Raw genomic sequence first — 43,203 nt, 5'->3', positions numbered from 1 at the left:
TTAGGCGGCGCACGGAATATCGGCATGGCAGCAACGGAAACCCCTTACGCCATGCAATTGGATGCGGACAACAAGCTGTTACCCGCCGCGTGTGAACATCTTCTGCACGCCATGAAGGTAGAAAATGCAGCGTTTGCTTACCCAACAATTCAACAGTTTGGAACGCATATCCAGACTGATGTTCTGGGTGACCGTCCGTTTCAGCCCCTTGCCCTTATGCCCGGCAACTATATTGACGCCATGGCCATGGTTGCCAAATGGGCGTGGGCCGCAGCCGGTGGCTACTACGTGCAGCGAGACGCCATGGGTTGGGAAGATTTTGATCTGTGGTGCCATTTTGCGGAACGCGGCTTCACAGGCGTGCATGTACCGGAAATTCTAGCTGAATATCGTCGCCACGGGTCCTCCATGACCAATGGGGTCACAGAAACACCCAACCACAAACCGCGGGTGGTGACATTGCTGGAAGCACGTCACCCCTGGCTGCGCCTGACCACGCCGCATGCCGCCCCCAGAGACGATGCTCCCGCATAAAAACGTATTTACACGAACAGCAACGGAATAAACGGACAGAAAATTCGGACAGGTGAGAAAAAAAGAAAAGCCGCCCGATGCAGAACCATCGGGCACAAACACGCAGGACGTATGGAACCACACAGCCTGCCGCACCTCTATATCTGGCGCTTTAAACGTCCCTAAAACGCAAAAAAGGCCGCTTTCGCGACCTTGATGCTTACCGCCTAGATTTTTTGAAAATCTGGAGCGGGCGATGGGATTCGAACCCACGACCCCAACCTTGGCAAGGTTGTGCTCTACCCCTGAGCTACGCCCGCATCGGATGGCCACCTTCTACGAGGGAAAGAGAAAACGCGCAAGGGGGTATTTGATATTTTTTTATGCTTTTGTTTCAGCCCTCTCCTGCACCGTTGGGCCATCACCATTTGGAGGGAGAGCGCGCAGTGATATTGGCGTTGAAAGGCTTCTCTGCAATCATTGCGCCCGTTTCAGGATCAGGAGGGCAGTTCAGTGCCGGTTTCCCCATTTCACGCCCTGTATCATCACGGCTTTGCCCGTGTTTCCGCCTGCACTGTTCCTGTTTCTCTGGCAGATCCGGCCACTAACCTGCAACACACTCTGAACGCCGCACGGGCAGCCTCGGAGGACGGGTGTGCGGTATGCGTCTTTCCCGAACTTGGGCTGTCCGGATACGCCATTGATGATCTGCGCCAGCAGGAAGCTCTGCTCAACGCCGTAGAAGCCGCACTGACAGAGCTTGCCGCTGCCTCAGTTTCTCTCTTGCCCGTTCTGGTTGTAGGTGCTCCCCTTCGCCACAACAACACCCTGTATAATTGTGCCGTCATTCTGCATCGCGGCACCATTCTGGGGATCGTGCCCAAAAGCTTCCTGCCCAATTACCGCGAATTTTATGAGGCCCGGCATTTTACCCCGGGTGCAGGAGTCCGTGGGCAAAGCATCCTTCTTGATGGCAGGGTTGTGCCCTTCGGCGCGGATCTGCTGTTTGATGCCACAGATCTACCCGGGTTCTGTCTGGGAGTGGAAATTTGCGAGGATATGTGGGTCCCCGTCCCGCCCGGCACGTTGGCAGCGCTGGCGGGGGCTACGCTGCTCGCCAATCCCTCCGCCAGTGACATCACAGTCGGCAAGGCGGAGACACGCACACTTCTGTGCCAGTCCCAATCTGCGCGGTGCGTTACCGCCTATATTTACGCCGCCGCAGGCGCTGGCGAATCCACAACCGATGTGGCGTGGGATGGCCAGATTTCCATCTTTGAAAATGGTGTCCTGCTTGCCGAGAGCGAACGCTTTCCCTCCACGGCTCAGACAGTCACGGCAGATATTGATCTCATGCTGTTACGGCAGGAACGCCTGCGCATGGGCTCCTTTGCGGCCAACGCGCAGGCCATGACAGCCAACGCGCCAGACTGGCGGCGAATATCCTTCACTCTCGCCCCACCACAGGCAGATCTGGGACTACGCCGCCCGCTTGCACGTTTTCCGTTTGTGCCAAGTGATCCCGCGCGGTTGGCGCAGGACTGTTTTGAAGCCTTTACCATTCAGGTAACCGCCCTCAAGCAACGCCTGCGCGCCAGTGGCGCCAAAACCATGGTCATCGGCATTTCCGGGGGGCTGGATTCCACGCAGGCGCTGTTGGTGGCCGTGCGTGCCGCAGATGAACTCGGCTGGCCGCGTTCCGCTGTGCTGGGCTACACTATGCCCGGTTTTGGCACGACGGAAAAAACCCTCGCCAGTGCGCAGGCCCTTATGGCGGCTCTTGGCACAGGCAACGAGCTTCTGGATATCCGCCCCGCAGCCACCCTTATGCTCAAGGAGATCAAACATCCCTTTGCCCAAGGCGAGCCCGTGCATGACATCACTTTTGAGAACGTGCAGGCAGGACTGCGCACGGATTTCCTGTTCCGGCTGGCCAATATGCATAATGGACTGGTGATTGGCACCGGCGATCTCTCAGAACTTGCATTGGGCTGGTGCACCTATGGTGTAGGCGACCAGATGGCCCATTACAATGTGAATGCGGGCCTGCCAAAAACTCTTATCCAGCACATCATTCGCTGGGCCATCGCCTCGGGCCATTTCTCGGCCGAGGTCACGCCCCTGCTCTCCACCATTCTGGCCACGGAAATCTCCCCAGAACTGGTGCCCGCCGGCGCGGATGGAAGCATTCAGAGCACGGAAGACATTATTGGTCCCTACGCCCTGCATGATTTTACCCTGTTTTACGTGCTGCGCTACGGCTTCACTCCCTCCCGTATCGCCTACATGACGCAACAGGCATGGCAGGACGCCGATGCAGGCGCGTGGCCACCCGGCTTTCCGCAGGCCGAACGGAAGACGTATGATCTGCCCACCATCAAACACTGGCTGCGCGTTTTCCTACGGCGCTTTTTCGCCACCAGCCAGTTCAAGCGCTCCGCCATGCCCAACGGGCCGAAAATCATGGCTGGCGGCAGCCTTTCTCCCCGTGGAGACTGGCGCGCTCCGTCCGATGGCAATGCCACACTCTGGCTGACGGAACTGGAACAGAACGTTCCCTGAGAGGTTCTGCCCCACCGCATGCATGATGGTATCTGCCGCACTCTTCGGCTATAGACTCCGCATCATGAGCACACCGCGCCAAGCCACCCTTCATCGCGTTACCAGCGAGACAGATATTGCCGTCACTCTTGATCTGGATGGATCAGGACAGGCAGACATTGATACCGGCATCGGTTTTTTTGACCATATGCTGACAGCACTGGCCAAGCATGGCCTGCTGGATCTGACGGTAAAAGTGCGGGGAGACCTGCATATTGATGGTCATCACACCGTAGAAGACACCGGGATAGCACTGGGCCAGGCATTGCGGCAGGCGCTGGGCGACAAACGGGGTGTGCGCCGCTTTGGCCACGCGCTTGTGCCGCTGGATGAAGCGCTGTGTGAAGCTGTGGTTGACCTTTCCGGCCGTCCCTTTCTGGCATTTGACGCCACTTTTGACCGCGACCGCATTGGTGAACTGGATACCGAACTGGTGGAAGAATTTTTCCGCGCCTTTGCCATGTCCAGCATGATCACCCTGCATCTGACGGAAAAAGCAGGTAAAAATTGCCACCATATTGCAGAAGCCGCGTTCAAGGCTCTTGCCCGCGCCCTGCGCATGGCAGTTGAGATGGACCCTCGGGCGCAGGGGGCCATTCCCTCAACCAAGGGAGTGCTGTAAACAGGGCCGGGTCTGGCGCCACGCCGTGGCTGCCTGCTCAGCCTGTTTCAGAATGATCCAGCGGGCGCTGTCCCTCCGGGGTATGCCAGCCCGTTTTCCAAACAGGACCATAAGTGCGAGGTCCCATGACCCAGTCTCTCTCCATTGCCGTTATTGATTATGAAGGCGGCAATCTGGCTTCCGCAGCACGCGCAGCAGCACGCGCGGCCGAACTCTCTGGCATTGCGGCCACAGTCACCATTACCAATTCACCCTCCGCAGTGCTGGAGGCCGACCGTATCATCCTGCCCGGTCAGGGGGCCTTTGCGGATTGCGCGCAAGGGTTGGATACGCAGCCGGGCCTGAAGGATGCGCTGCTCACCGCCACACGCAACGGCACGCCTTTTCTAGGTATCTGCGTGGGCATGCAGCTTATGGCCGAGCGCGGGCTGGAACACGGCGTTACCCCCGGCTTTGGCTGGATAAAGGGAGACATTACGCCCATGGAGGCCCCCGGCCTGCGGCTGCCACAGATGGGCTGGAATGAACTCAACCTCACCCAGCCCCACCCCTTGACGGAAGGACTGGGCACCGCTCCGCACGGTTATTTTGTGCATTCCTATGCCTTGCAGGGGGCTGCACCGGAGACCTTGATCGCCACCACGGATTACGGAGGGGCCGTGCCTGCCTTTGTCTGCAACGGCAATGTGGCGGGCACGCAGTTCCATGTTGAAAAAAGCCAGACCGTCGGGCTGCGGATTCTGGCCAATTTTCTGGCTTGGCAGCCTGAAACACGCTGGGCGGTCTGATGTCTCGGAAAAAACCCGTTCAACGTATCCTTAAACTGGATGAAGATGATCTTCAGGCCCTGTGTGAAGCCGTAGATGCCGCCATTCTGGACGGTGGCGGTTTTGGCTGGATACAGCCGCAGGGGCGGCAGGTTCTGGCGCGCTATTTCAAAGGGCTGCTTCTGGTGCCCGAACGCATGCTGTTTGCCGTGCGGCTGGATGGCGTGATTGTCGGCTGTGCGCAACTGGTCCGCGCCGCCCGCAATAACGAGGCTCAGGCCATGTGCGTCACGCTGATGCACCTGTTTGTTGCGCCTTATGCCCGGAAACAGGGGCTAGGCACCCTCCTGTTGCAGGAGGTGGAAAACGCCGCCCGCAGCATGGGCTACCGTGTGCTGAACGTGGATGTGCCAGAAACGCAGACCGCCGCCATTGATCTGTTCCGTAAGGCGGGTTTTGAACAGTGGGGTACCCATCCACACTATGCCCGCATTGGCGATCAGACCGTATCAGGCCTGTTCTTTACCAAACTTCTTGATAACGCCCGTCCCGCAACAGCAGAAGCACCCCGCATGACCCAGGCAGACGTTGCTCCCGCCGAATACACATCCTCCTCTTCCCGCCCTTTGACGCTTTACCCCGCCATTGATCTGAAAGATGGCGCCTGCGTACGTCTGCGCCGGGGCGAGATGGAAGATGCCACCGTTTATTCAGATGATCCCGCGGCACAGGCTCGTGCCTGGTGTAATGCCGGGTTCAAATGGCTGCATGCCGTTGATCTGAACGGCGCTTTTGCAGGACAGTCCGCCAACGTGCCCGCCGTACGGGCCATTCTGGAAGCATCAACCGTCCCCATGCAGCTTGGCGGGGGACTGCGTGACATGAAGGCCATTGCCTCCTGGCTGGAAGCTGGCGTTACGCGCGTTATTCTTGGTTCGGTCGCTGTAAAAAATCCGGCGCTGGTGCGCGAAGCATGCCGCGCCTTTCCGGGCCGCATTGTGGCGGGCATTGATGCCCGTTCCGGCCACGTCGCCACGGAAGGCTGGGCAGAAGTTTCAGACATGCAGGCCACGGAACTGGCGCTGCGCATGCAGGAAGCAGGCGTTGCCGCCATTATTTTCACGGAGATCAGCCGGGACGGCATGCTGGAAGGTCTCGATCTGGAACAGACGGTTGCTCTGGCCAATACGGTCACCATTCCCGTTATCGCCAGCGGCGGTGTTGGCTCGATCGACCATCTGGCAGCCCTGCGCAAAGCGGCCGATCAGGCTCCCGGTATTGAGGGCGTGATTGTAGGCCGTGCTCTGTATGATGGCCGTGTTTCTCCCGCAGAAGCGCTCAAGGTTCTGGCCTGATGCTCAAACTGCGCGTTATTCCTTGCCTGGATGTCAAAAACGGACGCGTTGTCAAAGGCGTCAATTTTGTCTCCCTGCGCGATGCAGGGGACCCGGTTGAACAGGCCGCACTGTATGATGCCGCAGGCGCTGACGAACTGACTTTTCTGGACATTACCGCCAGCCACGAAAACCGTGACACGATTCTGGACGTGGTCAGCCGCACTGCAGAGCGGATTTTCCTGCCGTTGACGGTAGGTGGCGGTGTGCGCGCCACAGAAGACATGCGCCGCCTGCTTCTGGCTGGTGCAGACAAATGCGCCATGAACTCCGCCGCAGTGTCCCGCCCCGAACTGATCAATGAAGCCGCCCGCAAGTTTGGCAGCCAATGCGTCGTTGTGGCCATTGACGCCCGACAGTCCGCTCCTGGCAAATGGGAAGTTTATACTCATGGGGGCCGCACCTCCACCGGGCGTGACGCGATAGAGTGGTGCAAGGAAGTGGCTGAACGTGGGGCGGGAGAAATTCTGCTCACCTCCATGGACCGTGATGGCACACGCTCCGGGTTTGATCTTGACCTTCTGAAAGCCGCCACACAGGCGGTTCGCCTGCCAATTGTCGCTTCTGGCGGCGTTGGCGCGCTTGAACATTTTGTGGAAGGCGCTCAGGCTGGCGCCACGGGGCTTCTGGCTGCCAGCGTCTTCCATTTTGGCCAGTTTACGGTTTCCCAGGTTAAAACGGCGCTGGCTGAAGCCGGACTGCCGGTTCGTCCTTCTCCCTCCCCTTTTCAGGCAAACCTACGCGCATGATCAAGAAAGTCAGCACCAAACCCAGCGCCAAAACCGCTTCAAAGGCTACTGGCAAAGGCCAGTCCAAAAAGGCTGCTTCAGCAAAACAGGCGGAAACCAAAGCAGAGATCGTGCAGGATGATCTTCTGAACGAACCTGCTGACAAGACTGTTCTGGACCGACTGTATGATGTGGTTCTCAGCCGGAAAGACACAGATCCTTCCGTTAGCCACTCCGCACGTCTGCTCTCTCGTGGCACGTACAAGATTGCGCAGAAATTTGGTGAAGAGGCCGTTGAATGTCTGATTGAAGCCGTAGCAGGCCGCAAGGATCTTCTGGTTGGAGAAAGTGCTGATGTACTTTACCACCTTGTTGTTCTGTGGGTTGATGCAGGCGTTACCCCGGAGGAAGTCTGGGCTGAACTGCGCCGCCGTGAGGGTGTAAGCGGTATTGCTGAAAAAGCATCTCGTCCTAAAGAAACTTTTGCAAAAAAGGATAAGTGATGGCTGTTAACGGAACAGGTCCCTACAATCCGGACAATATTTTCGCAAAAATTCTGCGTGGTGATATTCCATGCAAGAAGGTTTTTGAAAACGACTGGGTGCTGGCGTTTCATGATATTGCACCCAAAGCACCCGTGCATGTCATCATCATTCCCAAAAAACCGTACGTCTCTTTTATTGATTTCAGCAAAAATGCCAGCGCTGATGAAATTGCCGCTGTCATGCAGTCCACAGGGCAGATTGCCGCTGACCTGAAACTGGAAGAAAGCGGATATCGTGTTATCACCAATGCAGGACAGAATGCAGGGCAGGAAGTACCGCACTTCCATCTGCATCTGCTTGGGGGCAAAACCCTTCCGCCTTTTCCTGTCTGATTAAAACCAAATATCCGTTTCCCAAGCCGGAGTTTCCGATCATGACCCCCATGGAAATGCTTCTCAGCCGAGCCTCCACAGACCATCTGGCGGAACCTGCGCCCTCAGCAGCACAGCTTTCTGACATTCTGGCGGCAGCCATGCGTGCGCCAGATCATGGTAAACTCCGGCCCTGGCGCTACGTTGTCATTGAAGGAGAGGCCAGACCGCTTATGGCGGAACGGATCATCGACAGCATGCAACGCATTGATGCTGATGTTCCTGACGCAAAAATTACCAAGCGTCGGCAGCGGTTTTCAACCATGCCCATGATCCTTGCCTTGGGCATGCATCTCCGGCCGGAACACAAAATCCCGTTATGGGAGCAGGAAATGGCAGTTGCTGCCGCTACCATGAACGTGTTGAACGCCCTACACGCTACCGGCTTTGGGGGTGTGTGGGTTTCCGGCGATGTGGTGGATGATCCGGTTCTTGCCGCTGAACTCGGTTTCCCTGCGCCACATAAACTGGCTGGTTTCCTTTTTATCGGCACACCTTCTGGCAAACCGATTTCTCCCCGCAGGCCAGACCCAGCGGATTTTACAGCCTACTGGACCGGCACCCCTGTTACTTTTGCGGCAGATAAGGACTGATCACCATGCAGACTGCAGAGCAGACTGATGTTGCCATTATTGGTGGAGGCCCTGTTGGGCTTGCCACGGCACTTTCTCTTGAAAGCGTTGGGCTTTCCGTCACTGTTCTGGAACGTGCACCAGCAACCGTGTGGGAAGAACCGTCCTTCGATGGTCGGGAAATTGCCCTTACACATCATTCTGTCCGCATTTTGCAGGAAAACGGAGCGTGGAATCATATTCCCCACTCCGCAATCTGCCCGCTTCGGGAAGCGCGTGTAGAAACAGGAAAGTTTCGCCATCCCCTTACGTTTGATACGCATGGCCGAGGGGTGGATGCTCTAGGGTGGCTGGTTTCAAACAATCACATCCGTCGCGCGCTGTACGCTGCTGCGGCTACCCGCCCCGGAATTACATTGCTTGATGGCGTTACGGTTGAAACCGTCCGGCAAAATCCCGCGCAGGCCGTGGTGCATCATTCAAAAGGGCAACTGCAGGCGCAACTGGTTGTAGGGGCTGATGGACGCTTCTCCCCAACTCGTCGGCGTGCCGGAATTGGCTCCATTATTCATGATTTCAAGCGCACCATGCTGGTGTGTCGCATGGCGCATGATTCTCCTCATCACAACATTGCCACGCAGTGGTTTGATGAAGGCCAGACCGTCGCCCTCCTGCCGGTCAATGGCATGGCATCCTCTCTGGTGCTCACCCTGCCACCAGATGATATTAAACGCCTTCTGGAAGCCCCACGTGATGCTTTCAATGCAGAAATCATGAAGCGCATTGGCAACCGTCTGGGCACAATGCGGCTTGTCAGCACCCGCCATGCCTATCCCCTGAAAGGAGTCTATGCGCATCGCTTCACAGCCCGCCGTCTCGCCCTTGTAGGAGATGCTGCTGTGGGAATGCACCCCATTACAGCCCACGGCTTCAATCTGGGTCTACGCGGACAGGAAATTCTCTCTCAGGAAGTCACTCGCAACGTCTCTACAAACGGGGATGCTGGTCTGGCACAGGGACTACGCCGTTTTGAACAGAAGCACCGTCTGCCAACCGCTCCGCTCTTTGCAGGTACCAACGGGATTGCGACACTTTACACGCATGATGGAGCCCCTTTCCGACATCTTCGGGAAACCGGGCTTCGGCTGGCAGATGCCTTCACACCCTTTAAAAATGCCGTCACCACTCTCCTGATGGATCGCCATACCACAGCCCCTTAACAGGGCTACAGGTTGCGGCGGTATTTTCGCTTGTAAAGCCTGACGGGAGCATTTTCTTCCACACTTACGGGCATTTTTTCTTCCCGTTCCAGCCATGCCCCTATAACCGCCAGAATATAGATTTGCTGATCAAAGGTTAACGGTAGCCCTTTGGTAAAATGATGCCATTTTTCAAGGCAAGACCGGCAACATGTTCCCGTAGCATGTTGAGCCACAAAGACTGGGTGCCCCTTCCACGGTGTTTGCCGACCGTCTTTTTCTGGTTCAGCAGGAGCAAGCCGTTTCGCAATAAAATCGGCTCCATGCTCCAGAACAGCCGTCAGCCCCTTTTTTTCCAAATATGCCCGATCAGATGTATTTAAATGAAACTGCTGCCGAAACGCAGAGCGCGCCAGTTTCTGCCATAGCGTAGGGTCAACCTCCGGTAGATCAAGCGCAAGAGGAAACAGATCCCCTTGAGACACAGACGTCATTTTTTCTGAAAACCCAGACAAAACAGATCATGCTTCTCTTAAAAAAGAATACTCAATTTTTAGTCTGAAAAAGGATAGGCATACAAGACCTCGACTCAAGAGGGATAGAAAACCGTTGTGTAAACCCCTGATGGTCGGATTTTAGACTTAGCCGACCATGAGTGATGGTTCTGTCCTTTGTTACCCTATCTATTTTTTGAGCAGAGTGAGGTTTTTGCCTCATCCAGAAATTCGTTCCCACTCCGTATTCCACAAATATATCAGGGCGATTCTTTCCGCCTGTACGGTCATACTCATAGCATGAGAACACATGTCCCCTCATAACTCAGGATGAGGAGGTGCGGCCCTCACTGGCGTAAACATATGCCCCACCGCGCTGCAGAGCGCGCTGATAGGCTGGACGGCCATGAATACAGCGCAGGAATGCTCTGACATGCGGCCGATTATCCGTTGCCCCCGCACGTGCCGCCGCCGCTTCAAGAGGGAAGCTCATCTGAATATCTGCTGCGGTAAAATCACTCCCTGCAAACCATTCGCTTTCCGACAGCCTACGTTCCCAATAATCCATATGCAGTTTGACCTGTGGATTTATGAACCCCGTCTGTGCTCCTTTTGAAATCAGGAAAGCAAAAGGACGAAAGGGCAAAGGAGCCTGTTTTGGCAGCATCCCGAATATCAGTTTGAGCAATAGCGGAGGCATGGCTGATCCTTCTGCATAATGCAGCCAGTATATGAAGCGAACATATTCGGGAGTGTCGCGCGCTGGGGCCAGTCGGCCATTGCCGTATTTATTGATAAGATATTCGATAATCGCCCCGCTTTCTGCGAGCGTCACGTTCCCGTCCGTGTCAGTTATCACTGGAGACTTGCCCAGTGGGTGAATGGCCTGCAGAGATTTTGGAGCCATCATGGTTTTAGGGTCACGCTTGTAAAACTGGATATCATAGGGAAGTTCCAGTTCTTCCAGCAGCCACAAAACCCGCTGTGAACGGGAATTATCCAGATGATGCACGGTAATCATAAGATGAGCTCCTTCCTCCAACAGGTATGAAGACCCCGCCCGACCTTACTTACCTGCCTTGGCAGACAGCCTATGCCGGAGACACTTTGGGCGGCGTTGATACCAGCTAAAGGACGTCACGCACTCTTTGGTTCCACATACCAAAACGGCACACCGGCCGACTACAGGCAGAACTCTCCCGTTATCCTGCGGGTATGATCTGCGTTTTCTGCCTGCTATCTTGGGTGAAAGCATAGAAAATTTAAGGTCTAAAAGCGCCAAGAGATCAATGAGCAGCTTTTGAATGTCCATCAACCAAAAACGAACCAGATGCTCATTAGCCTCCAGCCGATGCAGGTTCTGGCTGGTCTGTTTTTACGCTTTAGGGATGGTCTAAAATCTCTAGCGACCATGCCACCCGGACCACGCCAAAGGTAAATCATACCTGCGAAATTGCCGAGAAAAGCTATATCTACGCAAAATAAAGGATTGTGAGGAACGACTGGCCCCCAAGAGCCGGTATCGGTGTAGGTAGATAAGGGAAAAACCACCCTACGAACCTAAAAGCAGCGTTCAGATGACTCTGGAGGGCCATAAGGATGAATGACCCTAAAGTCTTTAAACCACCTGATTTTTTGAAAAAATTGGTGGGCGCACAAGGGCTCGAACCTTGGACCCGCTGATTAAGAGTCAGCTGCTCTACCAACTGAGCTATGCGCCCTTACAGTCTTGTGGACTGAAGTGAGGGCTTTGTATCACCCTCCCCTTCAAAGCACAAGTCTGAATTTCAAGATTTCAGACGAGAGAGAACGTCATCCAGTTGGTCCAGGCTGTTGTAATGAATTTCGAGAGAGCCACCTTTGCGGCCATCAAAATTCACCTTCACGCGCAAACCAAGACGCGTTGCAAGATCCCGTTCCAGCGCTGCAATCTCAGGATCACGTGCCTTTTTGGTCTGCTCTGGCTTCTGGGGTTTGGTCTTGTTTTCAATCGCCGCCTGCACCAAAGCTTCCGTCTGCCTGACAGAAAGACCTTTGGTCAGCACATCATGAGCAGCAGCAATGGGGTCTGGGTGCGCAAGCAGGGCTCTTGCATGTCCGGCGGATAATGCGCCGCTCCCTACCGCTTTCCGCACGGAATCAGGCAGACGTAAAAGGCGCAGGGTATTGGCAACATGCGGGCGGGATTTGCCAATGGCTTTGGCTAGTTCATCCTGCGTCAGGCTGTAATCTTCCATCAGCCTGCTGAACCCTTCAGCTTCTTCTATCGGGTTCAGATCCGCACGCTGGAGGTTTTCCACCAGGGCTGCCGCCATGGCGTCTACTTCATCCAGATCACGCACCAGAACCGGCACGGTATGACACTGCGCCAGTTGCGCCGCACGCCAGCGCCGCTCCCCGGCAATAATCTGATACTGGTCTTTTTTATCCGGGTCAGGCCGCACAAGAATGGGTTGCAGGATACCCCGCGCCCGAATGGAATCCGCCAGTTCCTGCAGTGCCGCAGGTTCCATGTCCTGCCGGGGCTGGAAAGGGCCAGGAACAAGAGCCTCAACAGGCAGCGTGCTTGCTGGCGCGACCGCCTGCTCCCCTTTACCTGATGAGGAAGAAGCCTTCTCTGCCGTTACGGGAGCCGTATCTCCCAGTAGCGCGGCAAGACCACGGCCCAGTTTGGGGCGGGCAGCAGGTTTACGAGCCATGCTTACGATGTTCTCCTCTTGATTTCCTCAGCCAGCGCTCGGTAGGACGCAGCACCACTGGCCTTGGGGTCATACACCATAACTGGCTGACCATGGCTCTGAGCCTCAGAAATACGGATATTGCGGGGTATCAGAGTTTCCAGAACATCATCACCAAAGAAACTGCGGGCATCTGCCGCAACCAGTTCTGAAAGATTGTTCCGCCGATCATACATGGTCAGCGCAATGCCCGTTATCTTCAGCCGCGGGTTCAGTTTCTTGCGAACACGCTCAATGGTCTTCACCAGATGGCCCAGCCCTTCAAGCGCAAAAAATTCGCACTGCAACGGCGCCAATACGCCATCCGCAGCAACCAGCGCATTCAGCGTAAGAAGGCTCAAACTGGGGGGGCAATCAATTATCACATAATCAACGGTTTTGGTCAGAGGAGCCAGAGCCGTGCGTAACCGATCTTCACGCCCCTCTTCATCAACCAGTTCTATTTCCGCCCCGACAAGCTCTGTGTTCGCCGCAATAACGGAAAGACCTTCAATCTCTGTGGGCTGGAGCAGTTCCTCGGCAGGTTTTTCCTGCATCAGCAAGGCATAAGCCCCACCCTGCCGCGCATCATACCCAACACCAAGCCCTGTTGAGGCGTTACCCTGAGGGTCCATATCCAGCAGAACTACGCGAGCACCATCTTCCGCCAGGGCTGAGGCAACATTAATGGCTGTAGTTGTTTTTCCTACGCCGCCCTTCTGGTTTGCTACCGCCAGAATGAAACATTTCTTTGCTTTTTTATCGGTCTTAGACACGTTCAAGATTGCTCACTTCAAGAATCACACCATCATGGCTTGTCACACTGGGGTGGATACACACATCCATGTGCCAGCTTCGTCTCGCCTCGGTCAACTCATCTTCGGCCTGCTGGCCTTTCAAAAACACAGCCTTTCCCCCTTTTGCCAGAAATGGGGCTGTCCACTCCAACAACCGGGGCAAGGCGGCTAGTGCACGGGCCGTTACAACGGGCGCCGGCTCAGGTTCAGCCTGTTCAATCCGTTGAGCCAGCACCTTTATGGGTGCTAACGTAACACGCGCAGCCTCACGCAGGAATGCCGCTTTCCGCTGATCTGATTCAATCAGGGTTCCGGGCACGTTAGCCGCAATAGCAGTAATCACACCCGGAAACCCACCGCCTGACCCCAGATCAATAAAGCTGGAAGCCCCTTGCACCAGTGGGGCAATTTGCAGGCTATCACGGACATGACGTTCCCATACAAACGCCATGTCCCGGCTGGAAACCAGATTGATGCGCGGGTTCCACTTTTCCAGCAGAGCCACAAAGGCATCCAGCCGCTCCTGCGTTTCACGTGAAACACTCATTCCTGGGACAACAAGGGTCATCAGGCCACCCTCTGCCGCACATGCGCAAGAATGGCCACCAGAGCAGAAGGCGTAATGCCTGGAATTCTCTGTGCTGCGCTAAAGTTTTCTGGTCGGGAGCGTTCCAGCCTTTCCTTCATTTCAGCACTTAATCCGCCAATTTCGCTGAAATTGATACTGGCGGGAAACCGGATTTCACTTTCCGCTTCCAGTTGCTTGATCTCCCGCTTCTGCCGCACAAGGTAGCCTTTATAGCGGGCTTCCGTTGTTACAAAATGGCGAGCTCTTTCAGAGGCAGAAAGATACCACGGAGCCAGCGTGGCAATAGCCTCCTCTGTTATGCCATACCCTAGAATTTCCAACAGTGTTCTGCGCCGACCATCAAGGGCCACTTTAACACCGGCCTGAACCAGCGCGTTAGGAGCCCAACTTTCCTGCTCCGCTTTTTCTGAAACCTGCTTTATTTCTTTGCAATCTTTTTCAAAAACAGATTTTCGTTCCGCGCCGACACAGCCCCAGTCAATACCGAGTTGGGTAAGGCGCATATCCGCATTATCCGCCCGCAAGGTAAGGCGATACTCCGCACGGGATGTAAACATGCGATACGGCTCACTAACTCCCTGTGTTGTCAGATCATCCACCATAACGCCAATATAGGCCTTGCCTCTATCCAGGCTGACAGCTTCTTGCCCTCCTGCCCGTCGCGCTGCATTAACGCCTGCCAGCAACCCCTGGGCGCCAGCTTCTTCATACCCTGTCGTCCCGTTGATCTGGCCTGCCAAAAAAAGATTAGGACACTTTTTGAGTTCCAGAGAGGACGTCAGTTCTCGTGGGTCAACATAATCATATTCAACCGCATAACCTGGCTGCGCGATAACAGCGCGCTCCAGCCCCGGAATGGAGTGAATCATCTCTTCCTGCACCTCTGCCGGAAGGCTGGTTGAAATGCCGTTAGGATAGATAAGATGCCCCCCTTCATGCTCAGGGAGTGCTTCTGGCTCGAGAAAAATCTGGTGGCTGGCTTTCTCTGCAAACCGCACCACCTTGTCTTCTATCGAGGGACAGTAACGCGGTCCACGGCCTGAAATAGCGCCTCCGTAAACAGCAGATAGATGAATATACTTCTTTATAATATCATGTGTTTTCTGGTTTGTTGCCGTTATGCCGCAAACCAGTTGTGGGTTGGTCATAGTCTGGGTCAAGCGGCTGAAGGGTTCAGGCTGTGCATCCCCTTTATCTTCCGCCAAAGAAGACCAATCAATACTCTCCTTCATAAGTCGTGCTGGGGTGCCTGTTTTCAAACGCCCCATGGTCAAACCCAGATTTCTCAAGCGTTTGGCCAATGCAACCGCGGGTTGTTCTCCCACACGCCCGGCTGGTTTTGATTTATGCCCAATGTGAATAATTCCATCCAGGAAAGTTCCTGTGGTCAAAACCACAGCACCTGCCCGATAGGTCGTCCCGTCCTCGCACACGACTCCCTGCACGCTGCCATCTTCCGAACAGAGAAGATCACCGGCAGCCCCCTCGGCACAGTCCAAAAGAGGCGTTTCAGCCAGCAGTTCCTGAACGGCCTGCCTGTAAAGCATCCGGTCAGCCTGCGCGCGCGGCCCCTGCACCGCTGGCCCTTTAGACCGATTAAGGAGTTTGAAGTGAATTCCAGCACGATCGGCAGCCCGGCCCATAATACCGTCCAGTGCGTCTATCTCACGCACCAGATGCCCTTTGCCAATCCCGCCGATAGCCGGATTGCAGGACATAGCCCCCACCGTATTTTTGTGATGCGTCAACAAGAGTGTTCGGGCACCGCAGCGCGCAGCGGCAGCAGCGGCTTCACACCCTGCATGCCCGCCTCCAACAACAATCACATCGTAAAAACGGTCCATTATTCCGCCGCCTTTTTCAAACCTATTTCCCAATACAGAACTGCCCGAACACAGCATCCAGCAGATCTTCCACGCCCACATGGCCTGTCAAACGGCCCAATGCCCGCATTGCCAGACGCAATTCCTCACCCCGCATTTCGGGCCATTCCTGTTCCAATGCCTGCTGCAGGCACGCACATGCTTCCTTTACACCCGCTTCATGCCGCGCGCGGGTCAATAACGGCGCGCCAGAAGCCGCTTGCGCCGTCAACGCTTCCACCTTCTGCTCCAGCACCGCGCGAAGCTCATTTAGCCCCTCACCCGTCTGCAAGCTGACAGGAAGTACAGGCACATCTAACACCTTCGCGGGCACAGGCCCAAGGTCTGTTTTGTTGCCTATCAGCAAAGCGCCAGGAAAGACGTTATCGGGCAACATATCACCCGCGAACATTTGCAGCACACAATCCGCCTGTTTCACGTGAAACAGTGCCCGTTTGACACCCTCGGCTTCAATAGCATCCTCAGTTTCCCGCATGCCTGCCGTATCAACAAACGTCACCCGAACCCCGGCCAGACTGCCATTAACTTCTATGGCATCTCGCGTGGTACCTGCCACAGGAGAAACGATGGCAGCGTCACGATCAGCAAGCCAGTTCAGCAGGCTCGATTTACCTGCATTAGGTGGCCCGGCAATGGCAAACACCACACCACGCCGAATTCGTTCCCCTCGCTTTCCATCCTGAATGTGCTGCTGCATGGCGGCAATAAGCGCATGAATTTCGTTCAGCAGGCCCTGTTCAACCTCTTCCGGTAGATCTTCATCCGGAAAATCAATCAGGGCTTCCTGATGGGCCAGAACGCGTTTAAGGCGCTCTGCCCACTCTCCATACAATCGGCTGAGAGCGCCATCAGATTGAGCCAGCGCCAACTTCCTTTGGCTTTCTGTCTCTGCATCCACAAGGTCAGCAACACCCTCTGCTTCCACCAGGTCCATACGGCCATTTGTGAAGGCTCTCCGGGTAAATTCACCCGGTTCCGCCGGGCGTGCACCACCGGCCACCAGCGCCTGCGCAACCGCTTTGATAACGGCCGGTCCAGCATGCAAATGCAGTTCAAAGCCGTCTTCACCGGTATAGCTGTTAGGACCGGGAAACCAGAGCACCAGCGCTTCGTCTAATAGATTATCCCGCAGGCTGGCATCATGCCATAGGCGCCGCAAAACGGCCTTACGCGACGGCGGCAGCGTGCCGCACAAGCGGCCTAGCAACCCCGCACTCTCTGGGCCACTTACACGCATAACCGCAATGGCTGCTCGCCCCAGACCAGTTGAGAGCGCAAAAATAGTCTCTTCATTCTGATAGCCCACGGCGGCCTGCTCCTTTTCTTGTTCCATACTTTCTGAAGCGTCTCTTTCCGGCTCATGATAGAAGGCAATGAGCCGACACCAAACAGAACGTCTCCTTTGTGCTCTAATGAAGAAAAAACGTGTATCTGTTTGTTGGTTGAGGCTTTCTAAAACAGTTTCCTGTTCCCGCGTAGCCCCAAATAGAAAACCACCCCTAAAACATGAGGCTCTCATATCCCAAAGAGAAGCCTCAAAACCCATGTCCTGCAAAGGACGCCCCAAAAACGGAAAAAAAATGGAGAAAACAGAAAAGCCCCTTTAGCAAATGCGCCCGATGCTCTCATATGAGAAAATCCTCCTATTCAGGAGCTTATTGGGTCATTCAAAGGGGTAGGTATCTAAGAAAATCTACCGGCATAAAGCCGCTTCAAGAGGATATGTACTTTTAAAGACCGCACCGTCATGTGTCTGTATAATGAGTTCATTCTGTTCTGAAGCCCTACCCTATGAAGGTTCCTTTTATGCCTCAGCTTTCTCTGCACTCTCCGCTTGGTCCGCTTACTCTTTCAGAAGAAGACGGAAAAATTATCTCCCTGGACTGGGGCTGGGGTCGGGACCAAACAGAAACGCCTTTACTATGTGAAGCGCGAGACTGGCTGGACAAATGGTTTGATGAACCCAAAACCATGGGAGCTTTCCCCTTCCCACTAGATCCTTTTGGTACCCCTTATCAAAAGAAAATATGGGCTGCCTTGTGCGCTATTCCCGTGGGTAAGGTCACTACTTATCAGGCTCTGGCTAAACAGGTGGGCGGTAGCCCGCGCTCCGTTGGTCAGGCTGTAGGGCGTAACCCTATTCCCATCCTGATCCCATGCCATCGTGTTGTCGCCCAACGGGGGCTGGGTGGTTATTCTGGAGATGGGGGACTGGATGACAAACGCTGGCTTCTAAACTTGGAAGAAGCCCTTTAACGCAGTCCCCAAACAAAAAAGGCCGGAGCGCCCGAAAACAGCGCTGCGGCCTTCTTTTACCGAAATACAAGCCTCAGTGCTGCACCTTAGGGTGATGTTATACGCGTAGTCGTATTGGATGCTGTATCTTTGTGAAAAACATCTGTTTTGACAACAAACGCATTATCACCCCGATCGAGATCGGGAATTTTATGGTCAGGGTCTAGCACGGCTGAACGGATTGCCTGCTTGCCGGGAATTTGCAGTGTAACATCGTTCGTCTGGTACCATGTTTCCGTTGGAATCAGCACTCGCGCTGAGCTTCCATCCATCCAGGTAACAGCAAGCACGACGGGCAGAGGTAGCCATCCCTTGTTTTTTACATGCACCAATGCCCCTTGAGAGGGGTTACCGTTCACATAAGACACCGACCGCAGTGCATAATCAGGCCCCCAGTTTTTAAAATACCATCCGCGCCAGAACCAGGAGAGGTCTTCTCCTCCTTCACTTTCCATCATCCGGAAAAAATCTGACGGTGTGGGATGTCTGAACGCCCAGAGAGCAATGTAACGCCTGAAAGCGCGGTCAAAACGCTGGGGCCCTAATATTTCTTCTCTCAACAATTGCAGTCCGTAAGCACCCTTAAAATATGTTACCGGATGCCTATATTTTTCTGGCACAAGGTCTGCCGCAGTCATCAGTGCCGGCGCACCTTCATCTTTCAGCACAGGGACGATATCGTCCGCCGGCTGGCCAGTCTGTGGGGCAAATTCCACATCATGTTTGGGGGCAAACTCCCCATGATTAAAATGTTCTGACGCATACATATCAATAAACGTGTTGAAGCCTTCATCCATAAAGGCGTGACGACGTTCATTGGAGCCCACAATCATGGGAAACCACCCATGCCCGAGTTCATGGGTGGTCACCCAGAACAGTTGTGCGCCTGCATCCTCTTTTCCATCAAAGACAATGCCGGGATATTCCATGGCCGCACCATGCCCACCCACATTCACAGCATTAGGCCATGGATAAGGGTACCACTTTCCTGAAAAATACTCGATCGCGTGTTTGACGTAGTCTGTGGACCGATCCCACTTCTTCTCTCCAGCGGCTTCTGCCGGATAGACGGACATTGCCAAACGTGGAAGCGGGCTCTTGGTATCAGCCCCTTCCAACGGTGGTAGATCCAGCTTTGCGGCATCCCATAAGAGGGCTGGAGAGGCCACAAACGCCACGTCCCGTGTGTTGCTCATGTGGAAGCGCCATGTTTGCGTCCCCTGCTGCACCTGCTCAACCAGTGCCTTCACATCCGCTTCCGTGCGGATCAACACACGTGTTTCACTTTTGGCGGCATCAGCCAGACGACTGCGTTCCTGTGCTGTCAGTACATCCTCCGGATTTGTCAACGCACCGCTGCCAACCACCAGAAACCCCTTGGGCACGGTAACACTGTAATCAATATCACCGTACTCCAGATAGAATTCCTGCCCCAGATAAGGGGCCGTATCCCAACCTCTGACATCATCATAAACAGCCATCCGGGGATAGAACTGGGCAATCTCGTAAACCTCCCCATCCCGGTCCTGACTGTACGCCGTACGGCCACCCCATTCAGCAGGGATAGGATAATGCCACGAAATTTTAAGAATGAGTTTCCCCCCATTTGCAGTGAGAACCCGTGCCAGAGGCACCTGCATACGGGTATCAGAGACAAGGGGTGAAACAGGAGTTTCCTGCCCATTATCCTGCACAACCACCGTATCAATCACCACCCCATCTGTATGCTGACGCAGCCACCGTGGCGTGGCAAAGGAGGCCCGTGCCCCCAGAGCATACAAATTCTGGTCAAGTTGCACCCACAGAGAGGACAACGCATCCGGACTGTTATTGGTATAGGTGAGTGTTTCACTGCCAGAGAGCACATGTGTGGCAGGATCAATCTGGACATGAATGTCGTAATCAGCGCGGTTTTTCCAGGATTGAGGTCCTGGCGCACCGCTGCTGGAATGATAGACGTTTACGGGCTGTGGGTAGGCCAAAGGCGCGAATATCTCACGGGCATCCGGTTCCGCTGCGTGAGCGGCCCAAATGGGAAGGGCGACAGCAAGAAGGCCGCTTGAAAGGCTGAGCCGCTGGTATCCAATACCGCCACAGGAGGCCAGATAATCCCGTAAAAACCTGAACACCGCCACACTTATCCCCTTTCTGAAAATCAGCTTTTTCTTATCAAGCCCTAACCCTAACCCAGTTTTTTTACAGCCCATAAATACAGAAAGGAGAAAAGGGCTGCCCCTTTCCTCCTTCCTTGCTGCTGTAATATCTTGAAACCAGAAACCTGATGAAGAAGTCAGCGTTTATCGCAGCTTTCCGTCAGGGAATTAAAGAAACGCCCAGCACTACAACGCACGACATCAGAAGGCTGAGAGACAGTCTGGGGCGCAGCACCGGAATAAACAGGCTGCTGATAGGATGAATACGCTGGATCTCCCACCGGCTGAGAAGACGCGCCTCCATAGTAATAGCTTTGAGGGGCGTAGATATTCTGGTTTTCGTATCCATCATAAGAAGACGCTACGGCACTTCCTACAGCCAAGCCAAGAACGGAACCGAAGACGAACGGAGCGCCCCAACCCCATCCCCAGCCGCCATAGGGGCCAGCTCCCCAGCCCCAACCTGGATATCCACCCCACCCCCAACTGTAATAGGGATATCCCCATCCGCCGTAACCCCAGCCAGGACCTCTGCCCCAACCGCCGCCCCAGCCACCGCGGCCACCACGCCAGCCCATACCACCCCGGTAGAATCCTCTTCCTCCGGGGCCTCCAAAACCCGGGCCTCCAGGCCTAAAGCCTCTCCCCCCAGGCCCGCCAAAGCCGGGACCACCGGGGCGAAAGCCGCCACCGCCAAACCCGCCGCCTCTAAAGCCACCGCCTGGCCCCATACCACCACCACGAAAGCCTCCCCCGCCGCCGCGGAATCCACCGCCGCCGGGGCCGCCACCATGAAAACCGCCGCCTCCCGGCCCACCACCCGGATGCGCCAGAGCCTGCGCCACAGGAGCCAGTCCGATTGCCAGAGAGAGGCAAACCGCCAAGCTATATTTGAATGATGCTTGTTTTTTCATGATCCTCCCCCCGCAGGGTCGATATCCAATTCCACCTGACGTCAGTTTGTCCAACCGAGCCAGTGGTTCCTTATAAAAAGATGGGGCTTTTGACACTGCGTTTCCATCCCCATCCAGTCTTACAGCATGGAATAATAACGCTATCCGCAGTAAACGTTCATCTTACCTACGGCTATACGGCAATCTGATGGCGTATAAAGATAAGAACATGAAAGAAACGGCCCAAAACATGAGGTTTAAGCCACAAAGACAGGGGGAAAACCGATACAGAACCAGCATGACAAAGCTACCTTCAGCCAGCCGCCAAACCCTTCACCAGACTGATCTGGTAGCGTTTTGAATGCTCTTTCAAATGACTGGAAGCCGATGGAAGCCAAAAGATTTTAGGGCTGAAAAAGCGGTCTTACCATCACGCTACAGTGTTCTGGGAGCACAAAGATCCTGCCTTTTAAACGCCGTTAAAACGTAAGAAGACAAAGGCGGCAAAGGCATTCGGGATTAAAAAGGACTATCAGTTCTCAATACCGCTGACACTCGAAACAGCCGCTGACAAAAAACCCACAGAACATCCAAATGCATTCTATGGACATGCAATATGTCGAAACTATTGCGGCCTATGCCCCTACAAATGACTGCACCGGCATTTATTATTTTTCAGGGAAAAAGTCTGGTCGGAGTGAGAGGATTCGAACCTCCGGCCCCTGCGTCCCGAACACAGTGCTCTACCAGGCTGAGCTACACTCCGATGACCTGCACGGGGCTATACCGCTCTCGTGCCACTTTAGCAAGAGCAGAAACGCAGGGAAACGCATTTCTGCTCCCTTTATCGCGTCTTACAGTTGCCCGGCGGGTACTTTCTGCTGTGCTGCTTGCGGCTGAGAAAAAGCCAGTGCGGTCTCAATATCCGGCACAGTCTGAATCATGGCACGGGAAACCGGCTCGGCAAATCCCTGCGCCACCGCAGCATCCAGCATGGCAATGACATGATCAGCCCAATGCGCCACATTCACCAGAATAATCGGCTTTGCATGCTGGCCAAGCTGCTTCCATGTCAGAATTTCCATCATCTCATCAAAGGTGCCAAATCCACCCGGCAGGATCCAGAAGGCATCCGCACGCGAGAACATGATCTGTTTGCGCGCATGCATGGAGTCCACCACAATCAGTTCTGCCACGCCCTCATGCATTTTTTCACGGGTTTCCAGAAAATCCGGAATAACACCTGTTACAGTGCCCCCGGCTGTCAGCGCTGCGTCTGCCACCACGCCCATCAGGCCATGTGCGCCACCGCCATATATCAGCCTGACGCCCTGCTCCGCCAACACCTGCCCGGCCTCCTGAGCTGCCTGCCGATAAAGCGGATTATTTCCAAACCGGGATCCACAAAACACGGCAACAGCACTCAGCATTACAGGCATCGGCTTTTTCTCCTCTTGCAAGATGATGCGTTACTGTCTCACGCCTGTTCAGGAAACGCCAGCCGTATGATGCTGCTGGCGGCCTTTCACCACCACACACAGCATCATTCCCAACAGGCAGCAAAGGGCAGTTATCTGAAACAGCACACCATACCCCCATAGCGGTATAATCAGCCCCAGAAGAGGGCCGGAAATGCCAATGGCAATATCCAGAAAAACAGAAAATGCACCAATGGCAGCCCCTCTGTTTTCAGGCCCGATCTGTTCGACCGCCCCAACTCCCAACGCAGGAAACAGAAGCGAGAACCCGGCCCCGGAAAGAGCCGCACCCACATTGGCCCAGAGGGGGGAATTGCCCCACGCCAGAACGGAAAGCCCCAGCGCCTCCACTAACAGAGAGACAAAAGCCACAGCCATGCCACCGCGCTTTGCAATCTGGGATGTAAAGACAAAACGGGTCAACACAAAAACTGAACCGAACAGAGAGAGGCCTATTGCCGCTCCGCTCCAGTTCTGATCTGCAAAATAAAGTGCCAGCAAGGCGGAGATCGCCCCAAAGCCGATTGACCCGGATGCAAGCGCCAGACCATAGGGCATCACACGCGAGAGAATATGGAAAAAGGAATGCGGCTTGGTTGCTGGCAAAGGTGTGACGGCAGGCTGACGATGCGCCAACGGTAAGCCTATCCCCATCAATGCTGCTGAAAGCAGCCCTACCCCGCAAAAACCTCCAAAAACGGATAAGGAAGGAGCATGATAAAGAAGGGTCGCAACCGGTGCTCCTAACGCAATGCCGCCATAGGAGCAGATGCCGTTCCAGGAAATGACCTGAGCTGTGCGCGCCACACCCACGCGCCGAATATTCCAGACAATGGCCGCTGTAGCCACCCAGCTTTCCGCAAACCCCAGAATGATACGGCCTACAATTACAAGAAGCAGAGCCAGGGCCGGAAGAGAGGTCAAAACCCCTGCTATAGCCAGCATCACCCCGGAGACTACGCCCGCCGCAAGCCCAACCTGCACCACTTTCTTGGGCCCAATGGTATCAATCCTGCGGCCAGCTCCTGCGCGTGTGGCAAACGTGGCCAGATACTGCACAGAAACAGCAAAACCCGCCATGGCAGAACTGAAACCCAGTTTCTCCCGCACAAACAACGGCACAACAGCCATTTGCAGGCCAATAACGGTGTAACAAAGCAGCGTAAAAAGCACGACCGCCAAAATAGTCATCAGGACGGAGGGCGAACGTACTGGCGTAACAGACATGATAAAACCCTTGAACAATCCGCTTTTGCTGTCTCTTCACACACTCCCCCGGCTTATGCCAGAACGCGGAGAAGTGCTTTTTGAGAAAGAATTCTGTTAAATATGATCTTCCCGATACCGGAAGATGGAACTACGCGTCATGACCACGTCATCCCCCGATGCAGGCGGATACCTCGTCCTCTCATCCCGCATTGCTTATGAAAACCCATGGACCCGCGTAAGGGAAGACATTATCCGCCGCCCCAATGGGAAAGACGGGCTATATGGCGTGGTTGAACGGGGTCAATTTGTTGTGATCCTGCCGTTGGGCCGCACAGACGATGGCAAACCAACAATTACGCTGGTTAACCAGTATCGTTACCCTATTGGCAAACGAATGTGGGAACTCCCCATGGGGATGTGGGAATCCCGCCCGGATGCCTCCCCCGCAGATGTTGCGGCAGGAGAACTACGGGAAGAAACTGGTCTGATTGCACGTACCATGCATCACGCCGGAGAAGTGTATCAGGGCGCAGGATATTCCACACAGAAAGGGCACGTCTATCTAGCCACGGATCTGACCCCCGGCCCAACAAACAGGGAGGATACGGAACAGGACATGACATGTCACACCCTTCTACTGGAAGAGGTTGAAGAAATGATCCGTAAAAACCAGATTACTTGCATGGTCAGCCTTGCCGCCTTCGGCATGCTTCGGGCTCAGAATCTTATTTGATCTTCAATTGATATAAGTGGTTTTTAAAAAACATCTTCCAGATCGGATAATGACCTGGAAGATACAAAATTTTTATTGAAAAGAATATTATAATAAAACAGGGTTTTAGAATGGCCTGACAATAACCATGATTACGATAATCATCATGAGCACTGTCGGTACTTCATTGGCAATGCGGTAATACCGTTCAGGATGCTGGTTCTGATCTTTTTCAAAATCCTTACGCCACCGCGCACAAAAACCGTGAAACGCAAACATTCCTAATAAAGCAGCCATTTTGCAATGCCACCAGCCCGCATGCCAATCGACAGCTCCGGGAGTCAGAACAAGAAGAACACCAAAAAACAGGCTTGAAATCATGGCAGGATTGATAATAGCCCGCAGAAGTCTACGTTCCATGATCTTGAACCGCGCACTTTCTTCCGATCCAATCTGCACCTGGCAATGATACACAAACAACCGAGGCAGATAGAACATCCCCGCCATCCACGCCATGACAGACATGACGTGAAACGCCAGAAACCAGCGTGTCCAGGGCAGGAAGGCTTCAATTGTCATGCCAGACGTCCCTGCGCCTTCAAGGCTTCTTTCAGAAGGGGTGCAAATTCACAAAGATGATGAATAACAAACAGATTTGGCCAGTCAGGCACCTCTTCACCTGCCTTGCGCAGTAGAACGCACATCATCCCGGCATCAATTGCCGCCCGTGCTCCTGTGTTACTGTCTTCCAGAACAACACAGTTTGCAGGAGCAACCTGTTCTTCCTTTGCCGCATGCAGGTAAACATCCGGCCGCGGTTTGGGTATTCCCATATCCCGTGCAGAATGAATGCGTCCTTCAAAATACGGCGTCAGATTGGTGGCAATGAACTTGGCATCCATTTCCTCAACAGAAGAATTGGAACCAACCCTGACAGGCAGACCAAGTTTTGTAACATCTTCAAGCATGGCATAGACACCGTCTATCGGCTCCACGCCCTGCTTCATGGCGGCGACAAAACGAGCCTGCGTTCTGGCAGCCCAATCCGCACCAAGAGATTTTCCGGTTTTCTGCTCAATAACATCCTGAATACTGGGCAGCGCCATGCCGGAAAACGTATCAACGGCCAGATCATCCGGCACGTCCATACCTGCTGCTCGCGCTTCCTGAGCACTGATACGGCAGCATGTTTCCTCACTGTCCACCAGAACCCCGTCACAATCGAAAATGACAAGTTTCAGGCTGCCATCAGCGGAAAGAGCAAGAGGAGAAGCCATCATGCTGTCTCCCTGACTGTTTTAACCAGATCAGCAACATGTTCCACAGGCGTTTGCGGCAACACGCCATGACCAAGGTTGAACACATGAGCCCGGCCTTTACCCGCATTTCTGACTGCCAGCGCTTCCCGTCGCATGGCCTCTCCACCTGCCAGAACGGCAATCGGGTCCAGATTGCCCTGAAGACCAATGGACTCCGGCACCTGCGCGCGCATCAGCGCCAGATCCGCACTGGTATCAAGTGCCACAACATCTACACTCGTTTCGCGTGCATATTCCGGCACCATCATGCCGCCCAGACGCGGGAAACCGATGATTTTCACAGAAGGATGTTTTGCTTTCACAGCCTGAACAATCTGCCGGGTAGGCGCAATAACGTGCTTACGGAATTCGGAGGGCGGAAGCAGACCAGCCCAGGAATCAAACAGCATGACGGCTTCTGCCCCAGCTTCAATCTGGGCACATAGGTAATCTGCCGTCGTTTCTGTCAGCAGAGCCATGATACGATCAAACAGCGCGGGTTCGGCAAACGCCATCTGCCGGGTAATGGCAAATTCACGCGAACCACCCCCTTCAACCATGTAACAGGCCACAGTAAAGGGAGCTCCAGTGAACCCCATCAGGGTTGTTGCTCCGCCCTTCGCCACACCAATATCGTCCGGGCCATCAAGAACTTTGCGCAGGCGGCTTAATGTTTCTAGAACAGGTGCGGTAATCTCCGCAATGCGGTTACGGTCCAGTCTGGCAAAATCCTGTTCGCTGCGGATAGCGCCCAGAACAGGGCCTTTTCCTTCAACAAACTCTAAAGACTGACCCAATGCCCAAGGCAGGATCAGAATATCGGAAAACAGGATGGCACCATCCATTCCAAAACGGCGGATGGGCTGCAATGTCAGTTCCGTGGCGATATCTGGCGTCATGCATCGCGTCAGAAAATCAGCCTGCGCACGCATGGCTCTGAATTCAGGAAGAAAGCGTCCTGCCTGTCTCATCATCCAAAGCGGTGGTGGCCACATGGCCTCACCATTCAGGGTTCTGAGAAGGCGCTTGGAGGGGGGGATTTCTGTCTTGCTGCTCATGCTCAGAAGTCCTGCACGTCTTTTTCCAGCCTGTCCACGCCCTCTTAACTATAAAAAAAGAAGATAGAATTGATTGTAGGGGTTAAGAGGTACTGTGGATGACGGGGTACCCACCATTCCAAAAATGTACCCCATCTTTCCCACAGTGTGTACAGATTGCAGAGTCTTGGAAAAACAGGGGTTTTTCGAGTTATCCAGAAAATACCCCAATGAGGCTGTGTACAACTCACCGGTTCATGACTCTTGCAGGTTGTGCACGGTACTCGGTACGGGCTTGTCATGATCGCCGTACAATCCACATGTACCCCGGTACTCAGGATAGTACTCACACCCCTATTTTTTGCTCAGTACCTGAAAGAGACTCGCTCACGTGACAGATTTAGTACTTAAGCCGACTCCATTACAGGACAAACGCCACGAACTAGTACTAGCCAGTATGTCTGCTATCAGACGAATAGTACTGGCCAATGCAGGATTGGCTTTTTCCATCAGACCCTCCTCTGTTGATGAAACGGAATTGAAGGAAGCAGGGCTGCGGGAGGGATGGCCTCCTGCAACAGTGGCCCTCCGTTTGGCGGAAGCAAAAGCTCTGGCGGTGGATATGCCAGATGCCTTTATCATCGGGGCAGATCAGATACTGTCTTGCCGGGGAGCTCTCTATGACAAACCAGAGGACAGACAGGTCGCCCAAGATCAGCTTCTGTCCCTGCGTGGGCAGACACATACGCTGCATACAGCAGTTGTGGTGTGCCGTAATGGCCGTGTGCTGTGGCAGCATGTGTCTGAACCGCACCTGACCATGCGGTTATTCTCTGATGCGTTTTTGCAAACCTATCTGGAAGAGGAAGGAGAGCGGTGTCTGGCCTCTGTCGGGGGGTATAGGGTTGAAGGACCTGGGTTGCATCTGTTTGAGAGAATAGAGGGAGATCACACTGCTATTCTGGGTCTGCCTCTTTTGCCGCTTCTGTGTGCGCTGCGTGAGATGGGTGTCATAATTTCCTGAAAAAAGGGGCTTGCCACCCAGAAAAACGCCTTGTATTAGGCATGCACACACATACCACCCCCAAATGGTATGCTTGGAACAGTGTGGGGCCATAGCTCAGTTGGGAGAGCGCTTGAATGGCATTCAAGAGGTCGTCGGTTCGATCCCGATTGGCTCCACCAGTTCTCTCCCTCCCAATAAATTTTTTGTTGACTGTGATCTTAGGCAAAATTGTTTTGCTTGTTGGCCACAAAAATATGTGCGTCTGATGAATGAAGCTGCTCTTCTGCCGCCTGAGATGATCTTGCGCTGTTTTTGAAGCATCGCCTCAGACTTAGAACGCCTCTGTCCGTTAAAAATGTCTTCATAAAAGAAGCAAACGAGGCCTCCGGTCGTTCTTTAGAGAGGAACCGCACAGAAGTCTTGGCGGGCAGCGTATCTCTTCAGTCTAGGGGTGTTCAGCGGAAGGAGAGTGGTGTGTGCTAAGGGAACTGCTTTTTGCTGTTCTGGTCTGCGCCTCTCTTTGTTCTGATCTGGCTGGACAAAACAGGACGGAGAGACAAAAGAACAATTTCTTCCTTTTTTCGGGTCTGATTTCATACATGACACGCTTCTCTCCCCCAAAAACGTTGCCTAGCGGTAGTTTTACCCCTTGGCTGATCGTGTTGTTGGGGTTGGTAACGGCCATTGGTCCGCTTGCAACAGATATGTATCTTCCGGCTTTTCCGGAAGTGGAGCGTGATCTGGGCGGTGGTCCGGGGTCCGCACAGTTTACACTGGGCGCGTGGTTCTTCGGGCTGGCGATAGGCCAGTTCTCCCAAGGGCCTCTTTCTGATCGCTTTGGCAGGCGCGCACCGCTGGTGATTGGTCTGGCAATTTTTGCCGTGGCGTCTGCGGGTTGCGCCATGGTGCAGAATTATCACCTCTTCTGTCTTTGTCGCTTTCTTGGGGCCGTGGGCGGTTCAGCCAGTGCTGTGATTCCCCGTGCCATTGTGCGGGATGTGGCAACAGGCAAAAAGGGCGCCCGCATCATGTCGCAATTGACGCTGGTGTTTGGCGTCATGCCGGTTCTTGCTCCCAGCCTTGGCAGTATTGTGCTCAAGTTTGGCAACTGGCGGTGGATATTCTGGGTTGGCGCGCTTTATGGGGTTGCTGGCATTGTTGGTATTTTGCTCTCCCTGCCCGATACGCTGGCCCCTGAACGGCGGATTGCGTTTTCGCCGGTCAGAATTGCAAGCCGCTATATTCTGATCCTCAAAGAGCCCGTTTTTTTCTCCAATGCGTTGCTGGCCACGTTTTCCACCTTTGTCATGTTTGCCTACCTGGGCAGTGCACCAGTGCTTTTTGAACAGGTGCTGCATTTCTCCGCTGGGCAATTCGGCCTGTTCTTTGGCGTCAATGCTGCTGCCTTTATTCTGGGGACACAGATAAATGGTCGGCTGGTGCATAAATTTGCCATGCCCTTCCTGCTGGAAGCAGCTCTTCTATGGGCGCTTGGGGTTGGTGTGCTGTTTGTTGTACTAGCACTTGCCGGTATTGCCGGGGAACATCATCCCATTCTTACGTGTGCGCTTATTACCAGTATTACAGGGGCTCTGGGCTTTATTGGACCCAATGCCACAGTAATGTCCTTTTATCATCATGGGCATCATGCGGGCAGTGCCTCGGCCATGCTTGGAACCATGCAGTTCAGTATCGGTTCACTGAGTAGTGTATTGGTGGGAATGCTGCCGGGCGGTAGCGCTATACCAACAGCAATTGGCATGATGACAGGAATCCTTGGTATGGCGGCGGCTGATCTTATGCGCCGTCGCGCTCCGGCCATCGGGACGGAGGATGACTAGGGTTTCCTGATTGTGTCTTGAAAAGGAAGAGGCATGAAACAGCAGGCGATCGAGCAGACACATTTGCCCAGCCAGAAGAAACAACGCAGGCTTTGCTCTTGTTTCTCAGCCCTGCTGCTTGCGGGGGCCAGCTCTTTTATGATGTCAGGTCTGCCAGCCGAGGCAGCTACTGCAACGACCCCCGTTTTGCTTGACCATGTCAGGCTGTTTGATGGCACAGATTCTCCTGAGCAGGAGGATATGGCTGTTCTGGTGAAAGGACAGTCCATCGCGGCAGTCGGCCATAGTGGCACGGTCAAGGCGCCAAAAGGGACCAAGCGGATCGATCTGTCCGGCAAAACGCTTATTCCGGGGCTGATTACCAACCATAGTCATGTGGGGGTGGTCTCTGGAACAAAAGTGGGGGCGGAGAACTTTACAGTTCCTGTGATCAAGGCCGCACTTGATCAGTATGAGCGCTATGGCGTGACGACCGTAACAGCACTTGGCCTGACCAAATCGCCTCTGTTTGATGATCTTCGCAAAGCCCAGCATGCCAACACGGATGGCGCTGATCTGTTCGGGGTGGATCAGGGCATTGGTGTGCCGGGCGGCATGCCGCCGGAGGGGATGGTCAAGGTTGGGAAAGACCAGATTTTTCGCCCCTCAACGGCGGAAGAAGCCCGTCAGGCCGTGGATACCATGGTCAGCGAAGGCACGGATATGGTGAAGCTGTGGGTGGATGATTTCCGTAACGGTGTAAAATCAGCCAAGCCCCTGCCCGTCATGAAGCCGGAGGTCTGGCAGGCTGTGATGGCGGAAGCGCATGCCAAAAATGTGCGGGTGGCTGTCCACATTCATGATCTGGCTTATGCCAAAAAGCTGGTTTCTGCGGGCGCGGATATTATTGCCCATGGTGTGCGTGATGAACCCGTGGATGATGAACTCATCTCTCTGATGAAAAGCCATAACGTATGGTATGTGCCAACAATCAGCCTGGATGAAGCGACCTATCTGTTTGCCGAACAGCCGGCCCTGCTGAATGATCCCGTTCTGAAGGCGGGCCTGAGTGAAGACCTGACCCGCCAGTTCTCCGATGCAGCATGGCGGGACAAAATTGTTAAGTCACCTTTGGATGCGGCGTCTCATAAAGCTGTCGCCATGAATGAGCAGAACTTGCTGGCCCTGTATAAAGCGGGAGTCAAAATCGGGTTTGGCACGGATTCCGGAGCTGCGCCTGTCCGTATTCCGGGCTTTGCCGAACATCGGGAACTCAGGCTGCTGGTTGAGGCTGGGCTGACACCGTTGCAGGCCCTCCGGCTGGCAACCAGCCAGGCTGCGGCTTTGCTCAATCTGTCTGACCGTGGGGTCATTGCCCCCGGCAAGCGGGCGGATTTTGTGGTGCTGGAAGCTGACCCTGCCCAGAATATCGCGGCGGTTGATCAGATCAGCGCCGTGTGGCGCGGCGGCGTGCGGGCTGATGGCCCACTTGTGCCGCGGTAACGCGCAGCGCATTAAAAACTGCAAACAGAACAGGCTTCCGTAACGCTGCGGAAGCCTGTTTTTTGTTTGTATGAAGCATGCTGCCCTGTTGGCAAAAGAGACACCGCCGAGAGTGCTTCAGGCTGGAGAAGGCTAATAAATCGTTTTCCGGCTTCTGACAGCTTTTAACGGGGTTGCTGCGTTTGCTGTGGCGGCTTGCCGTAGATTGCTTCTGTTTCCGGAATAACGGAATGGCCATCGCCCTGATCCAGCGGTCCGTTGGCCGCGTTGGCAGGGGTAAGGGCTTCATACCGGTCTTCAGGCTTCTGGGGCTTTTCTTCTGGCAACTGGCCGTTGGCGCGGGCTATGTCTTCGCGTTCTTCCTGTTCCTTGGCACGGCGTGCTTCCGCTGGGGCCGCTTCAGGCATGAAACGGCCGGGGCGCTCGTAAGGAAGATCAATATTGTCACCTTCAATTTCTCTGTGACAGCCCCCCAGAAACGGGAGGGAAAGGAGTGTAAGGCCTATCCCCACCAGAAAACCGGAAGAATGGGGCCGCATGCCGGTTGTCCGGTTGGGCCGAGCCAGAGAAAAACGATGTATCACGGAAGAATGGTGTCCTGCCGCAGGTTAGCCTTCCAGGTGACGCGCTTCCTCAGGCAGCATGACGGGAATGCCATCACGGATAGGAAAAGCCAGATGGGCTTTCTGACTGACCAGTTCGTTGGTTTCAGCATTATAGGTCAGCGGCCCTTTGGTAACGGGGCAGACCAGCAGGGAAAGCAGGCGCGGATCAAGTGGGGCGTGGGTTTCAGCACCAGACATCAGGTATCATCCATACAAAATCATCATGAAGGCGGCCCCTCATCTTCCGGGCCAGCCAGATCAAGCAGCATCTGTAGCACACGCACACGGTCTGTCAGCGTGCCAGCATCAAGCAATGCCTGTTTTTCAGCCGGAGGGAAAGGACAGATCATGGGTAGGGTGACCAGGAGAACATCATCTCCCATCTGTTCAATGGCGGACCAGCGTGCGCCCAGCCCCCGTTGCTGGAAATACCGGCGCATGGAATCCAGCAGTTTCTGGCGATCAAAAGGCGCGGAAGGAAGCTCGCTGAGGTCAGATGCAAAGGAAGACGCATCAATCCGGGCCTGCCGGTAGCCGCGATGCAGCCCGGTCTCCCGCAGAAGCCGGAACCGGGCAATGCCGCTGAGCGTGATAGCGTATGTGCCATCAGAACGTTCCGTAAAGGAGGTTATCCGGCCAATGCTTCCAATATGGTAAAGCGGAGGCGCGTCATCTGTTTCTGCATCTTCCTCCTTCCAGACGGGTTGAATCAACCCAATCAGCCTGTGGGAGGCCAGCGCATCTTCCACCAGCGCAATATAGCGCGGTTCAAAGACGTTCAGAGGCAACTTTCCCCGCGGCAGCAGCAAGACACCGCTGAGTGGAAAAAGCCCGATCTCGGCCGGAATATCGGCCAGTGTCAGGTCAGACACCCGCGGAATGGCCCGCGGGATGTCCTCGTCATCAGGGAAATAAGAAGCCAACGGTCCGGATATCAGGAAAAAAGGAGGGAGGAGAGCTTGCGGCGGGCCGCAAGGGTGGCAGGGTCATCATGCCCCCAGGCTTCAAAGAAGCGCAGCAGTTGCAGGCGGGCAGCCCCTTCTTTCCAGTTCCGGTCAGCGCGGATCACGGCCAGAAGTTCATCTGCGGCTTCTTCCCGCTTGCCAGCGGCGTTCAGCCCGGTGGCCAGTTCACAGCGTGCATCATAATCGTTGGGGTTAGCGGCCAGACGTGCCCGCACTTCCTCCATTTCCTCGGCGGCTTTGCGGCCTTCCTTTTTCAGTTCAAGGGCCGCGCGGGCTCCCACAACTTCCGGGGCTTCCGCAATTTTGGCAGGCACATCCGCCAAGGCGGCTGCGGCTGCTTCTTCATCATCAAGCGCCAGCATGGCGCGGATCAGGCCACCCCATGCCTTGGGGTTTTCAGGCTCTTCCCCAATTACGGCGGAATAGAGCTCGGCAGCGTGCTCAGGGCGGCTGGTTTCCAGCGCCACATTGGCCTGCTCAAGCAGTTCGGTTGCGGGCATCGTGCCACCACCAGCGGCTTTCAGCACGTTTTCCACAAATTTCTTGATCTCGCTTTCCGGCAGGGCTCCCTGGAACAGATCCAGAATCTGCCCTTTCCAGAAGGCGGCAACCAGCGGAATGGACTGAAGCGGCAGACCAACCTGCGCCAGCTGGGCAGTCAGCGCCCGATTGGCTTCAATATCAATTTTGACCAGACGCAAACGGCCTTTGGCAGCCGTCACCACTTTTTCCAGCACAGGAGCAAGCTGTTTGCACGGTCCACACCAGTCGGCCCAGAAATCCACCAGCACAGGCACGGTGCGGCTTGCTTCAATCACATCCTGCATGAAGGTGGCCTGAGAGCCATCAGAAACAAGCGGGGCAGAAGCCTGAGCGCCCACGCCTTCATTCTGCGCGCCGGGACGGGACTGGCCGATAATATGGTCCATCTGGTGTTATCCTTGCTCAAAACTGCGGTGGAGGCATGCAAAAAGCGCTCCACATTTTGCGGCATGCGCCGCGCTTATCGTTCTAGATGGTCAATCAATCGTCCCGGTGCAATGGGAATTCAGGCAATCCATGCCCATATGGGCAGATTAAGTGTGTTGGGCAGCATTCCCATACAGCATGGGTAAGGGCTACAACAGCAACAGGACAAAACAGGAACGGCGGCGAACCCAAGATGGAAAATACCCCTCTGCCCGGTCATCAGGCCATTCGCGTTCGTGGCGCGCGGGTGCATAACCTCAAGAATGTGGATATTGATATCCCGCGGGACAGCCTGACCGTGATGACGGGCCTTTCTGGCTCCGGCAAATCTTCTCTGGCGTTTGACACCATCTATGCCGAGGGCCAGCGCCGGTATGTGGAAAGTCTCTCCGCCTATGCCCGCCAGTTTCTGGAACTGATGGGCAAGCCGGATGTAGATTCGATTGAAGGGCTTTCTCCGGCCATTTCCATCGAACAGAAAACCACCTCAAAGAACCCGCGCTCTACCGTAGGCACGGTGACAGAAATTTATGATTACATGCGTCTGCTGTGGGCGCGTGCCGGAGTGCCGTATTCCCCAGCGACCGGTCTGCCCATTGAGGCGCAGACCGTCAGCCAGATGGTTGACCGGGTGATGGCACTGCCGGAAGGCACGCGTCTGCTTCTGCTTTCGCCTGTCATTCGGGACCGTAAAGGAGAATACAGAAAGGAACTGGCCGAACTGCAACGCAAGGGTTTTACCCGCGTGAAGGTGGACGGCACGCTGTATGAAATTGGTGATGTTCCTTCCCTGAACCGCAAGTTGCGGCATACGGTGGAAGTGGTGATTGACCGTATTGTGGTTAAACCCGGTCTTGAAACGCGGCTGGCGGACAGTTTTGAAGCCGCGCTGGAACTGTCAGATGGCATTGCCTACACGGAAGAAGTGCTGCGTGACAGTGATGCCACGCCAGAACGGCTGGTATTTTCCTCCCGTTTTTCCTGCCCGGAAAGTGGGTTCACGCTGGAAGAAATTGAACCCCGGCTGTTTTCCTTCAACGCGCCGCAGGGGGCCTGTCCATCCTGTGATGGGATTGGCACGGAAACCTTTTTCAACCCTGCACTGGTTGTGCCCAATCCGTCTCTTTCCCTGAAAAAAGGCGCCATTGCGCCTTGGAAAGATGCAAAATCGCCTCTGCTGGACCAGACATTGCAAAGCCTGGCCGAGCATTTTGGCGTCAGTATGGAAACCCCGTGGAAAGATCTGCCGGAAAATGTGCAGAACAGTATTCTGGATGGTAGTCTGGAAGATGTGACGTTCACGTATAAGGACGGCAAGAAAAGCTATAGCGTAACCAAGCCGTTTGAAGGGGTGCTCGGAAGCCTTTCAAGGCGATTGGCCAATACGGATAGTATGTGGGTGCGTGAAGAACTTTCACGCTATCAGTCTGAAAAGCCCTGTCATGTCTGCAATGGCGCACGGTTGCGGCCGGAAGCGCTGTGCGTGAAGGTGGCTCAGAAAACCATTGCGGAAGCCAGTGATCTGCCAATTGGCAAGGCGTTGGACTGGTTTGATACGGTGCTCCCCACCCTGACACCACAAAGAGCAGAAATTGCTCGTCGTATCCTGCGTGAAATTCTGGAACGTCTGCAATTTCTGGATGATGTAGGGCTGGAATATCTGACTCTCTCCCGTAGTTCTGCCACCCTTTCTGGTGGCGAAAGCCAGCGTATCAGGCTCGCCAGCCAGATCGGGTCCGGGTTGACCGGGGTTCTGTATGTGCTGGATGAACCCTCCATTGGTTTGCACCAGCGTGATAATGAACGCCTACTTGGCACATTGGACCGTTTGAAAAAACTTGGGAATACTCTGATTGTTGTTGAACATGATGAGGACGCCATTCGCAGTGCGGACTGGCTGATTGACATGGGGCCCGGTGCGGGCGTCAATGGCGGTACAGTTGTGGCTGCCGGTACGCCTGAACAGGTTGCAAAGTCACCAGAAAGCCTCACTGGTGCGTATCTGTCTGGCCGCAAGAAAATTGCTGTTCCGGAAACAAGGCGTCCGATTGATAAAAAACGGATTCTGACAGTTGAAGGCGCAAGCGGGCATAATCTTAAAAACGTAACTGCACGCTTCCCATTGGGAACATTTACCTGCGTGACTGGTGTATCTGGCAGCGGCAAGTCCACGCTGGTGATTGATACACTTTACAAAACCCTCTCACGGGAACTGATGGGGTCTTCAACCACACCGGAACCCTGCAAGGCGATAAAAGGGATAGAACTGCTCGATAAAATTATTGATATCGACCAGTCTCCCATCGGGCGAACACCGCGCTCCAACCCGGCAACTTATACGGATCTTTTCACCCCTATTCGTGACTGGTTTGCCGAACTACCTGAAAGCAAGGCGCGCGGCTACAAGCCGGGCCGTTTTTCCTTCAACGTCAAGGGTGGTCGTTGTGAAGCCTGTCAGGGCGATGGTGTGCTCAAGATCGAGATGCACTTCCTGCCTGACGTGTTTGTCACATGCGATACCTGCAAGGGAAAGCGGTATAATCGGGAAACGTTGGATATCAAATTCCGTGGCAAATCCATTGCGGATGTTCTGGCCATGAGTGTTGATGAAGCCGTACCCTACTTCTCCGCCCAGACCCGTATTCGGGACCGGTTAAGCATTCTGCAAAAAGTGGGCTTGGGGTATGTGGCGTTGGGTCAACAGGCCACAACCCTTTCGGGTGGTGAAGCTCAACGTGTTAAACTTTCCAAGGAACTGGCACGTCGGGCGACAGGCCGCACGCTTTATATTCTGGATGAACCAACCACAGGACTGCATACGGAAGATGTGCGGAAACTGCTGGAAGTACTGCATGCGCTTGTTGATCAGGGCAACACTGTTGTAGTGATCGAGCATAATCTGGAAGTGATCAAAACCGCGGACTGGATTGTGGATGTTGGCCCCGAAGGAGGAGATGGTGGTGGTCAGGTTGTGGCTGAAGGCACGCCTGAAGAGATAGCCGCCTGTCCTGAAAGCCATACAGGCCGGTTTCTGGCTCCTTTACTTCTTAAAAAACCTGCTAAAAAAACAACTAAGAAGAAAAAATGAGAATGCGGCGTTTATCTGGAAAAAACACGTGGCGGCACATGGCTGCGTGTTTGCTGTGCAGTGCGGGCATTGTCGGGAGCACGCTCCCGGTCTGCGCGGCATCCTCTTCCGTTCTGTTTGAGCAGCAGACCTGGAAAGAAATTCAGGTTGATATTGCAGCAGGTACTACCACAATAATCATACCTGTAGGGGGCACGGAGCAAAGTGGCCCCTATATTGCGGTAGGTAAACATAATACGCGGGCGCTGTATCTTGCACAGCAGATAGCACAAAAATCGGGACATACTCTTGTAGCGCCGGTTGTGGCTTATGTTCCGGAAGGAAGCACCTCCCCCCGAACATCTCATATGCGTTTTCCGGGCACCATTACAGTTTCTCCTGATGTTTTTGAAAAACTTCTTATCTCCGCAGGAGAAAGTTTTCAGGTGCAGGGATTCAAACTGATAGTGTTTCTTGGAGATCATGGTGGCTACCAGAAATATCTGCAAAAAGCAGCAGAAACACTCACGCGAAAATGGCAGGGAACAGGTGCAAAAGCAGTGTATGCTGCTGGCTATTACACCGTCGTGGCGCATCAATATTCAGATTGGCTGAAGCAGAAGGGATATGGCAAGGATGTTGGTATGCATGCAGACATCAGTGATACCTCGCTCATGCTGGCAGTTGATCCCTCAATGGTAAGAGAGCAGGCTCTGCGGGCTTCCGGAGTGCCCTCTACGGCTGAGGGTATATATGGTGGAGACCCACGCCGTGCATCGGCCGCATTGGGTCAGGCTGGACTTGCCATGCAAGTGAATGCAGCCGTGCAGGCTATTGAACAGGCCCGTGGAAGGTAGCGCACAGTAAAGGAGAGGCTGTTTGAAAAACCTGTTTGGTTGGTTTCGTTTTTAGGAGCCAGATGATGTGTTTTTTAGGTAGTTCTCTTTCGTGTGGTCATTGGTTTTTTTCAGATTCAAAAAAGGTTAACACGTCCTTGACGCACGATGTTTTAAATAGGCTTTAAGAAAGTTTTTACAGATTTAGGTGGAAATAGACGCAAAAAAAAGCATGTGCTAAATAGTACGTTGTTCACTAAAATAGTACAAAAAAGGTACGGTCTGTAATATTATGGTAGTAAAAAGACATCTGGCAGCCGCAACGGCTGTTCTTGTTGCTTTGGGCACGGGATACGGCGTTGCCATGGCGCAGGAAGCCGCTCAGTCCCCTGTGCAGACTCCCCCGTCTGCTACCATTCCGTCGCAGCCCGTTTCTGCGGCACCTCCTTCTGCACAACCGGTATCTGTTCCGGCTTCTTCTTCCTCTGCGGGTGAGCCTGTTATTTCAGGTGCTACAGCTCCGGCTGTGCAGACCATTCCCGGCATGCCCGCCGTTATCAACCCGAACAATCTGTATAGTGAAACAGGTGCAGGCCATATCGCTCCGCAAATTGCACAGGACCCGGCCCGTGTCTATGTGCCCAATCTGCGCTCCAATGATGTGTATGTGATTGACCCTGCCACATCCAAAGTGGTTGACCGTTTTCCCGTTGGTAAAAGCCCGCAGCATGTTGTGCCCTCATGGGATCTGCGCACCCTGTGGGTTACAAACAATGCAGAAGGCACCACCAATGGTAGCCTGACACCTATTGATGCGCATACGGGCAAACCCGGCCCCAATGTAGCGGTGGATGACCCTTACAACATGTATTTCACACCCGATGGCAAATCCGCCATTGTGGTGGCTGAGGCGCGTAAACGGCTGGATTTTCGTGATCCGCATACCATGGAGCTTCAGCAGTCTGTTGAAACGCCGGACTGTAAAGGCGTGAACCATGCAGATTTCTCTATTGATGGGCGCTATGCTATTTTCACCTGTGAATTTGGTGGCCATCTGGTGAAAGTTGATACTGTAAACAGGAAGGTTCTTGGATACCTGAAGCTTTCAAGTGGGGGGATGCCACAGGATATTCTTATCTCTCCTAACGGCAAGACATTCTATATTGCTGACATGATGGCAGATGGTGTGTTCTTGGTGGATGGCGATACTTTCCGTGAGATCGGGTTTATTCCAACTGGAATTGGAACGCACGGACTTTACCCAAGCCGGGATGGCACTAAAATGTATGTTGCTAACCGTGGGTCTCATAAAATCCATGGCAAACCGCGCAGTAAGGCGGGTGGCGTGACGGTGATTGATTTTGCAACCAACAAAATTGTTGCAAACTGGCCTATTCCCGGTGGTGGTAGCCCAGATATGGGGAATGTCAGCGCAGATGGAAAAACACTTTGGCTGTCAGGCCGTTTTGATGATGTTGTTTATGAAATTAACACAGAAGATGGTTCCATGCAGAAAATTCCCGTGGGGGCTGAACCTCACGGTTTGACTGTATGGCCGCAGCCAGGTCGCTACTCTGTGGGGCATACAGGTATTCTTCGGTAATTAGGTAAGACGTTTCGCGAGAATGGGAAAAACCCTTCCTTATTCAGGAAGGGTTTTTTATGGATAATTCGGAGAAAGTCTTTTTAAAGCACCTTTCCCGTCTGTCTTGTCAGGCGTTCAGATAAATGGTCTTGGTCTGCACATAGGCTTCAAGGCCGTATTTTCCGTCTTCACCACCAAGGCCGCTATCCTTGTAACCATGATGGAAACCTTGTGGTGCTTCCCCGCCTTCTCGGTTCACATAGACTTCCCCAAAGTGAAGATCAGAACTGATCCGCATGATACGTTTCAGGTCATTGGTGAATACATAAGCTGATAGGCCATAACGGCAATCATTTGCCTGGCGTAAAGCATCATCATAATCTGAAACTTTTGTCAGCAGCATGACCGGACCGAATACTTCATCTTTAACAATATCCATGTCTTCACGCACATCTGTCAGCAGCGTAGGAGCATAGAAGAAGCCTTGATTATACACCCCACCTTTCAGGCGCTGGCCACCGGTTTCCAGTTTCGCACCTTGTGATATGGCTTTTTCAACCATGGCATGGACTTTCTCCAGCTCAAGCAAGCTGACTTTCGGTCCCATGTCTGTGGATGGATCCAGCGGATTCCCGACTTTCAGAGAATCAATTTTGTTTCTTACCAATACGGAAAATTTATCATAAATGGCAGAATGGACGTAGGTGCGTTCATTGCTGGTACAAACCTGCCCCGCATTGGTGAAACGGGCAAGAACAGCCGCTTCCGCTGCTTTTTCCAGATCAGCATCTTCCATGACGATAAAAGGTGCTTTGCCACCCAGTTCCAGTCGCACTTCTTTAAGAGTGTTGGCAGCAGCGGCCATGATCTTTTTGCCAGTGGCGGTGCTGCCGGTCATGGTAATCAGTTTAACCCCGGGATGTTCTACCAAGGGTGTACCAACATCTTTACCATCACCCGTTACCACATTCAGCACACCGGCAGGGATGCCTGCTTCCTCAGCTAACTGTGTTGCTTCCAGCGCTGCCAGCGGGGCCAGTTCATGAGGTTTGATCACAATGGTATTGCCTGCCGCCAGTGCAGGAGCAACCTTGCGGGTGAAAAGGGCCAAAGGGAAGTTCCATGCAGAAATTCCACCAATTACCCCATGTGGTATTTTTTCCAGAAGAATTTTCTCACCCGGGCGGCTGCCGGGAACAATATCACCTTCCAAGCGTCGGGTATTTTCGGCAGCAAAGCGCAAAAGGCCTGCGGCAAAACCGACTTCCACCTTTGCTTCTTTCAGCGGTTTGCCCATTTCACTGGAAATAATGCGAGCCAAACGGTCAGCATCCCGTTCAAGCAGGGCCTTGAATGCATAAAGTAAATCCGCACGTTCTTCAGCCGTTTTACGGCTCCATGCAGAAAAAGCAGCGTTGGCAGCATTTACGGCCTGTTCAACGTCCTTCTTACTGCCATTAGAAACCTGTGCGAGCACATTTCCAGTGGCAGGACTTTTGATTTCCGTAAACTTATTACCAGATGCTTTTGTCCACTTGCCGTTAATGAACAAACCATAGTGCGTTTTGTGATCTGTGTTGGTCATTTAAATATCCTTCTTAAAAGATTTGAAAAGGATTAAGAAACGCTTAAAAAATTAGTCAGATAGAGCGCATGGTACTTTTTATTCGTGATGCTGGATATCTCACCATCGGCGCACGTGCCGCCTGTATGGCTGGAATAGGGCTTATGGTGTAAAGTGCTGCCTCAATCCAGAATAAAATACCGCTATCTATCTTTCTTGTTTTCAAACAGTTCCTTGATTTTCAAATCATTTTTCCTGACATGATTTTATGAGGACTCATGTCTCGCTTGAGTGACATGCTTTCACAGGGCATGTATAAAAGAAAGTGATTTAAAAAGAGCAAAAACATCATTTTAAGTGAGGATGAGAATGTACGTTCCCAAACTGTCTCAACTCCGTTTTTTTTGTGCTATTGTAGAAGGCGGTACTATTGCAGCTGCCGCTCGCAAGATGAACTGTGTTCCCTCTAATATTACGATGCGCCTGCAAGAATTGGAAATGGATATTGGGCAGGATCTTTTTGTAAGAGATCGTAAAAAATTGCTTATTACGCCAGCAGGCCGCCTTTTTTATCGGGAAGCGCGGGAAATTGTCAGTCGGGCTGAGCGGTTGCCATCTCTTTGGTCCAAGCCAAAATCACGCGGTATTCTGAAAGTCGGCGCGTTAGATGTTGCGTTTCTGACATGTCTTCCCAAACATGTGCCGCAGTTTATAATGGATCATCCTGATGTGGAACTGAACGTTTTACAGCATTCAAGCTTTGTTTTGGAAAGAATGCTGAGTGAGGAGGAAATTGATCTCGCTATTACGGATGGACCTGTTGAGAATACACTGCTGGAAGGATCCTTTGCGTTCCATCAATCTCTGTATTTGGTTATGCCGCAGCATATCAAGAAAATAACACCGGAGATTATGAGAAGTTCAGATATTTACCTATTTAATAGGGATTGTTTTTATAGACGGTGTGCAGAATTATGGATGGACCAGAAAGGATATCAACCCCGCTCGGTTCTGACCATGGAATCCTATGATCTGATTCTTTCCTGTCTGGATGTAGGCATTGGGTTGGCGTGCATGCCAGAGAGTGTTGTGGCTCAGTTTCGCACGCATGGCAGAAAACTGAATATTCTTAGAATGGACGGTATTGGACCGACAGATGTTTACTTTGTCTGGAGAAAGCACGCTAAAAATAACATTATTCAGGCTTTTCTGGACTACATGAGAGAAGACTGAGACGCCTTCTCTACTATGAGGAAGATAAATGCCAGAAAGCCATCTAGAATCAGAATGATCAGCTTAAAAAAAGCGCACAATAATTAGAAATAATTAAATGTAAGTAAGGGATAACTCTCCTATATTTTCACATTTGGCGTCAAGTCTGTCTCCTTTCACAATACGGCTTACACCCGCTGGTGTGCCCGTCATGATCAGATCTCCAGCTTCCAGCCGTACTGACCTTGAAAGCGCGGAAATTATTTCTGGAATAGACCATATCATATCGTCAATTTTTCCAGACTGTCTGATCTCACCATTCACTGTCAGGGTGATTGCGCTGTGGGTCAGAGCGGGAGTGTGAGAGGCTGGTTTGATTGCAGAAACAGGACAGGATGCATCAAATCCTTTAGCAAGGCTCCAGGGTCTTCCTGTTTTCTTGGCTGTGGCTTGAAGATCACGCCGTGTCATGTCCAGCCCCACGGCATATCCATAGATGTGACTGAGTGCGGTATCAGGAGAGATATCTGTCCCCCCGCTGCCGATAGCCACAACAAGCTCCACCTCAGGGTGCAGGTTATCGGTTTGAGGCGGGAACGGAAGGACAGAATCCTGTGTCACGGCATCTGCTGGTTTTGAGAAGAAAAAAGGAGGATCACGGTCCGGGTTGCTACCCATTTCTCGGCTGTGTTCCGCGTAGTTTTGCCCGACACACCAGATACGCCGAACGGGAAAATGGGCGTTTTCTCCTTGGATGGGGAGTGTGGGGACAGAAAGCGGAAAGAGTGTTGGTGTACTGGATGTTGGCATGGAGAGAGTGTCCTGAAAGAGAGGGCTGGAACAGACGGTGTAAAACCAGATCAGAGCAAGAAACGCAGGCAGGGGAATAGCGTACCGGTTCAAGGAAAACTGCCAATGCACATTTTCTTGAAAGGGGGTGTTTGTTTTGGCTCCGAGATATCTCGACAGATGACACTGTGGGTGCTTCAACACTCTTACGTTAAACATGCGGCCGTTTTGTTGTTAGGCCAACGCAAGAAGGCCGCATCAGAAGGAGACACGTTTTTCCATGTCTTTAAGATCTTATTTTCTTTCATCTGCCATACTTATGGGGGCAGCAGGGATAATCGGCGCTTCTGGGCCTCTACAAGCCAAAGCCCATGCGGCAGAGGTTTCGGGTCAGCCCCAACCCCAACCCCAACCC

General features: G+C 53.6%; 39 protein-coding genes and 4 tRNA genes. 20 read left to right on the top strand and 23 right to left on the bottom strand.

Annotated elements, in window-relative coordinates:
• Positions 1-534 (top strand): glycosyltransferase family 2 protein (locus AD944_RS06855; RefSeq protein WP_248845810.1); only part of this gene is annotated, 534 nt, incomplete at its 5' end.
• A gap of 224 nt (positions 535-758) precedes the next feature.
• Here the strand turns inward: AD944_RS06855 and AD944_RS06850 are convergent.
• Positions 759-833: transfer RNA gene (locus tag AD944_RS06850), tRNA-Gly, on the bottom strand.
• A gap of 193 nt (positions 834-1,026) precedes the next feature.
• On the opposite strand from AD944_RS06850, the gene AD944_RS06845 reads away from it, so the two are divergent.
• The 9 genes from AD944_RS06845 to ubiM all read left to right on the top strand — a co-directional run bounded on the left by AD944_RS06845 (position 1,027) and on the right by ubiM (position 9,333).
• On the top strand, positions 1,027-3,075 hold the full coding sequence (locus AD944_RS06845) for an NAD(+) synthase (protein WP_045541787.1): 2,049 nt from the start codon (positions 1,027-1,029) through the stop codon (positions 3,073-3,075).
• A 64-nt stretch (positions 3,076-3,139) separates the two neighbouring features.
• Positions 3,140-3,736 carry an imidazoleglycerol-phosphate dehydratase HisB gene (gene hisB / locus AD944_RS06840; protein WP_035382652.1) on the top strand — a complete coding sequence of 199 codons (597 nt, stop codon included), beginning with the start codon at positions 3,140-3,142 and terminating at the stop codon, positions 3,734-3,736.
• 125 nt (positions 3,737-3,861) lie between these two features.
• Positions 3,862-4,524, top strand: a complete 663-nt coding sequence (gene hisH / locus AD944_RS06835; RefSeq protein WP_045541788.1) for an imidazole glycerol phosphate synthase subunit HisH — start codon at positions 3,862-3,864, stop codon at positions 4,522-4,524.
• The gene (gene hisA, locus AD944_RS06830; protein WP_006557735.1) at positions 4,524-5,858 is read left to right on the top strand and encodes a 1-(5-phosphoribosyl)-5-[(5-phosphoribosylamino)methylideneamino]imidazole-4-carboxamide isomerase; all 1,335 of its coding nucleotides are present in this window, start codon (positions 4,524-4,526) and stop codon (positions 5,856-5,858) included. The genes hisH and hisA overlap by 1 nt, the downstream gene beginning before the upstream one ends.
• Positions 5,858-6,646 (top strand): imidazole glycerol phosphate synthase subunit HisF, encoded by a 789-nt coding sequence (gene hisF, locus AD944_RS06825; protein WP_045541789.1) that lies wholly within the window; start codon positions 5,858-5,860, stop codon positions 6,644-6,646. Before hisA ends, hisF begins: the two co-directional genes overlap by 1 nt.
• Positions 6,643-7,128: a phosphoribosyl-ATP diphosphatase gene (locus tag AD944_RS06820; protein ID WP_045541790.1), complete on the top strand. Its 486-nt coding sequence runs from the start codon at positions 6,643-6,645 to the stop codon at positions 7,126-7,128. The genes hisF and AD944_RS06820 overlap by 4 nt, the downstream gene beginning before the upstream one ends.
• Positions 7,128-7,502 carry a histidine triad nucleotide-binding protein gene (locus tag AD944_RS06815; protein WP_045541791.1) on the top strand — a complete coding sequence of 125 codons (375 nt, stop codon included), beginning with the start codon at positions 7,128-7,130 and terminating at the stop codon, positions 7,500-7,502. Before AD944_RS06820 ends, AD944_RS06815 begins: the two co-directional genes overlap by 1 nt.
• A gap of 41 nt (positions 7,503-7,543) precedes the next feature.
• Complete coding sequence (locus AD944_RS06810) at positions 7,544-8,134, top strand: nitroreductase family protein (RefSeq protein ID WP_045541792.1); 591 nt, start codon at positions 7,544-7,546, stop codon at positions 8,132-8,134.
• A gap of 5 nt (positions 8,135-8,139) precedes the next feature.
• Positions 8,140-9,333, top strand: a complete 1,194-nt coding sequence (gene ubiM / locus AD944_RS06805; protein ID WP_045541793.1) for a 5-demethoxyubiquinol-8 5-hydroxylase UbiM — start codon at positions 8,140-8,142, stop codon at positions 9,331-9,333.
• 5 nt (positions 9,334-9,338) lie between these two features.
• On the opposite strand, the gene AD944_RS06800 is transcribed toward ubiM, so the two are convergent.
• The 8 genes from AD944_RS06800 to mnmE all read right to left on the bottom strand — a co-directional run bounded on the left by AD944_RS06800 (position 9,339) and on the right by mnmE (position 17,125).
• Entirely contained in the window at positions 9,339-9,797 is a 459-nt protein-coding gene (locus tag AD944_RS06800) for a DUF4186 domain-containing protein (RefSeq protein WP_045541838.1), read from the bottom strand.
• A 334-nt stretch (positions 9,798-10,131) separates the two neighbouring features.
• On the bottom strand, positions 10,132-10,827 hold the full coding sequence (locus AD944_RS06795; RefSeq protein WP_045541794.1) for a glutathione S-transferase: 696 nt from the start codon (positions 10,825-10,827) through the stop codon (positions 10,132-10,134).
• Between the two features lie 624 nt (positions 10,828-11,451).
• Positions 11,452-11,527, bottom strand: a tRNA-Lys gene (locus AD944_RS06790).
• A 66-nt stretch (positions 11,528-11,593) separates the two neighbouring features.
• Positions 11,594-12,505: a ParB/RepB/Spo0J family partition protein gene (locus AD944_RS06785; RefSeq protein ID WP_035378967.1), complete on the bottom strand. Its 912-nt coding sequence runs from the start codon at positions 12,503-12,505 to the stop codon at positions 11,594-11,596.
• A 2-nt stretch (positions 12,506-12,507) separates the two neighbouring features.
• Positions 12,508-13,299 (bottom strand): ParA family protein, encoded by a 792-nt coding sequence (locus tag AD944_RS06780; RefSeq protein WP_035378965.1) that lies wholly within the window; start codon positions 13,297-13,299, stop codon positions 12,508-12,510.
• Entirely contained in the window at positions 13,292-13,888 is a 597-nt protein-coding gene (gene rsmG / locus AD944_RS06775) for a 16S rRNA (guanine(527)-N(7))-methyltransferase RsmG (RefSeq protein ID WP_045541795.1), read from the bottom strand. The genes AD944_RS06780 and rsmG overlap by 8 nt, the downstream gene beginning before the upstream one ends.
• Positions 13,888-15,753 carry a tRNA uridine-5-carboxymethylaminomethyl(34) synthesis enzyme MnmG gene (gene mnmG, locus AD944_RS06770; protein ID WP_045541796.1) on the bottom strand — a complete coding sequence of 622 codons (1,866 nt, stop codon included), beginning with the start codon at positions 15,751-15,753 and terminating at the stop codon, positions 13,888-13,890. The genes rsmG and mnmG overlap by 1 nt, the downstream gene beginning before the upstream one ends.
• A 22-nt stretch (positions 15,754-15,775) precedes the next feature.
• Positions 15,776-17,125: a tRNA uridine-5-carboxymethylaminomethyl(34) synthesis GTPase MnmE gene (gene mnmE / locus AD944_RS06765; RefSeq protein ID WP_045541797.1), complete on the bottom strand. Its 1,350-nt coding sequence runs from the start codon at positions 17,123-17,125 to the stop codon at positions 15,776-15,778.
• Between the two features lie 473 nt (positions 17,126-17,598).
• Between mnmE and AD944_RS06760 the strand changes: the two genes are divergently transcribed.
• A complete protein-coding gene (locus AD944_RS06760; protein ID WP_045541839.1) occupies positions 17,599-18,048 on the top strand; it encodes a methylated-DNA--[protein]-cysteine S-methyltransferase in 450 nt (149 codons plus the stop codon).
• Between the two features lie 86 nt (positions 18,049-18,134).
• Here the strand turns inward: AD944_RS06760 and AD944_RS06755 are convergent, their stop codons facing one another.
• From AD944_RS06755 to AD944_RS06735, 5 genes are all read right to left on the bottom strand, one after another.
• The gene (locus tag AD944_RS06755) at positions 18,135-20,216 is read right to left on the bottom strand and encodes a M1 family metallopeptidase (protein WP_373317160.1); all 2,082 of its coding nucleotides are present in this window, start codon (positions 20,214-20,216) and stop codon (positions 18,135-18,137) included.
• 161 nt (positions 20,217-20,377) lie between these two features.
• On the bottom strand, positions 20,378-21,154 hold the full coding sequence (locus AD944_RS16335; protein ID WP_081938996.1) for a hypothetical protein: 777 nt from the start codon (positions 21,152-21,154) through the stop codon (positions 20,378-20,380).
• 668 nt (positions 21,155-21,822) lie between these two features.
• A tRNA-Pro gene (locus AD944_RS06745) sits at positions 21,823-21,899 on the bottom strand.
• 88 nt (positions 21,900-21,987) lie between these two features.
• Positions 21,988-22,572: an LOG family protein gene (locus tag AD944_RS06740; RefSeq protein ID WP_035378958.1), complete on the bottom strand. Its 585-nt coding sequence runs from the start codon at positions 22,570-22,572 to the stop codon at positions 21,988-21,990.
• A gap of 48 nt (positions 22,573-22,620) precedes the next feature.
• The gene (locus tag AD944_RS06735) at positions 22,621-23,838 is read right to left on the bottom strand and encodes an MFS transporter (protein ID WP_045541799.1); all 1,218 of its coding nucleotides are present in this window, start codon (positions 23,836-23,838) and stop codon (positions 22,621-22,623) included.
• 139 nt (positions 23,839-23,977) lie between these two features.
• On the opposite strand from AD944_RS06735, the gene AD944_RS06730 reads away from it, so the two are divergent.
• On the top strand, positions 23,978-24,553 hold the full coding sequence (locus AD944_RS06730) for an NUDIX domain-containing protein (protein ID WP_035379001.1): 576 nt from the start codon (positions 23,978-23,980) through the stop codon (positions 24,551-24,553).
• A 105-nt stretch (positions 24,554-24,658) separates the two neighbouring features.
• Here AD944_RS06730 and hemJ read toward each other — a convergent pair whose 3' ends face one another.
• From hemJ to hemE, 3 genes are read right to left on the bottom strand one after another with little or no spacing between them, the layout of a single operon-like run.
• A complete protein-coding gene (gene hemJ, locus AD944_RS06725) occupies positions 24,659-25,111 on the bottom strand; it encodes a protoporphyrinogen oxidase HemJ (protein ID WP_035378954.1) in 453 nt (150 codons plus the stop codon).
• Complete coding sequence (locus AD944_RS06720) at positions 25,108-25,809, bottom strand: HAD family hydrolase (RefSeq protein ID WP_045541841.1); 702 nt, start codon at positions 25,807-25,809, stop codon at positions 25,108-25,110. The genes hemJ and AD944_RS06720 overlap by 4 nt, the downstream gene beginning before the upstream one ends.
• Positions 25,809-26,888 (bottom strand): uroporphyrinogen decarboxylase, encoded by a 1,080-nt coding sequence (gene hemE, locus AD944_RS06715; RefSeq protein WP_045541800.1) that lies wholly within the window; start codon positions 26,886-26,888, stop codon positions 25,809-25,811. Before hemE ends, AD944_RS06720 begins: the two co-directional genes overlap by 1 nt.
• 370 nt (positions 26,889-27,258) lie before the next feature.
• Here hemE and AD944_RS06710 point away from each other — a divergent pair, with 370 nt between their 5' ends.
• The 4 genes from AD944_RS06710 to AD944_RS06695 all read left to right on the top strand — a co-directional run bounded on the left by AD944_RS06710 (position 27,259) and on the right by AD944_RS06695 (position 31,196).
• On the top strand, positions 27,259-27,891 hold the full coding sequence (locus AD944_RS06710; RefSeq protein WP_045541801.1) for a Maf family protein: 633 nt from the start codon (positions 27,259-27,261) through the stop codon (positions 27,889-27,891).
• Between the two features lie 85 nt (positions 27,892-27,976).
• Positions 27,977-28,052, top strand: a tRNA-Ala gene (locus AD944_RS06705).
• A gap of 420 nt (positions 28,053-28,472) precedes the next feature.
• On the top strand, positions 28,473-29,714 hold the full coding sequence (locus AD944_RS06700; protein ID WP_045541842.1) for a multidrug effflux MFS transporter: 1,242 nt from the start codon (positions 28,473-28,475) through the stop codon (positions 29,712-29,714).
• Between the two features lie 33 nt (positions 29,715-29,747).
• Positions 29,748-31,196, top strand: a complete 1,449-nt coding sequence (locus AD944_RS06695; RefSeq protein ID WP_179946468.1) for an amidohydrolase family protein — start codon at positions 29,748-29,750, stop codon at positions 31,194-31,196.
• Positions 31,197-31,360: 164 nt separating this feature from the next.
• On the opposite strand, the gene AD944_RS06690 is transcribed toward AD944_RS06695, so the two are convergent.
• From AD944_RS06690 to AD944_RS06675, 4 genes are read right to left on the bottom strand one after another with little or no spacing between them, the layout of a single operon-like run.
• Positions 31,361-31,780, bottom strand: coding sequence for a hypothetical protein (locus tag AD944_RS06690; protein ID WP_236709162.1), 420 nt, complete (start codon positions 31,778-31,780; stop codon positions 31,361-31,363).
• A 24-nt stretch (positions 31,781-31,804) separates the two neighbouring features.
• The gene (locus AD944_RS06685) at positions 31,805-31,999 is read right to left on the bottom strand and encodes a Trm112 family protein (protein WP_006557818.1); all 195 of its coding nucleotides are present in this window, start codon (positions 31,997-31,999) and stop codon (positions 31,805-31,807) included.
• Positions 32,000-32,022: 23 nt separating this feature from the next.
• Positions 32,023-32,724, bottom strand: coding sequence for an LON peptidase substrate-binding domain-containing protein (locus AD944_RS06680; RefSeq protein ID WP_006557819.1), 702 nt, complete (start codon positions 32,722-32,724; stop codon positions 32,023-32,025).
• 11 nt (positions 32,725-32,735) lie between these two features.
• Positions 32,736-33,695, bottom strand: a complete 960-nt coding sequence (locus tag AD944_RS06675; RefSeq protein ID WP_045541802.1) for a tetratricopeptide repeat protein — start codon at positions 33,693-33,695, stop codon at positions 32,736-32,738.
• 233 nt (positions 33,696-33,928) lie between these two features.
• Here AD944_RS06675 and uvrA point away from each other — a divergent pair, with 233 nt between their 5' ends.
• From uvrA to AD944_RS06660, 3 genes are all read left to right on the top strand, one after another.
• Positions 33,929-36,823 (top strand): excinuclease ABC subunit UvrA, encoded by a 2,895-nt coding sequence (gene uvrA, locus AD944_RS06670; RefSeq protein WP_045541803.1) that lies wholly within the window; start codon positions 33,929-33,931, stop codon positions 36,821-36,823.
• A gap of 38 nt (positions 36,824-36,861) precedes the next feature.
• Positions 36,862-37,659, top strand: coding sequence for a creatininase family protein (locus tag AD944_RS06665; protein ID WP_045541845.1), 798 nt, complete (start codon positions 36,862-36,864; stop codon positions 37,657-37,659).
• 271 nt (positions 37,660-37,930) lie between these two features.
• Positions 37,931-39,241 carry a YncE family protein gene (locus tag AD944_RS06660; protein WP_045541804.1) on the top strand — a complete coding sequence of 437 codons (1,311 nt, stop codon included), beginning with the start codon at positions 37,931-37,933 and terminating at the stop codon, positions 39,239-39,241.
• A gap of 109 nt (positions 39,242-39,350) precedes the next feature.
• Here AD944_RS06660 and aldA read toward each other — a convergent pair whose 3' ends face one another.
• A complete protein-coding gene (gene aldA, locus AD944_RS06655) occupies positions 39,351-40,808 on the bottom strand; it encodes an aldehyde dehydrogenase (RefSeq protein WP_045541805.1) in 1,458 nt (485 codons plus the stop codon).
• Positions 40,809-41,156: 348 nt separating this feature from the next.
• Between aldA and AD944_RS06650 the strand changes: the two genes are divergently transcribed.
• The gene (locus tag AD944_RS06650) at positions 41,157-42,020 is read left to right on the top strand and encodes a LysR family transcriptional regulator (protein ID WP_045541806.1); all 864 of its coding nucleotides are present in this window, start codon (positions 41,157-41,159) and stop codon (positions 42,018-42,020) included.
• Between the two features lie 93 nt (positions 42,021-42,113).
• Here AD944_RS06650 and AD944_RS06645 read toward each other — a convergent pair whose 3' ends face one another.
• Positions 42,114-42,809, bottom strand: coding sequence for a fumarylacetoacetate hydrolase family protein (locus tag AD944_RS06645; RefSeq protein ID WP_045541846.1), 696 nt, complete (start codon positions 42,807-42,809; stop codon positions 42,114-42,116).
• Between the last annotated feature and the right edge of the window lie 394 nt (positions 42,810-43,203).

Source organism: Acetobacter tropicalis, assembly GCF_001580915.1.
Lineage (GTDB): Bacteria > Pseudomonadota > Alphaproteobacteria > Acetobacterales > Acetobacteraceae > Acetobacter > Acetobacter tropicalis.
This window is presented reverse-complemented; position numbering and strand designations above follow the sequence as displayed.

What these genes read in the sequence shown, in the direction of transcription:
- hisB (WP_035382652.1), top strand. Translation starts at nt 3,140, where the DNA reads ATGAGCACACCGCGCCAAGCCACCCTTCATCGCGTTACCAGCGAGACA.
- AD944_RS06700 (WP_045541842.1), top strand. Translation starts at nt 28,473, where the DNA reads ATGACACGCTTCTCTCCCCCAAAAACGTTGCCTAGCGGTAGTTTTACC.
- AD944_RS16335 (WP_081938996.1), bottom strand. Translation starts at nt 21,154, where the DNA reads ATGAAAAAACAAGCATCATTCAAATATAGCTTGGCGGTTTGCCTCTCT.
- AD944_RS06785 (WP_035378967.1), bottom strand. Translation starts at nt 12,505, where the DNA reads ATGGCTCGTAAACCTGCTGCCCGCCCCAAACTGGGCCGTGGTCTTGCC.
- hemE (WP_045541800.1), bottom strand. Translation starts at nt 26,888, where the DNA reads ATGAGCAGCAAGACAGAAATCCCCCCCTCCAAGCGCCTTCTCAGAACC.
- AD944_RS06810 (WP_045541792.1), top strand. Translation starts at nt 7,544, where the DNA reads ATGACCCCCATGGAAATGCTTCTCAGCCGAGCCTCCACAGACCATCTG.
- mnmG (WP_045541796.1), bottom strand. Translation starts at nt 15,753, where the DNA reads ATGGACCGTTTTTACGATGTGATTGTTGTTGGAGGCGGGCATGCAGGG.
- AD944_RS06645 (WP_045541846.1), bottom strand. Translation starts at nt 42,809, where the DNA reads ATGCCAACATCCAGTACACCAACACTCTTTCCGCTTTCTGTCCCCACA.
- AD944_RS06815 (WP_045541791.1), top strand. Translation starts at nt 7,128, where the DNA reads ATGGCTGTTAACGGAACAGGTCCCTACAATCCGGACAATATTTTCGCA.
- AD944_RS06675 (WP_045541802.1), bottom strand. Translation starts at nt 33,695, where the DNA reads ATGGACCATATTATCGGCCAGTCCCGTCCCGGCGCGCAGAATGAAGGC.
- hisH (WP_045541788.1), top strand. Translation starts at nt 3,862, where the DNA reads ATGACCCAGTCTCTCTCCATTGCCGTTATTGATTATGAAGGCGGCAAT.
- ubiM (WP_045541793.1), top strand. Translation starts at nt 8,140, where the DNA reads ATGCAGACTGCAGAGCAGACTGATGTTGCCATTATTGGTGGAGGCCCT.
- AD944_RS06795 (WP_045541794.1), bottom strand. Translation starts at nt 10,827, where the DNA reads ATGATTACCGTGCATCATCTGGATAATTCCCGTTCACAGCGGGTTTTG.
- AD944_RS06685 (WP_006557818.1), bottom strand. Translation starts at nt 31,999, where the DNA reads ATGTCTGGTGCTGAAACCCACGCCCCACTTGATCCGCGCCTGCTTTCC.
- AD944_RS06820 (WP_045541790.1), top strand. Translation starts at nt 6,643, where the DNA reads ATGATCAAGAAAGTCAGCACCAAACCCAGCGCCAAAACCGCTTCAAAG.
- AD944_RS06760 (WP_045541839.1), top strand. Translation starts at nt 17,599, where the DNA reads ATGCCTCAGCTTTCTCTGCACTCTCCGCTTGGTCCGCTTACTCTTTCA.
- AD944_RS06650 (WP_045541806.1), top strand. Translation starts at nt 41,157, where the DNA reads ATGTACGTTCCCAAACTGTCTCAACTCCGTTTTTTTTGTGCTATTGTA.
- AD944_RS06665 (WP_045541845.1), top strand. Translation starts at nt 36,862, where the DNA reads ATGGCTGCGTGTTTGCTGTGCAGTGCGGGCATTGTCGGGAGCACGCTC.
- AD944_RS06695 (WP_179946468.1), top strand. Translation starts at nt 29,748, where the DNA reads ATGAAACAGCAGGCGATCGAGCAGACACATTTGCCCAGCCAGAAGAAA.
- AD944_RS06660 (WP_045541804.1), top strand. Translation starts at nt 37,931, where the DNA reads ATGGTAGTAAAAAGACATCTGGCAGCCGCAACGGCTGTTCTTGTTGCT.
- mnmE (WP_045541797.1), bottom strand. Translation starts at nt 17,125, where the DNA reads ATGGAACAAGAAAAGGAGCAGGCCGCCGTGGGCTATCAGAATGAAGAG.
- AD944_RS06740 (WP_035378958.1), bottom strand. Translation starts at nt 22,572, where the DNA reads ATGCCTGTAATGCTGAGTGCTGTTGCCGTGTTTTGTGGATCCCGGTTT.
- hisF (WP_045541789.1), top strand. Translation starts at nt 5,858, where the DNA reads ATGCTCAAACTGCGCGTTATTCCTTGCCTGGATGTCAAAAACGGACGC.
- aldA (WP_045541805.1), bottom strand. Translation starts at nt 40,808, where the DNA reads ATGACCAACACAGATCACAAAACGCACTATGGTTTGTTCATTAACGGC.
- AD944_RS06720 (WP_045541841.1), bottom strand. Translation starts at nt 25,809, where the DNA reads ATGGCTTCTCCTCTTGCTCTTTCCGCTGATGGCAGCCTGAAACTTGTC.
- uvrA (WP_045541803.1), top strand. Translation starts at nt 33,929, where the DNA reads ATGGAAAATACCCCTCTGCCCGGTCATCAGGCCATTCGCGTTCGTGGC.
- hemJ (WP_035378954.1), bottom strand. Translation starts at nt 25,111, where the DNA reads ATGACAATTGAAGCCTTCCTGCCCTGGACACGCTGGTTTCTGGCGTTT.
- AD944_RS06730 (WP_035379001.1), top strand. Translation starts at nt 23,978, where the DNA reads ATGACCACGTCATCCCCCGATGCAGGCGGATACCTCGTCCTCTCATCC.
- hisA (WP_006557735.1), top strand. Translation starts at nt 4,524, where the DNA reads ATGTCTCGGAAAAAACCCGTTCAACGTATCCTTAAACTGGATGAAGAT.
- rsmG (WP_045541795.1), bottom strand. Translation starts at nt 13,888, where the DNA reads ATGACCCTTGTTGTCCCAGGAATGAGTGTTTCACGTGAAACGCAGGAG.
- AD944_RS06735 (WP_045541799.1), bottom strand. Translation starts at nt 23,838, where the DNA reads ATGTCTGTTACGCCAGTACGTTCGCCCTCCGTCCTGATGACTATTTTG.